The sequence below is a fragment of the Paraburkholderia kirstenboschensis genome (genome assembly GCF_904848585.1).
In the GTDB taxonomy this organism is placed as follows: Bacteria; Pseudomonadota; Gammaproteobacteria; order Burkholderiales; family Burkholderiaceae; genus Paraburkholderia; species Paraburkholderia kirstenboschensis.
On the sequence record NZ_CAJHCR010000015.1, the window covers coordinates 115,344 to 173,014 of the forward strand.

Sequence of the window (57,671 nt, forward strand, 5' to 3'; positions counted from 1 at the left end):
TGCCGGCGCTGTCGCATCCCACCGCGAGGTCGGCGATCAGGCCGACGGCCATGCCTGCCTCGCGCGCCGTGTGCTGCGCGTGCGACAAACCCTTGGCCGCGAGCCATTGCAAGAACAGATGGAAGTCCACTTCATGGCGATTCGCTTCGGCAAACGCCTCGACTTCGGGACTGCGCGGATCGCGCAAGGCTTCGGGCCAGTTGCGCCAATGACCGTTGCCGCCTTGCGCGAGTTGCGCTGCCTGTAGCGCTTCGAAACGCGCATGGTCTTCGAGCGCACGTCCCGCGCGTTCGCAGAATCCGTGAAATTCCAGCGCGCGCGGTGAGTCCTGCGTGCCGCCTTGCGCACGCTCCTGTGTGCAGAAATTCTCGAACAGCGCGCGCAAGACTTTCAGCTTCAGTACGACGGCGTTCGGCCAGTCGATCAGCGGCAAGGCTTCGAGTTGCGTCCACGCGTCGGCGGCGTGCGCGGCCTCTATCGCGGCGCGTGCAGCGTCTGCTCCGAACACGGCGGCCGGATCGATATGCGTGACATTCAGCCACAAACGCGACGACGGCGAATACGGGCTGAAGCGATTTGGCTCCGCGCTGAACATGGCGTGCGTCGGGCTGACGGCAAGCGCATGCGCGCCGTGCTTCGCGCTTTGCGCCGCGATTTGCGAAAGCGCCGAATAATCGCCGATGCCGCCATCGCCCGTGCGTCGCAGGCCGTACAGCTGGGCGGCGATGCCCCACAGCGGCGGAGCCTTCGCGTCTTCACCGCCGTCGTCGTTGCGCAAGGCGCGCCACGCGTCGGCGACGGTATAGCAGCGCGACGGCGCGACCGCGAGCGTGACGCGCTGTTCGTGAATGACGAGCGTGTGATAGCCGGGTTCGTCGATTGGCGCGAGCAAGGCTTGCTCGCCTTTGGGCGCGGTAAAGCGTCCGTCGATGATCGAGCCGCTTTCCAGTTCGATCCGGTAGTGGCTGCCCGACTTCAGCGCCGACGCAGGCAATGCTATGCCGCGCCCGACCTCGGCGGTCATGAGCGGCGGCAGCTTGCGGCCGGACAGTTCGGCGTCGAGCGCGGCGGCGCTCTGGCGGATCTGCGTGGCATTGCCGCATGGCAAGCCCATCCGTTCGAGCAGCACTGCAAGCGTGCTCTCGGGCACACGATGCACCTTGCGATGCGCGTCTTCCCACTCCACCTCGAAGCCGGCGCGCGTCGCGAGTGTGGCTATCGTATCGTTAGGGCGTCGGGTACTCACGAGCGGCGCTCCTCTTTGCCGACAATGCGAGCATCGTGACCGCTCGCGTAGTCGTTGATGTCGCCGGTCAGCCATGCGACGAACGCATTCGGCGGCAGCACGTTCGCATCGATCTGTTCGCGCACGCGCGGCGGCGTTTCGAAAATGACCTTGCCCGCGGGCACGTCGTTGAACGGCACGCTTTGCTTTGACAGATTGAGCGCGAACGACAGCGTCTCGCCGTCGCCGAGTTTCCAACGCGCGATCAGCGCATTCGCGTCCGCGCCGTTCTCGTCGGTGAGCACCGTTGCGTTGAGCGCCTTGCCGTGCTTCAGTCGCGGCGTTATCAGTTTTGCGCGTACCGCCAACGCGGACTTGTAGAAATGCATCCAGTCGAGCCGGTCTTTCGCTTCGTCGTCCTGCGCTTGTGCCGCCGCGGTCGCCGGCTCCGGCGGCGACGATGCGGCGAACGTCCTGGCGTCGTTCGGATCGGGAATCTGCGCACGGCGCTTCTCATCGCTGAACGACGAGAAGCGCGCGAACTCGCGGCGGCGTCCTTCGCGCACCGCGTCGGCGAGATCGCCGGTGTAGTCGGTGAAGAACAGGAACGGCTGCGTGGAGCCGTATTCCTCGTCCATGAACAGCAGCGGAATCTGCGGCGACAGCAGCAGCAAGCCGGTCGCCGCGCGCAACGCGTCGTCGGAGGTCAGCTTGCGCAGGCGCTCGCCGAATGCGCGATTGCCGATCTGATCGTGGTTCTGCAGGAACATCACGAACGACGTCGGCGGTAAATGCCCGCTCGATTCGCCCCGCGGCGCACCGTCATGAATCGGCGACGCATCGCCTTGATACGCAAAGCCCTCCGACAGCACGCGCGCGAGGCGGCGAATCGGCTGATCTTCGTAGGCGTGGTAATAGCCTTCGGTCTCACCGGTCAACAGCACGTGCAACGTGTTGTGCGCGTCGTCGTTCCACTGAGCGTTGAAGTGCGTCTCGAGTAGGCTCGCGCTGTTGTGCTCGTTTTCGAGCACGAGATGCACATGGCGGTCATGCTGTACGTGCGCGCGGATATGGTCGGAAAGCTCGCGCAGCCACTCGTGATTGTCGATGGCGTGGACGGCGTCGAAACGCAACCCGTCAATGCGATATTCGTTGATCCAGTAGATGGCGTTATCCGTGAAGAAGTCGCTGACTTCAGTGCGGTCGAAGTCTATTGCGGGGCCCCACGGCGTATGCGTGCCTTCGCGGAAAAACGAGCGCGCGTATTCATGCAGGTAGTTGCCGTCCGGTCCGAAGTGGTTGTAGACCACGTCGAGAAACACCATCAGGCCGAGACCGTGGGCGGCGTCGATCAGCGCCTTGAGTTCTTCGGGACGGCCGTATGCGGAGTCGGGCGCGTACGGCAGCACGCCGTCATAGCCCCAATTGTGCTTGCCGGGAAAATCGTTCAACGGCATCAGTTCGATGGCCGTCACGCCAAGCGCGGCGAGCGCAGGCAAGCGCTTCTGCACGCCTGCATAGCCGCCCATTGCGCCGACGTGCAGTTCGTACAGCACCGTTTCTTCCCACGGACGGCCATGCCAGTCCGTATGTTCCCAACGATACGCGCGCGGGTCGATGACTTCGCTCGGACCATGCACGTCTTGCGGCTGAAAGCGCGACGCCGGATCGGGCACCGCATTGCCGTCGTCCAGACGGAAGCGATACAGCGTGCCCGCGCCGCTTTCTACGCTCGTTTCGAACCAGCCGTTTCCCGCAGGCGTCATTTCATGCGCGCCTTGCGCGGGGCCGTTCTCGATTTCCACCTGAACGCTTTTGCACGACGGCGCCCAGAAACGAAACCGCGTGCGCGGGCTCGTCCCTTTGGGACCCAGCAATTGCGCGCCAAACGGCAGGCAATGAGCGTAATGATGCGCGTGTGGGTCGATTGGATTTTCTGACATGACTCTTCACCATTCGGTTTTGCTGTCGGATTGCTCACACGCCGTTGGCGCGTCGCCGCCGCGATCTACGTGGTCGGCGACGAGTCGCTCGTCGGCGGATGCTCGCCGGGATCGGGAGGCAGGGCGGTCAACAGACGTGGCCCATGCTGCGCGCCGGCCTTCCAGCCCGCTTGCCAATCGGCCTCGCCGACCGGTTGCGCGGCCAGTATCACGAGGCCATGCGCCGCGACTTCGATATCCGACGCGGCGAGCCGGCGCGGCGCGCTTTCCGTATCCGCAGTGTCTAACAGCACGTGCCATTCCAGGTGCGGCGCCGGAGGCGTAAAACGCAGCGCTTCTGCACTCGCGTTGAGCATCATCAACAATACTTCCGTTTCTCCGTTAAGACCCGGACCCGCGCGCCGCAATGTGAATGCGCGTCCTTCCGGATCCTGCCAGGCTTCGATCGTCAGCGGATCGCCTTTCTCGTCGAACCAGCCGATGTCGAACAGCCCCGGCAACACTTCACGGTCGCCGAACAGAAAACGTGTTTCGCGCAGCAGCGGATGCTGTTTGCGCAGCGCGATCACGCGGGCGACGAAGTCGGTCATCTGGCGGCCGACCGGCGATTGCGCGGCTTCCCAATCGATCCAGGATATTTCGTTATCCTGGCAGTACGCATTGTTGTTGCCGTTCTGCGTGCGCAACAATTCGTCGCCGGCGAGCATCATCGGCGTGCCGAGTGCGACGAGCAACGTGGCCATCATCGAGCGCGCCACGCGTTTCCGGGTTTCGAGAATCGCCGGGTCGTCCGTCGGTCCTTCCACGCCCCAGTTGCTGCTGCAATTCTCGTTGTGACCGTCGTTATTGCCTTCGCGATTCGCCTCGTTGTGCTTGTGCTCGTACGCAGTAATGTCCGCAAGCGTAAAACCGTCATGCGACGCGACGAAATTGATCGACGCCCACGGCTTCCTGAAACGCCGGTTGAAGAAATCGGCGGAGCCGGTCAGGCGCGCTGCGAGATCCGGCCGCAGGCCCGCGTCGCCGCGCCAGAAACGGCGCACAGTATCGCGGAAACGGTCGTTCCATTCGCCAAAACCCGGTGGATGATTGCCAAGCTGATAACCGCCCGGACCGATGTCCCATGGCTCTGAAATCAGCTTGCGTTGCGAGAGGATCGGGTCCTGGCGCAACGCGTCGAAGAAACCCGAGCCCGGATCGAAACCATGCTGCTCGCGCCCGAGCGTCACGCCGAGATCGAAACGGAAGCCGTCGATATTGAACGCCGTCGACCAGTAGCGCAGTGAATCCATCACCATTTGCAGCACGCGCGGATGCGGCACATTCACCGTGTTGCCGCAGCCGGTGTCGTTGATATGGTGCCGTTCGTCGCCGGGAATGAGCCGGTAGTAGCTTGCGTTGTCGAGGCCGCGCCATGAGACGGTCGGGCCCATTTCGTTGCCTTCGCAGGTGTGGTTGTAGACCACGTCGAGAATCACTTCGATGCCGGCCGCGTGCAACTGGCGCACAGCAATGCGCATTTCGTCGAGCCGGTGCGTGCTCAGGTACGACGGCTCGGGCGCGAAGAACGCCGCTGTGTTGTAGCCCCAGTAGTTGCGCAGGCCGCGTTCAACCAGGAAGCGGTCGTTCAGAAACGCATGCACGGGAAGCAGTTCGACGGCGGTCACACCGAGCTTCAGCAGATGCTCGATAAATTCCGGCGACGACAGCGCCGCGAACGTGCCGCGTTCGTGCTGACGCAAATCGGCGCGCAGCATCGACGCGCCGCGCACATGCGCTTCATAAATAACGGTTTCGCCCCACGGCACATTAGGGCGCTTGTCGTGCGACCAGTCGAACGCTTCGTCGATCACGACGCATTTGGGCATCGCGGGTGCCGAGTCGCGCCGGTCGATTGAAAGATCCGCGCGATTCGAATGGACGCGATAACCGAACAACGCATCCGACCAGCGGAACTGCCCGACGAGCTTGCGCGCGTACGGATCGAGCAGCAGCTTGTGCGGGTTGAAACGATGCCCATGCTGCGGCTGATACGGGCCGTGCGCGCGAAAGCCGTAAGCGGTGCCCGGATGCGCGTTCGGCAGATAGCCGTGCCACACTTCGTCGGTGCATTCGGGCAGCGCGTAGCGCCTGATTTCCTTGCGGCCCGTGGGATCGAACAGGCAAAGCTCGATTTTCTGCGCGTTCGCGGAGAACACTGCAAAGTTGACGCCAAGGCCGTCCCAACTGGCTCCGAGCGGATACGGCGAGCCAGGCAGAAGCCGGTCGGGCATTGCATGCGACATGGTTCCCCTTCCTTGTTCTGTTTGATGCAGCGCTATCGCGGGCCTTCATGCAACGAGCGCGCGGCCCGGTTATCACGCGGCCGCGCGCTCGCTTCGGCATGATCGGGACGCGTCCGATCGCAGCCGGTTTCCCTGTCAGTCTCCGCTCAATCGGCGCGCAGCACGATCGTCGCCAGCGGCGGCAGGGTCAGGGGGGCGGAATGCGGCCAGCCGTGGCTCGAGATCGCCTCGGTATGAATCACACCGCCGTTGCCCATATTCGAGCCGCCGTACACGCCTGCGTCGGTATTGAGCACTTCCGACCAGCGTCCTTCGCGCGGCATGCCGACGCGATAGCCGACGCGCGGCACCGGCGTCATGTTGCACACCACGACGAGTTCGCGGCCCGCGCCGTCCGTGCGGCGATACGCGAATACGCTGTTGGCGCTGTCGTCGCCGACCAGCCAGTCGAAGCCGCCGGGCTCGCTGTCGAGCAGATGCAGCGCCGGCTCCTGGTTGTACAAACGGTTCAGGTCGCGCACCAGCAATTGCACGCCATGGTGATGAGGGTCGTCGAGCAGATGCCAGTGCGGTGACGTGTCGTGATCGAACTCCGCGATCTGGCCGAACTCGCAGCCCATAAAAAGCAGCTTCTTGCCGGGATGCGTCCACATGAAGCCGAAGTACGCGCGCAGATTGGCAAACTTCTGCCACATATCGCCGGGCATCTTGCCGAGCAACGAGCCTTTGCCGTGCACCACTTCATCGTGCGAAAGCGGCAGCACGAAGCGCTCGGAGTACGCATAGACCATGCCGAACGTCATGTTGTGATGGTGGTACTGCCGATAGACCGGATTTTCCTGCATGTAGTGCAGCGTGTCGTGCATCCAGCCCATGTTCCACTTGAAGTGGAAACCCAGGCCGCCGTCCTCGACGCGCGCCGTCACGCCCGGCCACGCGGTCGATTCTTCGGCGATGGTGATCGCGCCGGGCACGCCTGGCACGTAACCCACCTCATGATTCAGGCGCTTCAGGAACGCGATCGATTCGAGGTTCTCGCGCCCGCCGTAAATATTCGGCACCCACTCGTCGGCTGCGCGCGAATAGTCGCGGTACAGCATCGACGCAACGGCGTCCACGCGCAAGCCGTCCACGTGATAGCGCTTAAGCCAGGCGAGGCCCGAGGCCACCAGGAACGCGCTCACCTCGTTGCGACCGAGGTTGTAAATCATCGTGTTCCAGTCCTGGTGATAGCCCTCGCGCGGGTCGGCATGCTCGTAGAGCGGCGTGCCGTCGAACTGGACGAGGCCATGCGCGTCGTTCGGGAAATGCGCGGGCACCCAGTCGAGAATCACGCCGAGTCCGGCCTCGTGCGCCTTGTTGACGAAGGCGGCGAACTGCTCCGGTTTGCCAAAGCGCGCGGACGGCGCGAACTGTCCAAGCGGCTGATAGCCCCACGATCCGCCGAACGGATGTTCCGCGACCGGCATGAACTCGACGTGCGTGAAGCCCATGGTCTTCACATAGGGAATCAGACGCTCGGCGAGTTCTTCCCAATTGAGGCCGCGCTGACCTTCTTCGGCGATGCGCAACCACGACTCCGCATGCACCTCGTAGATCGAAATCGGCGAGCGCGGCGTCTGCTTTTCGCCGCGCGACTGGATCCATTCGTGATCGCTCCACGGAAACTGCTCGATCTCGTCGACATGTGCGACGACCGACGCCGTACCTGGCGGCTTCTCGGTCTGCATTGCGCAAGGGTCGGCCTTTAGCGGCAGCGGATGGCCGTCGCGTGAGAGCAACTCGTATTTGTAGCGCGTGCCCGGCCCGACTCGCGGCACGAACAATTCCCACACGCCCGCCTGATGACGCAGGCGCATCGGATGACGCCGGCCGTCCCACGCGTTGAAGTCGCCCACCACCGAGACGCGCCGCGCGTTCGGCGCCCATACGGCAAAGCGCACGCCGGGCACGCCGTCCACTTCCATTGGACGCGAGCCGAGGCATTCGAGCACGGCATAAGGATCGCCGCCCGCGAGACGCCCGAGCGGTTCGTCGCCGAGAACGGGGCCGAACGAATACGTGTCCTCGATTTCCTGCTCCGTGCCATGCCAGTCGATGCGCAGGCGATATGGCACCGCCGCGCTCACGCGGCCTGCGAAAAGGCCCGGACGCAACTGCTGAAGTTCGCCGAGCAACGAGCCGTCGGCGCGCGAAATCACGCTGACGTGCGTCGCATTGGGCAACAGCGCGCGCACCACCGGACCGACGTCCGTCTGATGCAGGCCGAGCTGCGAGAAAGGATCGGGATGACGCGCTTCGACGAGCGCGTCCATATCGAGCGGCTGGAGGCCTGCGGCCGGATCGTGTTCACTCATAGTCGCCCTCGGCCGGATGAGGCGGTGTGGCGGCGTCTGGCGCCTGGGTTGACGGATCGTGCGACGTGCTCTTGTCGCCGAGCAAACGGCCTGCGAGCGCGGCTAGTCCGCGCACCGGCAAACTGAGCCATGCCGGGCGGTTGGCCGCCTCATAGCGGATTTCATACGCGGCCTTCTCGATCAGGAACAGATCGAGTAGCGCCTGTTCCGCCTCCGGCGCGACGAGCGGCGTCGGCGCTTCGGCGATGGCCGCGCGGTATTCCTTCAGGAATGTCTCCGTGGCTTGCACGCGGAAACGGTCGAACAGGGTACGTTTGCGATCCGCGGTCTGCTGCGGCGCGCTTTCCATCGTGGACTGCGCCGCGGCGCTCGCATACGACAACGAACGCATCAGGCCGGCCACATCGCGCAGCGGGCTCGACTTCTGGCGACGCTCTTCGAGCGAGCGCGCCGGCTCGCCTTCGAAGTCGATCAGATAGACGTCGCCCTGCGCGACCAGCACCTGGCCCAGATGGAAGTCGCCGTGGATGCGAATGCGCTGCGCTTGCGTGTCCGGTGAAACCAGTTTGTTGACGGCCTCGACGAGCGCGGTGCGCCGGTCGACCAGGCTTCGCGCGAGGGCTTTCGTCTCCGCATCGAGCATCTGTTCGACGCGCGGCGCGAGCAGGTCGAGCGCGCTCGCGAGCATCGACTGTGTGCCGTCGACCCATGCCTTCACCTGATCGGCGCTCGCCGTTTCGGGTGCGAACGCCGGGTCGTCGGTCGGCGAAGCGAGTGCGACGTGCAGCTGTCCAAGGCGTCTGCCGATGATGCCGGCCAACGACGCGTAGCCTTCCAGCAGAATAAGCTCGTTGCCGCGGTCGGGCGTCGATGACGCGTCCGTGTCGACGGCGATCGCGAGTTCGTCCACCGAGCGGCGCAGATGATCGAGCGACCAGTTCCAGGCATCGCCCTGATTGTCGACATAGCCTTGCAGAATCGCGAGCGTATGCGGCACGCCCTCCGGATCGACGCGCACCACTTCGCCAAAGAGCGGCGCGGTGTTCGCATAGCCGAGTTGCGTCAGATAGCGGCTGATCTCCGCTTCCGGATGAATGCCGCTCACGAGGCGCCGCACCAGTTTCAGCACCGCGGCGTCTGCAATGATGAGCGAGCTGTTGCTTTGTTCCGCCGCGAGCCAGCGAATTTCGGGGCGTTCGCCGAGATTCTCGAGTTCAGCGAAGCGCTCGGTCGGAATGAACCTGATCTCGCTTTTCTGCACGGTCGGTATCACCGCGCGTTCGCGCAACTTGCGCATTACGCCGTGCGCGAAAATCGGCAACGCAAAGGCGTCGGTCAAATGCCCGACATTGCGGCCGCGCCGCACACGCGCCAACGCAAGTTGAAGGAACAGAGGCGTGGTGGTCTCGCCGCCCCACGTGATTGCGATCGGCACCACATAACGTTCCGTGTGATCGCCGACATCGGCTTCGATCTCGGTGAACGCGAAGCCTCCGTTGGGGATCGTGGTCAACGCGGCGAGCCGTACCGCATGCATCTTCTGATCCTTCGATGCAAACCAGCGCCGGCGGCTCAACCACGAAGGCAGCACTTCGGATTCGAGCAGCCGCACGTTTTCCGGCGTCGGTCCGACCTGACCCTCGCGTATCACGATCGTGACGAATTCGGGCAACGGCTCGGGGTGCGCCTGCGACCAGGTCGGGCGCTGACCGCCTGGACACAACATGAACCACAGGAAGCCGTACGGCGGGAACGTCAGCAGATAAGTCAACTGGCCGATCGGGGGGAATACGGAATCGGCGGTCATTTCAATCGGCACCGAGCCGTTGAATTCCGACAGATCGAGTTCCACTGCTTGCGGTGCGCGCGACAGATTCGCGACGCAAAGAATCGGCGGCTCGTTGGGCATCTCACGCAGGTACGCGAGAATCTTGCGGTTTTCCGGCTTCAGGAAGCGGATCGTGCCGCGTCCGAAAGTCTGTTTCGCGCGACGCGTGGCGAGCATGCGCCGCGTCCAGTTGAGCAGCGAATGCGGATCGCGGCTTTGCGCTTCGACGTTCACCGCGTCGAAGCCGTAGAGCGAACCCATCACGGGCGGCAACACGAGTTGTTCGGGATCGGCACGCGAGAAGCCGCCATTCCGATCCGACGACCATTGCATCGGCGTGCGCACGCCGTCGCGGTCGCCGAGGTGAATGTTGTCCCCCATGCCTAGCTCGTCGCCGTAATAAATCACGGGCGTGCCCGGCATCGACAACAGCAGCGAATTGATCAACTCGATGCGGCGGCGGTCGCGCTCCATCAGCGGTGCGAGGCGGCGGCGAATGCCGAGGTTAAGACGCGCGCGGCGATCGCTCGCGTAGGTATTCCACAGGTAATCGCGCTCGGAATCCGTGACCATTTCGAGCGTCAGCTCGTCGTGATTGCGCAGGAAAATTGCCCACTGGTTCGAGGCGGCGAGGTCCGGCGTTTGCCGCATGATGTCGGTGATCGGAAAGCGGTCCTCGCTCGCAATCGACATGTAGATGCGCGGCATCAACGGGAAGTGGAATGCCATGTGGCATTCGTCTTCGTCGCCGAAATATTCCTTTACGTCTTCCGGCCACTGGTTTGCTTCGGCGAGCAGCATGCGGTTCGGATATTCCGCGTCGATAGTCGCGCGAATCTTCTTCAGAACGGCATGCGTTTCCGGCAGGTTCTCGTTGTTCGTGCCTTCGCGTTCGACCAGATAGGGCACCGCGTCGAGCCGCAGCCCGTCGATTCCCATGTCGAGCCAGAAGCGCATGATCTGCAACACCTCGCGCAGCACGGCCGGATTGTCGAAATTCAGATCGGGTTGATGCGAGTAAAAGCGGTGCCAGTAGTAAGCGCCCGCAACCGGATCGTGCGTCCAGTTCGACGGCTCCGAGTCGATGAAAATAATCCGTGTTTCCTGATACTTCTGATCGGTATCGGACCACACATAGAAGTTGCGATGGTTCGAACCCGGCTTCGCGCGGCGCGCGCGCTGAAACCACGGGTGCTGATCCGATGTGTGGTTGATCACGAGCTCGGTAATCACGCGGATGCCGCGCGCATGCGCCTCCTGAATGAAGCGCTTGACGTCGGAGAGCTGGCCGTAGTCAGGATGCACGTTGCGGTAATCGGCGATGTCGTATCCGTCGTCGCGACGCGGCGACGGATAGAACGGCAGCAGCCAGATCGCGTTCACGCCGAGTTCGGCGATGTAATCGAGCTTGGCGATAAGGCCGGGGAAATCGCCGACGCCGTCGTTGTTCGCATCGAAGAACGACTTGATGTGCACCTGGTAAATGATCGCGTCTTTGTACCAGAGCGGATCGTCGCTCAATGTGGCCGGCTTGCCGCGGCGGCGCGCGCGCGCCTTTGTTGCGGCGGCGGTTGTCGAGCTTGCATGCGCTTGCGACGTGCTCTGTGAGGGATCGTCACGCTTCATATCGCACCTTCCGTCGGGGTAGGGTTGCCAGCGTCTGCGTGAAGGGCGCTGGTCGAGTCGCTGTCGGCTTCATCGGGACGCTCGGCGGGCAGGCCCCCGAGCGGCGCAATGTGCCAGATGGAAAAAGGCTGGCCGGGGCCGAGCCGCACATGGTGCCAGCGGCCGTGCCATGTAAAACGCGCGCTCGTCATCTGATCGGTCACTTCGAGTGCGCCGTGATCGTGCAGATTCCATTTCTGGAATGTCTCCGACGACAACTCGATGTCCGCACCCTGTTCGTTGAACGGATCGAGATTGATGGCGACGAGTATCACGTTGTCGCGCGCTTCGGTTGCCTTCTCGAAGAACAGAATGTTGTCGTTGTGCGCGGGCAGGAACGTGAGGCCGAGGTGCGTTTGCAGCGCGGGATTCGCACGGCGAATCCGGTTCAGCGCGGTGATCTCCGCCGTGATGTTGCCGGGCCGGTTCCAGTCCCACGCGCGCAACTGATACTTCTCGGAGTCGAGATATTCCTCGCTGTTCGGCAACGCAGCCGCCTCGCAGAGTTCGAAGCCGCTATACACGCCCCACAAACCGGCGAGCGTGGAAGCGAGCGCCGCGCGAATCAGAAAGCCCGTGCGTCCCTGCGATTGCAGATGACGCGGGTTGATGTCCGGCGTATTCACGAAGAAGTTGGGCCGGTAGAAGTCGCGCGCGCTGGTTTGCGTGAGGTCGGTCAGATACTCGATGAAATCGCGCTTCGACTCGCGCCACGTGAAATACGTGTACGACTGCGAGAAGCCGATCTTGCCGAGCCGGTTCATCATGCGCGGACGCGTGAATGCTTCGGCAAGGAAGATCGTGTCTGGATGGCGCGAACGCACGTCGGCGATCACCCACTCCCAAAAGGGCAGCGGCTTGGTGTGCGGGTTGTCGATGCGGAAGATGTGCACGCCCGCGTCGATCCAGAACAGGAACACGTCGCGCAATGCGAGCCACAGGTCGGGCTTCGCGTCGTGCGCGTAGAAGTCGGGATTGACGATGTCCTGGTACTTCTTCGGCGGATTTTCTGCATATCGCAGCGTGCCGTCGGGACGCCAGGCGAACCACGTGGGATGCTCCTTCAGCCACGGATGATCCGGCGAGCACTGCACCGCGAAGTCGAGCGCGATTTCGAGGCCATGGGCGTGCGCGGCGGCGAGCATCTTCTTGAAGTCGTCGAGCGTGCCGAGCTGCGGATGTACGGCGGTATGTCCGCCTTCTGCCCCGCCGATCGCATACGGACTGCCTACGTCGCCAGGCTGTGCGTTCAGCGTGTTGTTGCGGCCTTTGCGATTCGACTGGCCGATTGGATGAATCGGCGGGAAGTACAGCACGTCGAAGCCCATGTCGCGAATGCGCGGCAGCTTCGTCGTGACATCGGCGAACGTGCCGTGGCGCGATTCGTCGTCGCTCATCGAGCGCGGGAAGATCTCGTACCAGCTTGCAAAGCGCGCGGCAGTGCGATCTGCGTCGATCTTGTATGTCACCGGATCGCGACTCAGGAACGGACGATGCCGCGCGGCGATCATCGCCTTCCTGGTGTCCGCATCGAGAAGCAGCTTGAGCTTGGTTTCGTCGTCGGCTTTGGTGAAATGCTCGACGATATTTTTGAGCGGTTCGATGACCGCACCTTCGGTCGTTTCGACTTCGGCTAGTACGAGCGCGAACAGATGCGCGGCCTCATCGAGTTCGATCTCGACGGTTTGACCCGCCTTCAACTTCTTCTCCACATGTTCGACGAGCGAAGCATAGTCGTCCCGCCAGGCGATCACGGTGAATTCGTGACGCCCCATGCGATCGAGCGGAATGCGCGCCTTCCAGATGTCGAGGCCCGCGGGCTGCGCCGGGGTCATCAGCACTTCGTGCCAGGTGTTTTCGTCGGCGGCGCGCCACAGCACGGCGGCGGCGATCTTGTCGTGACCTTCGGCGAAAATCGCGGCGCTGACTTCAGCACGCTCGCCGACGCTGCGCTTGGCGGCGAAGCGGCCGTTGTCGACGGAAGGCGTCACACTTTCGATTGCCACACGCGGCGCATTGATAGCTTCGAGCACGGTCTTGCGGCCGCTGCGCTTGCTGTTCGCTTTGTCGATGGGCGGCGCAAGACAGATCGGCTTCTCCGCCAACGCCTGGAAGAGGCGCACGGCGCCGGGTGCCAGCGCGAACGGCGTCAAAGCCGCAGGCGCGGCGCGGCCAGGCGCATCGAGAGCGACAAAGCGCGTGAAATTGCCGGGCACGCTGGCGAGAAAACGCACTGGATCGACGCGCACAGGCGTGCCGAGTTCGGGATTGATCGCGATGAGAACCGCCTCGCTGGCATCGCGCAGGTCGGGTTGATCGGCGCGCAGCAGCACCGCGGCGGGTGTGCCGGGCCCGCTCAACGCGCGCAATTCCCCGTTCGCGTGCAGCGCTCTTGTGGTGCGTGCGAGTTCATTGGCGCGCTTGATCTGCGGCGTCAGGTCGAATTTTTTAGCCTGGCAAGCCAGTGCGAATTGCGACGGGTCGCCTCGGGTTTGCGACATCGGTTCACTCACGCCGTACTCGAAGCCCATCGGCATCAACCAGCCGGTGCCGATGGCGGACGCCGTGAACAACGCGCGGCGATAGGCGCGTTCGACGATGCTCGAATCGTGCGGATCGCTCAACTCGGCGGCGAGGCGAGTGCCGTAAGGCGCTTCGGGAAACGCGATCGGCCCGCCGATGCGCGCGAGCACCGCATGCTCTTCCACCATCCAGCTCGCGCGATAGTCCCACCAGCGCACCGACGAGAACACGCTGTCGAAGCCCGCGCCCTCGAGTCCGAGCAGATCGCTGCGGGCAAGGCCGGGCGTCGCCGCGAGAAAGCGCACGTCGGGATGAGCGGTGCGCACGGCCTCGCGCAACTGACGCCAGACCTCGGCGGGGACGCGGTGCGGCGAATCGAACCGGAAACCGCCGATACCCGCGTCGGCGAGCGCGAGCAGTTGCTGCGTCCACCAGTCGGCTAGCGCGGCACGCGTGCCGGCGTCGTCGAAGTTCGCATAGGCGACGTTGTCCTCGCGATGCACATGCCGTGGGTCCAGTCGCGCCTCTTCGGATTCCAGCGGATGGAACCAGTCCGCATGCTCCGCGTAGAGTGCGCCATCGGCGGCCACCCGGTCGATCACCAGATCGGCCAGCAGCGTGAGGCCTTGCTGACGTGCCCCGCCTGCGAGTGTGCGGATAGCGTCGACGGCGGGCTGCTCGGTTTCGAACACTGGATGCAGCCGTGCATGGTTGCCCACGACCTGTCCGTGGCTCGCCTGGCCCGGTTCGAAGAGACTGCCGATCAACGCGTGATCGAAGCCCAGCGCGGCCGCGTGGGCGAACTGCGCAGGCCACGCGTCAAGCGGTCCAACCAGAAGTGAATGAAAAAAATAGATCCGCGGCGCGTACCCGTTTGGAGATTCCATCGGTCGTTTCCAGATTTGTCCTGCTGCGGTGTGGATGCGAGTGGCAAGCGATCACAGCGCTCATTGGGCTTCCAGAGCCGGAGGCCGCGCGTTCCGAAGACGGGGGCGCGTACTGGTCAATGTAGTGCAAAGATCGTCACGCCGCTGGCCAGTTACGGGTGTACAGACGCCAGGCGTCGGGGCGAGCCGGCCAGAACCGTCTGCGAAGGTCAGCAAGGCCTGTGCCAGTGGATCGCCGCGAGGGGGCGATGCAGGGCGATGGAGTGCCCTTATGGGAAGGTCTGCGGTAACAAAGTCGGCGCGGCGCTGGAGAAGGCTGCGGGTGCGTGTAAAACGGGCGGAGGTGGTCCGCGTTTTACACGAGACTTGCTCTGGGACGGGCAAGCGCCGTCACTGGGAGAGGCAAGCGCGACTCATGGCTCGCCGTGGCGCTCCACGCCGTGTTGATATTTGCCGCCTTCGCGCGGCGGCGAACATCAGGAACCGAGCAGGCCGGCCGCGATGTTCACGCACAAGCCGAGCACGGCGACGTTGAAGTAGAACGACAAGACGGATTGCGCGAGCGCGGCTCGCCGAATGGGACGTGAGCGCAGCACGACATCGGAGGTTTGCGAGGCAACCGCGATCGTGAACGAGAAGTAAAGAAAGTCCCAATAGTTCGGCGTGAGCGAATGATCGGGAAACAGAAGCGGTGTCTCCGGTGCGTCGGTATCGTAGTAGAGCCGTGCGTAGTGCTGTGTGAAGATGGTGGGAATCAGGAACCACGCGCCCATCAGCGTGAGCCCGGTCAGCGCGTAGTGCCATACCGTCGACGCGCCCGCCGTGCCCTTGGCCGAGGCGAGTTCGAGCACGATCGCGGCAATGCTTGCAATGGTCGCCACGCAGATCACGAACAGCACGACGCCTGCGTTTTCGTCGTCACGGCGCGCGAAGTCCCGTACGCGGCCTTCATCGGCGGCGGCCATGTGCGCCCAGATCAGCACCAGGTAAGTCCACACAGTCGTGTCCCAGCCGACCAGCACGCGGACCATCGGGCGCGTGTGTTCCGGCGTCAACATGGCGACGACGACGCCGATCGCGAGGGCGATCAGCATGCGCGGACGATTGCGAAGCGTTTGCGGATAATATTTTGTGAGCATAAAAGGAGTGCGGGAGGGCGGGCGTGTCGCGGATTCTACTCGCGTGCGCTGCGTCGGCTGACGAACGGGCGCTTCGCACGCATAGCTGCTTACAACGGCTTTGCATGCGGCTTTCAGTCGAAGCACGGATGCAGGCCGGCGCCATTTGCCAGCGCAACTTTCAGTGGCGAATCCTGGTCGGACTCATGTTCGCGCGGGCGTGACATTGGCTTCCAGGCAACGGAAGTTGCCAAAACGCGAAGCCAGCAAGAGCGCGCCCGCAAACCGGCTGTTTTCGGCAAACTCTGCCGCGTACGCGCGGGTTTTTGCGTGGTTTCCTGTCAACTTTGCGCTTTCTCCTGCCGCGCTACGAGAGGCAGCGCGCATACGCATTGGGGATTGCGCATTATCATGAACGTATGGCTTCCGTACTCGACACCTCTGTTCAGCACCATCCGGCCAACCGGAGCGGCCGCGACTTCGTAGTCGGCGACCTGCACGGTTGTGTCGATGCATTGCGCTATCTGTTGCGCCTCGTCTCGTTCGATCCCGCATGTGACCGGCTCTTTTCAGTTGGCGATCTGGTGGATCGCGGCGAACATTCCGAACAGGCGTTGGCTCTGCTCGACAAGCCGTGGTTTTTCGCCGTGCTCGGCAATCACGAAGACGCGCTGTGCGCCGTCGCCGATGGCCGCTTGCGGCGGCAATGGTGGTACGGCATTGGCGGCGCGTGGGCAGCCAATCTGCCCGACGAGAGTTTGCGTCGCTACGCCGAGCGGCTGCGCACGCTGCCGCTCGCACGCGTGGTGGGCAGCGGGCCTGAGCGCTTCAATGTTTTGCATGCCGAATTTTTCGGCACCGACGCCGAGCTCGACGCGGGCAATTTCTCCGCCGACACGCGCCAGCAATTGCTATGGGGACGTGATCTCGCGATGGGCAACGGCGATCCGCAACGGCAGCGTGGTTTGTCGCTGACTTACTGCGGCCATACGCCGATGCGCGACATCAAGCAGATCGGCGCGCAGGTGTTCATCGACACCGGCGCATTCGGCCCTGGCGGCAGGCTGACAATCGTCGAGCCCCGAGCGCTGCGGCGCTGGTCCATTTCAGTGGAAGAGGCGCGGGCTGAAGGAGCGGCGGCGCTGGCGCTGCCTTGACGAGGCGCTCATCAAGAAGCTGTCAGCCGACCTGGTTCAGCTCAAACACCATGTCCACGCTCGTGCCGTTCCAGTTGTATTCCAGATACGCCGCGTGGTGACAGTCGCGCAACAGCGTTGTCCTGAATGCAGCGAGGCATTCGCCTTCAGCGTCCCGCACCGATGGGTACGCGATGCCCGGCGCTCCCGCCTCGCGCACCGCACGGCCGAGCGATTGGCCGCCGAGATAATCGTCCGGAGAGAGCACTGCGAGATCGAGCTTCGGATCGCCGCGAAGGTCGACCACTTCCCCTTGCGCCACGACCGTGTAGAGACGCATTTGCTGACGCATTGGCGGCTCGGCCGTGGCTTCCAGAAATTTGCCCGTGTGATAGCGCGTTTCGGCTATTGCCGTGGCGCGCGAGCGGGCGCAATAGAACACGCCGTAGGTGCCGTCGGAAAAGCGGCTGCCCAGTGGATTCAGATGCGTGAGCGCGGCCATGATCGGTCCGTAGCCCGGCCCAAAGCGCCGCTCTTCGCGCGGCACGAGATCGAGTTCGCCGACTTCGGTGCGCAGACGGTCGTTGGTCATTGCTTCGAGCGCGTATAGCGCGTCGAAATCTTCCGGCGATGCGACCCGATCGAACAGATTGACGGCCGGAAAGCGGGTGGGAATTACGCGATACGCGGGCGACCAATCCAGAGGCGCGCTGCGCCAGCGGTCCTGCCAATGCGGTTCTGTCACGCCCAGCCGCCTCGCATTGCGTCGAGATACTGGCGCACGGCCACGAGGTCGCTGACATTGCCCGCCAGCATGCGGTCGAGTGCGCGACGGCCGCCGAAGGGCGGTGCGCTGTTAGGGCGTTTGATCCAGGTGTCCGCTGTGCCCGGCTGCGGCAACAGGATTTGCAGCGCCTTGTATATGCCGAGCAGCAGCGACAGGCGCTCCAGCGTATCGCGACCGACGCGCGCCGCTTCCGGCGCCTGCTTCCACTTGAAGTAAGTGGAGCGGCCTGGCGAACCGAGCAGCATGATCTGCTCGTCGGCGCTTAGATCCCAGTCTTGCGCGATTCTGAAGAACGCGCGCAAACCCGCCGCAGACATTTCTGCAAACGAAGGTTCCGAATTCGGCCGACGCAGAGGTGCTTCGGGCTGGGTGGCGCGGGCGGCATGAGCCATGAGCGGTGAGTCCTTATATGTACTTATTGCTTATGCTAGTCCAAATCTGGATTTTTGCAAGGGAATATAATCCCGGCTCGTCACGAAAGTCAAAGATTTCAGGAGATGCAGCAGATGTGGTTTCGAGTAGCAGCAATGGCGATTGCGGTGTGGTGCGTATCGGGCGCGGCCATGGCGGGCGGCTATACGGAAGTGTGGAATCCGCCGGAGGCAAGCGCACATGGCAAGCACAGCGCGGTCACCGGGCAGTCCGTGCGGGATGGGAAGGGCGCTTCAAAAACGGTAGCGAAGACTGGTGGAAAGCATGCGGCGACGCGGTCGGCGTCGGGGGTTGCATCTGGGTCGGCGTCGGCGTCGGCGGTCGGGGCCGGTCGGGCGGAGAAGTCGAGCAAGCACGGTGGCGTCAATCATGTGACGGCCGCCGGCGCGAACAAGGCTTCCGACGCGGCGGGAGGCAAGGCGAAGCAGAAGGCAGCGGTCGTCGCCCAAGGCACGAAAGCCCGTGCGCACGTGGCGCAGACGCAACCCGGTCAGTCGAAGGCCATGCACGCCGACACGGTGCAAAGTCACGCCGCGGATGCCGGTCCGATTAATGACGCCGGGAGCAGGCGAAGTGCGGCGGGAACGTCGGCGGCGATCTCGCCGCGTTCCTCCGCGCCCGTCACAAATGCGGGCGCTGATCAGACCGCAGCAGCCGCGAACCCGGCGACAGCCCGCAGCGGCTCTCTCCCGCCGATTTTGCACTGAGTTGTGAACGCGCGGGTGTAGGCCCTCGGCGGCGAGGTGTTAGCGGGCGTAGCGTGGCCGATGCTGCGAAGTCGAAGCTGCGAAAGGTAGGCGCGGACGGCCCCGCGTGCGTACCCGGCGAACTCGTGAGCTGGCGAAGCCCGCCGACCGCCGACCGGCAACCGCCGACCCCACGCAAAACGCGCCCTCTAGCCGCTCACCCGCTCGCCAGCCCGTTCGTCACCAGCCGCAGCGTTTCCTTCGAACGCTCGTCCCTCACGCGAGAGTGCAGCGTCACGCGGGATTCAGGCAACCGAGGCAGTCCAAGCCGGGCGCCGACATCGATCAAACCGCGCGGAGCTACTCTTCGCGCAAGTGGCGACACCGCGAGTCCCGCGGCCACCGCCGCGCCAACAGCCGCGACGCCGCCACCGACGAAAACCTCCTGCCATGCCACGGACGCCTCCGTCAGCGTACGCAGCGCAACATCGCGCACATTGCATGGCGGGCTCAACAGCGCGAGCGCCAATGGCTCGCCGACCCGCGGCAGCCACGCCGGCGTTGCCAGCCATTCGAGCGGCTCGCTGAACAACACCTGGGCGTCATCGCGCGGCGGCTCGTCCGCGCCATACCGGACGATCACCGCGTCGAGACGGCGCTCGTCGAAATGGGCGAGCAGCGCAGCGGACGTGCCAAGGTGCAACTCGACCACGAGCCCCGGATCGTGCGCGTTCAGTCGCGCCAGCAGTTGCGGCAGTTCGGGCCCCGCAACATGTTCGCTCAGGCCGAGTGAAAGCCGCCGACGCTCCACCGACAGCGACCCCAGCGCCCGCTCATGCGCGTTCAACAGGTCGCGGGCCGCGCTGAGAAACGCTTTGCCGTCGACGGAAAGACGCACCACGCGGGGCGTGCGCTCCAGCAACTGCTTGCCCAGATGCCCTTCGAGGCGCTTGAGCTTGAGGCTGACGGCGGATTGCGTGGTGTCGAGCGCATCGGCGGCGCGCGTGAAGCTGCACAGATCGGCGACAAGCACGAACGCGCGGACGGCATCGAGATCAAGGACTTTCATTTCGATCCAACATAGATGAAATAGCCAGCAATATCTGTTTATTATGACTCAGCCGGCCTAAGCTGTGTTCACGTATCCACCACCTGAGGAGATAGTCATGCCGCTTACCCGAATCGCTTTGCGCGCCGGCAAGCCCGCCGAATATCGGAAGTCACTTACAGACAGCATCCAGCGCGCGCTCGTCGCCACGTTCAACGTGCCGAAAGACGACATCTTCATGTTGATCACCGAGCACGAGCCGGACAATTTTGTGTACGACAACCAGTATCTGAACGTCCAGCGAACCGACGACCTCGTGATGATTCAGATAACGCTGAACAACACGCGCACGCTGGAGCAGAAAAAGGCGCTTTACAAGCGCATGGTCGATGAGTTGCATGAGTCGCCCGGGCTCAGGCGCGAGGATGTGCTGATCAACCTCGTCGAAGTGCTGAAAGAGAACTGGTCGTTCGGCAACGGGATCGCCCAATACGCGCTTTGAGCGGCGGCGCTTCGACCGGTGCCGTCGGGGCGTCGCGGCAGTTTTTTGCCGTTACGGTTTGCGCGGCCTCCCCAGCCTTTAGCCTCCGAGGCGCGCAGCACCGGTCGCTATAATGGTCCGCTGTCCTCGATCATTCACTGACCGGTCCCCGCCATGGCACCCGAGCTCAACGATCCGTCCCACGAACCGCTGGAAGTCGGCGGTTCCGTCTGGTTCCAGGCGGGCGCCAATACGCTCGGTGGCGCGTCGCGAATCGCGCTTCTCGCGGCGATCGGCGAAACCGGCTCCATCACCAGCGCGGCGAAGGCTGTCGGCATGAGCTACAAGGGCGCATGGGACGCCGTCGACGCAATGAACAACCTCGCCGGCGAGCCGCTCGTCGTGCGCCTGACTGGCGGCAAGGGCGGCGGCGGCACCACGCTGACGCCGCGCGCGCTCAAGCTTATCGAGACCTTTCGCGCGGTCGAGCGCGAACATCGACGCTTTCTCGAGCGTGCGGGCGCTGCGATCGAAGGTTTCGCGACGGACTGGGATCTGATCGGCCGTATCGGCGTAAAAACCAGCGCGCGCAATCAGCTGTACGGCACCGTATCGCAAATCGCGCGCGGCACGATCAACGACGAGGTCTCGCTGACGCTGCCCGGCGGCCACACGATCGTCGCCGTCCTCACGCACGAAAGCACCGAAGCGCTGGGTCTCGCGGTCGGCTTGGCGGCGTTCGCGCTGATCAAGGCGTCGTGGGTCGTGCTGTTAGTCGAAGGGGAAAGCGGCGCGCCGCTGAAATTGTCCGCTCGCAACCAGTTGCGGGGCACCGTGCAAAGCGTCAAGCGGGGCGCGGTCAATGCGGAGGTGTCGCTCGTGCTCGAAGGCGGCGCGGTCATCACTGCCGTGGTCACCAACCAGAGCGCTGAATCACTTGGTCTCGCACAAGGCGCGAGCGCGGTCGCCGTGTTCAAGGCATCCAGCGTGATATTTGGCGTGAAAGATTGAAGGGGTTCGGGCGAAGGCGAGGGCAAAGCGCGCCAATCACGTCTCGCTGCGTGCGTAGCCGCTGAACGCCTGGTTTTCGCGAACGCGGCCGTCGCTGATCTGCACGACCTGATCGCCGAAGGCGGCCACGTCGTCGGGATCGTGCGTGATAAGCACCATCGGAATATCCAGCCGTGTTTGCAGCTCGGACAACTCCAGCCGCATGCGCTGACGCAGCGTGCTGTCCAAAGCCGAGAACGGTTCGTCCAGCAACAGCAGTTGAGGTTGCGCGACGAGCGCGCGCGCAAGCGCGACGCGCTGTTTCTGTCCACCGGAAAGTTGCGCCGGATAATTGCCGGCGACACCGCGCAACTCCAGCGCGTCGAGCCAGTAATCAATCTGCGCATGGCTGCTGCGCGCGCGCGGATTGAACCAGCCGCTTTGCAAGCCGAAGCCGATGTTTTGGCGCACGTTCAGATGCGGAAACAGCGCGTAGTCCTGGAAAAGGTACGCGACCTTGCGCGCCTGCGGCTTCAGATCCACATCGAACTTGCTGTCGAATAGCGCATTGCCGTGCAGCGTGATCTTGCCTTCGTCGGGACGTAACAGGCCGGCGATCGCCTGCAGCGTCAGACTCTTTCCCGCGCCGGACGGGCCGAACAGCACCACGCGCTGCGTGGTCGCAGTAAAGGCGACGTCGAGCGTGAAGCGGCGCTCGGCGCTCACGAATGTCTTGCGGATGTCGACGTCGAGCGGCATGTCAGCGGTAAGCCAGAAGCGTGCGTTGCGGCACGAGGCGGCCGGCGAGCAGCAGGATCACGACGCACGTTACCGAGGTCACGAGCACGAGGAAGTTCGCCGTGGCGTCGTCGCCCGCTTGCACGGCTGAGTAGACCGCGACCGAAAGCGTCTGCGTGCGGCCCGGCAGATTGCCCGCGATCATCAGCGTGGCGCCGAATTCGCCGAGCGCTCGCGCGAACGCGAGCAGGCCGCCGGCGAGAATTCCACGCGCGGCAAGCGGCAGGCTCACGCGAAAGAAAACCGCAGCTTCGCTGACGCCGAGCGTGCGCGCGGCGCGTTCGAGTTGGGGATCGACGGCTTCGAAGGCGGCGCGCGCCGACTTCAGCACGAGCGGGAACGCGACCACCGTCGACGCGATCACCGCGCCTTGCCAGGTGAACACCAGCTGGATGTCGAAGCGGTCGAGCCAGGCGCCGACCACACCGCGTCGCCCAAGCAGCACGAGCAGGTAGTAACCGAGCACCGTGGGCGGCATGACGAGCGGAAGCGTCAGCAACGAATCGACGACGTCGCGGGCGCCCGAGCGCCAGCGCGACAGGCCAAATCCGGCAGCGACACCGAACACCAGATTGAGCGCGGTCGCCCAGCCCGCCACCTTGAGTGACAGCATCAGCGGAATCCAGGCTTGTTGCATGATCGTTTGCGGTCCGTTGTCGACGTTGATCGAGGTAGCGGGATTTGTACGTTAGTGGGCCGGTTTGAAACCGTACTTCGCCAACACCGCCTGGCCGGCCGGCGACAACACGAAGCTTACGAAGGCCTGTGCGTCCGCTGCATGACGGCTACCCTCCACTTGCGCGATCGGGTAGGTGATCTGTGTTTGCGTCGGCACGGTCAGCGCGACCTTGACCTTGCCGGGCACGATTGCGGCGTCGGTACCGAACACGAAACCGGCGTCCACTTCACCCCGCGACACATAATCGAGGCTTTGACGCACGTTCGCCGCGAGTACGGCCTTGACGCTCACGGCATCCCACACTCCGGCGGCTTGCAACGCACCTTGCGTATATCGGCCGACCGGCACGGAGGCCGGATCGCCATACGCAATCCTTTTCACATTCGACGATGTCAGTTCGTTGAGACTGGTCGGCGCAAAACGACTGTCCGCCGGCACGATCAAAACGAGCGAATTGGCCGCGAAGTCCTTGCGCGTGGCCGGTACGATGACTTTCTCCGCCGCGGCCTTGTCCATGGCTTTCTGGTCTGCTGACGCAAAAACGTCGGCGGGCGCGCCTTTGGCGATTTGCTGCATCAATACGTCGGAAGCGCCGAAATTGAGCAGAACCTTGGTACCGGCGTGCTGCTTTTCGAAGGCTTCGCTCACTGCCGTGAACGCATTGGTCAGGCTGGCGGCGGCGGACACTACCAGCTCATCGGCGCGCGCGCTGGCGCTAAAGGCAATAGAAATCGCGCCGGTCATCAGCAGCGCTTGTTTCAGCAGGCGGCGGGACAGTGTCATGAACGTGTGAAAGTCCGGCGCGCGCCGGAACGGTGATTAAAAACCCATATCGTAATATAGACGAGGTTATAGCGCTGGCATGACGAGCATGCCGCAGCGCAAATATGGCAGATGGTGAGGCGGGAAAAGGCTTAGATGTCGAGCGAGCGCGGCGGCGCGAGAGCGTTTCGCGTCTGCGTCTGCGAGATTGGCGCGGCGGCCGGCCGGACATTGCGCACGGCCTTCCACTTTGCACGGATGAATGGCCGGTCGTGGCCAGACACTTTTAGCGCGATGTGCGTCACCCAGCGCTGAGTCGGCACGTGAACGCCGTGCATCAGTACAGCAAGCGCCATCAGACTGACCGCGACTGGAAGCACGGAAAGGCGCTCCGGAACGGCGTTCCACGCCATCCGCACGAACAATAGCGCGGCTAGCGCACCGACGAGACACCCGGTGATTGCTTCCGAAGGCGAGTGCGCGCTCAGCACCACGCGCGACAAGCCCACCGCCATTCCGGCAGCCAGGCCGAGTAAAACGCCCAGCACGCGGACGGACGGCCGCGTGCGCAGCAACATCAGGAATAGTGCGACTGGATAGACGGCCGTTGAGAGCATTGCATGGCCGCTTACCCCCGTAAAATCGAGCTCGCGCACGCCCACGCCCCAGCCGAGGAACGCCAGCTTCGTGACCGTCACCACGCCGATTGCCGCGCCGAGCAGCAGCAGCCAGCCGGCTGCCATGCGCCAGGAGTAGCCGACCGCGAGCCACAACGCGATGGCGAATGCCAGCGGCAGCGTCATTCCGGCGCCGCCGAGGCTGGTGATCGAGTACCACAGTTGGGCTGGTAGGTCGGGCATCGAGAAAAGGCGGTCAGAGCCGCATAGAATCGTTGATATCTCACTAAACGCGCGAGCGAGGCAAAGCGCCGACGCGTTCGGGTAACCGCCAGTATAGACGGCGGCTAGCGACGGCTCGCGCCGCGCAGACACGCTTTTTGCTTCCCGATGTTAGGCGGCCAACAGGCGCTATCAGCCTTTGAGGGCGGCCGGGGACAAGGTTTAGTGCAGTAAGCGGTGGCGGCGGACTCGCCTGGCAGCTTCTGCATCGCCTGAGGATTGATGCTATTGTGCATTGCACAAGAAATGCATTTGCATTCGTCAATCCTGCCCTTTTTGCGAGGTTTTGCGCCGATGGCAAAAAGTTTATCGAAGATCTGGCTCCGCGGCCTCAAGCGTCTGCTCGCGATTCAAACCGAGCACGCCCAGAAGACCGCCAAGCGCGCGACCAAGCGCCCGGCCCGCCCGGCGTCCACCAAGCCGTCGACGAAAGTTCGCCTGCTGAAGTCTGCCGCGGTACGTTCGCCCGTCAAACGCGAAGTGCCGCACGCGGCCGCGCGCGAATCGCGAGTGCGTCCGCGCGCTGCAGCCTGGGCGAGCGGATCTTGGACACGTTCGTTCCATTCGGCGCCCGCGGCGCCGGGTCGGCTGGTCAATCATCTCCAATATGGCCTCTACGTTCCGTCGGGCCACGCCCTCGAAACCATGCCGTTGCTCGTGATGTTGCACGGCTGCACGCAATCCATCGACGAATTCGCGCAAGGCACGCGCATGAACGTGCTGGCGGACCGCTACGGCTTTGCGGTCGTCTATCCCGAACAGTCGAAGCATGCGCATTCGCACCGCTGCTGGCATTGGTACGACTCGGGCGAAAGCGCGGGTGGTGCCGAGGCGCGGGCGGTGGTGTCGCTCGTCGATGCGCTGGTCGCCCAGCACGGCTTCGACAACGAGCGCGTGTATGTCGCTGGAATTTCTGCGGGGGCGGGGCTCACGGCGCTGCTGGCGCTGCATTTTCCGGAGCGCTTTGCGGCGGTCGCGCTGCACTCGGGCCCGGCTTTTGGCGAGGCCCGCTCCGGCATTACGGCGATGGACGTGATGCGGCGCGGTGCGCGGCGCGATCCGGCCGAACTCGTCGACGAGATCGCGGACGTGGCGCACTATCCTGGTATGCCGGCGCTCATCATCCACGGCGACGCCGATCATGTCGTTGCGCCGGTCAACGCCGACCAGCTTGTGACGCAGTTTCTGCGTCTGAATCGGATGATCGATCAAAAAGGCGCGCGCAAATCAGGTGAAATGCGCGAAGACCGAAAAGGCGGCATGACGCTGCGCGACTATTTCCGGAGCGGTCGGCGCGTCGTGCGCGTGTGTCATGTGCAAGGCCTGGGGCACGCCTGGAGCGGCGGTGACGATTCTGTGCCGTTCCATTCCGCGAAGGGCCCGGACGCCAGCGCCATGGTGTGGGAGTTCTTCAAGCATCAGCGGCGGGTGGGCGCGGGCGTCGACGAAAGCATTGCGGCAGAGGCCTCTGCGCACGCGCGGTGACTTTTGAGCAACACCTCAAAATGAGTGATGGCGTAACCCTAGGGTTTTCCCTATAATACGGGTTATCCCCTAGGCGTTTATGCCTACACTCATTGCCGAGGCTCTAATCATGTACCTGCTTACCCGCCTGTTCCTGTTTTTGACCAAGTCGCCCGAACAACTCGCGAAAGAACGCGCTGACGCATTCCTCGCGGAAGCGACCGATCTGTACGACCTCGAATTCCGCATGCGCAAGCTGGATCGCGACGCGAACTTTCGTCAGCCGTCGTGGATGAGCCAGCACTAAGCTGCGCGCTAGTTGAAGCATCGGCGGTAGCAAATGACGCCGGTGCCGGGCGAAGGGCCTAAGTGTCGGCTCCAAGCCAGTCGTATTGCTAAAACAGCCGCTTTCCGGCTGTGTGACAAGGTACTGTGAGCGTGCGCTCACTTTCCAAAACGAGCCAGCGTCCGGGCTCTTGCCTGCGCGTGGTCGACGATCGGCGCCGGGTAATCTTTGCCCAACACAACGTCAAATTCTGCGAGCCGTTCCGCGCCTGCCAACCACGGCGCATGGATCCATTTGGCCGGCAGCTTCCCAAGCTGCGGCAAATAGCGTTTGATGAATCGGCCGTCCGAATCGAATTTTTCCGACTGCGTGATCGGATTGAAGATCCGGAAATAGGGCTGCGCATCGCATCCTGTCGACGCAGCCCATTGCCAGCCACCGTTATTTGCCGCGAAGTCGAAGTCGTTCAGTTGGTCGGCAAAATAGCGCTCGCCGAGCCGCCAGTCGACGCCTAAGTCCTTCACCAGAAAACTCGCAGTCACCATGCGCAGACGGTTATGCATGTAGCCGGTGCTGTTGAGCTGCAACATGGCCGCGTCGATCAGCGGATAGCCGGTGCGGCCTTCGCACCATGCGGCGAACGCTTCATCCGCTTCCGCGCCCTGCTCCCAACGCAGGCGGTCGTACTCCTCCTTGAACGACGCACCGCCCGCCAGTTTGGGGTGATGCGACAGGATCATGAAGTAGAAATCCCGCCAGATGAGTTCCGAGAGCCACGTGGCCGAGCCCCGGCCGTCCGGTTGCAGGGACATTTCCTGAGCGAGCCGCGCGAGTGTGCGAATCGACACGGTGCCAAAGCGCAAGTGCACCGACAAATAGCTGGGACCCTTAGCCGCCGGAAAATCGCGCCGTTCAGCATAGCTGTCGATCCGCGTGAGGAAGTCGTCGAGCAGAAGCCGGGCGCCGCTCATGCCGGTGGGCAACTCGAGCTCGCGGAGATTGCTGGGCGCGAAGCCCAGTTGATCGAGCGTCGGTAGCTGCCGGTCTAGTTTTGCGGGCAGCTTCGCCAGGTGGTTTGCGTAGGTTTCGACTGGATAGGGCTTCAGATCGAAGCTCGTCAGTTGCTTGAGCCACGCGTTCTTGTACGGCGTGAAAACCGTGAATGGCTTGTTCTGGCCAGTCAACAATTCGGCGCGCTCGAAAATCACCTGGTCCTTGAAGGTCAGCCATTGGCGTCCCGCCTCAGCGAGACGCTCGCGCACGGTCTCGTCGCGCTCGATCGCGGCGGGTTCGTAGTCGTGGTTCGCGAATACGGCATCGACCTGAAGCTCGTTGGCGAGCTTCGGCACGAGATCGGCGGGATCGCCGTTCAGCACGACGAGCCCGCCGCCCTGAGCGCGCAGCGCTTCGTCCAGTTCGCGCAGCGACGCAAGAATGAACTCGACGCGGCGATCTTGCGCCTGTGTGCCCGGATGACGCGTCTGCCATTTATCAACGAGCGGTTGCAGGATCGTCGTATCGAACACGAACACGCACCACACGCGCTCGCAATGCTTGAGCGCGTAGTACAGCGCGGCGTTATCGGTGCTGCGCAGGTCGCGGCGGAACCAGACCAGGCCGGTGTCGAAGGTGTCGTTCAGTCGTCGGACGCGTGTCATCGGCAAGTTGAGCTGTAAATTGCTGCGCGCCCGCCCTCGGCATCGAGGGGCGGGCGCGGATGAGGCCGGCCTGGAAGCGCCGCGCCTTTCTGGCGAGCGGTTAGCGACTCGCCGACGTGGCAGCTTACGCGACTTGCAGACGAACCGCGACGTTGTTGCGCGTAGCGTTCGAGTACGGGCAAACCTGGTGAGCGGCGTCGACCAGTTCTCTAGCCGCATCTGCATCCAGACCCGGCAGCGAGATGCGCAGATCGATGTCGAGTGCGAAGCCGCCCTTGTCGTTCGGACCGATGCCGACTTCTGCGGTGACCTGAGTATCGGCAGGCAGCGTTTGCTTGTGCTGACCTGCGACAAACTTCATTGCGCTGAGAAAACACGCCGAATAGCCGGCCGCGAACAACTGCTCGGGGTTCGTGCCTGCTGCGCCGTTGCCGCCCAATTCGCGCGGCGCCGCGAGCTTAACGTCCAACGCATTGTCCGACGATACTGCACGGCCGTCGCGCCCACCGGTGCTCGTTGCACTTGCTTTGTAGAGTATGTTCATCGCGCTGCTCCTTGATCTGGGTTATGAAGGTCTGCATGTTGCCGCTTCGCGCTACCCGCCGTCGTGGCGCGGCGCTAGTGAAGCGGCATGTGGTAAGAATAGTACACAAATCATTTGTGTACAAATGAAATTTTGCATCGCGTCGATAGGCAAGCCTTTTGCCTCGGCGCTACTCGTTATCCATGTAGTCGTTAAGCGTGGTACGCAGGCGAGTCAGATCGTCGCGCAAACGCAGCAGGAATTCGGGCGACTGTTGGGTGGCGCAAAAGATTTCGGCGGGCACCTCGCGGGCCTGACGCTTGAGCGCTGCGCCGGCCTTGGTGAGCCGAATGTAGACGAGACGCTCGTCTTCCACTCCCCGCACTCGTTCCACTAGACCTTGCGTCTCGAGGCGTTTGAGCAGGGGTGTGACAGTCGCCGAATCGAGGTTCAGGCGCGCGGCCATGCCCTTGACCGTGACGTCGTCGCTCTCCCATAGCACCAGCATCGCCAGATATTGCGGATACGTGAGACCGAGCTTGTCGAGAAGCGGCTTGTAGGCCTTGGTCATCGCCAGCGACGTGGAGTAGAGGGCGAAGCACAGTTGCTCGTCGAGCGTGAAGGGCAAAGCGGGGCGCTGGGTCATGATGCATCTCGTGTCAAAGGAGTGCACGCAAATAGATTGAGTGCAAACCATTGTGCCGCAAATCGGCGCACATTGACGACTATGAGACGCAAAGGCGGACTACGAGGAGCGGGCGCGGCGACGGACGCGGCCGGCCCGCGAGCAACGGAGCGCCCGTGCTGCGAACAGCAACCGGCGCCGGGCTTTCAAGCGGCCGGTGTAGTCGGCAGATCAGGCGTCTGCGGCGTCTGCACGCCGTAGCAGCCGCGATATGTCGCGTAGAACGAGCAATACAGCATGGTCGTGACGATCATCGTGGCGGGCATCAATACGGCGAACGCGAAGTCGCCCGCGCCGAGCGCCTGCATCAACGCTGACAATCCGAGCGACACCGTCATGGCCACTGCAAACCACAGCGCGCCGAACACGATGAATGCGCCGCGATTGCGCCAGCAACTGACGAGGCTGAAGAACATCGCCTTGACAGGCGGTACATCGTGCCACGCCGCGAGAATGGGCGAGAACCAGAACAGCATGGCCACTGGAATGTAGAGCGCGAAGGCCGTGACCACGGCGAGCGGCATATTGCTGTTGGCGACTGCCTGAGGGTCCATTGCCGCGCCCGCGCCAAGCATCACCTTCAGCAACATGCCGCCGTCAGCGAGTGCCGAACCCGCGAGCACCACCGCCATTGCGATCACGTAGAACACGCCGAGCACGATCAGCCGCCGTGCGACCACTGGTCCGTACGAACGGAAGCCGTCCACGAGGATTGTTGGGAAGACAGGCTTGCCGGCGATCGTATTGCGACATGCGGCCATGAAGCCGACGGCGACGCCGGGAATAAACGCCAGCGGCAACACGCTGCCGATCAGCGGGATTTGCGCAACGAGCGTCATCACCAGCAGATAGGTGAAGAACAATGTGAGGAACGCGAGCGGATTCTTGCGGAACAGCCAGATACCTTGCCGGAACCATACATAGCCGGTTTTCGCGGGGACTTCGATCAGTTGCATGAGGTGTGAATGCCTGGTAGTGCGACGCCGGACAGGCGCTCGCGCAGAATGCGCTCGAAATGGCCGGGATCGTGCGGTTTGAGCAGTTCGGCCGCGCGCGGCAAATGAAAATCATACAGGCGCGAGACCCAGAAACGGTATGCGCCCGCCCGCAGCATGTCGCCCCAATGACGGTTTTCTTCGACGGTAAAGGGACGCACGGTTTGATACGCGCGCAGCATGGCCTCGGTGCGTGCGTGGTCGAGCTTGCCCGTGGCGAGATCGACGCACCAGTCGTTGACGGTCACGGCGACGTCGAACAGCCACTTGTCGCAGCCAGCGAAGTAAAAATCGAAGAAGCCGCCGAGGCGAACCTCGTGACCGGTCTCGGGCGCGGCATGCGCGAACATAGCGTTGTCGCGGAACAGGTCGGCGTGACAGGGGCCCTCGGGCAGCGCCGCGTAATCCGCCGACGCGAAGAACGCCTCCTGATATGCGAGCTCGGACGACAGCAATTCACGCTGCTCGCCTTCGAGAAACGGCAGGATGGTCGGCACTGTTTCTTTCCACCACTGCAGGCTGCGCAGGTTCGGCTGATAGCCGGTGTAATCGCGCCCGGCGAGATGCATGCGGGCAAGCATCTGTCCGACTTCAATGCAATGTTCGACGCCCGGCGCCAGTTCCGGCGCGCCTTCGAGTTTCGTCACGATAGCGGCGGGCTTGCCGTGCAGGATGCCGAACAGCGACCCGTCCTCACGCGGCATCGGGTCGGGCACGGGCACGCGGTGTGCCGCAAGATGGCGCATCAGGTTCAGATAGAACGGCAATTGCCCGGCCGTCAGCTTTTCAAAAATGGTGAGGACGTATTCGCCGCGCGTCGTCGTCAGAAAAAAATTGCTGTTTTCGATGCCGGACGTAATGCCGCGAAATTCGACGACTTCGCCGAGATCGTAATGGCGCATCCAGTCTGCTAGTTGGGATTCGGTGACAGCGGTGAAGACAGCCATGCGGGAAACGTCAGGTCAGGTTGGTCGGGCTGGCGCGATGCGGCCAGCGGGCTACGTGCGGTGGTGAAAGCAGTGTGGAGCGCGCGTCGGGCAGGTCGGTGGAATCGTTGCGAGGCTGGGCGCACCGCCGCGCGATGCGGAACTCAAGCTCACAGCGCCGGCGACGTGCGCCGGCGCAGGGCATTGATAAGGAGCGGCGCCGGCGCTCCGCCAGGCATCAGTACCTCAGGTTCACCGAGGGCAGACGCGTGCTCGCGCGTCCGTTGTCGCGCACGGTGGGCGACGTATCGAGCGGCGCGCTCATCTGATAGCGCGTGCCCAGATTCGAGCGGACGTTGATCTCGACGGGCTTGCCTTTGTCGCGGTATTCGGTGATTTCCGTGCCGTTCCCGCTGCGCTCGTGGAAGCTCGGCGTGCGCGGGACGTTGATTTCCACCTTCGAGCTGACCTCGGCTGCCGGCCGGTTGATCTTCTCCAGGTCGGGCAGGCCGGCGCGTTCATTGGCGGACTGCGGCGCGCCCGGGGGCGGAGTGTCGTCGACAGGCTGGGCAGCCATCGCGGCGTTGCCAAAGGCAAGGGCCAGTGCAACGGCGACGGGAAGGAGCGGCTTCATGGTGATTCTCCGGAATGGTGCCCCGATTCTAGCAAATCCAGCTTCTGCCACGGGCGCAATCGCCTTATTTTGCGCCGCTTTCGCGCGGCGCGCCCGCAATCTCGCGCGCCCCTGCGGCGGCGCGTGCTGCGGGCGCGGCGACGTCATTTGGCGATCATGGGTTCCGTGGTAATGTCGTCTCATCAATAGAGGCGAATGAAGATGAACAACGATACCAATCAACGCGCGGTGCAAACTCCCGCCAACAGCTTCCCGACCGAATCCTTCGACGACGCTGCCGAGGCGGTGACACGCCTGTCGGCGATTTACGAAGCCAACACGTCTTTTCTGCGCGACGCCTTCGCGCGCTATCGCCGCAACGAACTGTTCGAACGCCGCGTGCGTGCCTGCTACCCGTTCGTGCGCGTCTGCACGGAAGTCAACACGCATATCGACTCGCGGCGCTCGTACGGTTTTGTCGCCGGCCCCGGCGTGTTCGAGACTACTGTTACGCGGCCCGATCTGTTCGGCAACTACTATCGCGAACAATTGCGTCTGCTCGCGAAGAACCACCATGTGAAGATCGAAGTCGGCGTTTCGAACCAGCCAATTCCAATTCACTTTGCGTTTGCCGAGGGCATTCACCTCGAAGGCGATCTGGATCGCGAGCGCCTCTTCCTGATGCGCGACGTGTTCGACACGCCCGACCTCGCGCTGCTCGACGACCGTATCGTCAATGGCACGTATGAGCCGCTGGCGGGCGAGCCGCATCCACTCGCGCTGTTCACGGCGGCGCGCGTGGATTTCTCGCTGCACCGGCTGAAGCATTACACGGCGACTTCGCCCACGCATTGCCAGAACTACGTGCTGTACACGAACTACCAGTTTTATATCGACGAGTTCGTCAAACTCGGCCGCACCATGATGGCCCGTACAGACGACGAGGAACTGCGCGCCTATCGCAGCGAATACACGTCGTTTGTCGAACCGGGCGATGTGGTCATGTACAACGAGAACCTCGGCGAGCAGGCGCAGGAAGGCACGGCGCCGCCGCGTCTGCCGCAAATGCCCGCGTATCACCTGAAGCGCGCGGACGGCAGCGGCATCACGATGATCAACATCGGCGTTGGGCCGTCGAACGCGAAGACCATCACCGATCACATCGCCGTGCTGCGTCCGCATGCGTGGATCATGCTGGGCCACTGCGCGGGCCTGCGCAATACGCAGCGCCTCGGCGACTATGTGCTGGCGCACGGCTATGTGCGCGAAGATCACGTACTCGACGCCGATCTGCCGCTGTGGGTGCCGATTCCGGCGCTCGCCGAAGTGCAGGTCGCGCTGGAGCGCGCGGTTGCGCAGGTCACGCAGCTTGACGGTGTGGAACTCAAACGGGTTATGCGTACGGGCACTGTCGCGAGTGTGGACAACCGCAACTGGGAGTTGCGCGATCATCGTGAGCCGGTTCAACGGCTGTCGCAAAGCCGCGCGATCGCGCTCGACATGGAAAGCGCGACCATTGCCGCAAACGGATTCCGCTTCCGCGTGCCTTACGGCACCTTGCTATGCGTGTCCGACAAGCCGCTGCACGGCGAACTGAAGCTGCCCGGCATGGCCGACCAGTTCTATCGCGCGCAGGTCGACCAGCATCTGCAGATCGGCGTGAAAGCCATGGAGCTTTTGCGCGAGAACGGGCTGCATCGATTGCATAGTCGCAAGCTGCGCAGCTTTGCCGAGGTGGCGTTTCAGTAAGCGGGGCGCTGGGCGTTTTTCAGCCTGCGGTTTTCCGGTCGGCGCGTGGGATCGGCGGGTGAGCAAGGTGCATCAGCCGAGTGTCTACTGCCCAAAGCCGGTCAGCCCGATCACGCTGCCGGCGGCCAGCAGCCATAGCGGATGAATGCGTGTCTTCAGTGCGACTACCGCTGTGGCCGCTGTGACTGCCCACGCAATCGCCGTCGAATCCGACGCTTGCGCGATCAGCGCCGCGCTCGCCGCGACGATGCCTGCCGTAACCGGCACCAGCCCCAACTGCGCATAACGCCGCCACGGCCGGTCCTTGAAGCGGTCCCATGCGTGGAGCGCGAGTATCGTCACGATCGACGACGGCCCGAACTTCGCGATCGACGTCACCAGCATGCCAGGCCAGCCGGCCACGTGCCATCCAATCAGTGTGACGATCATCAGGTTGGGCCCTGGCGCGGCTTGAGCAAGCGCGAAGAGCGCGCTGAATTCGCTGGCTGGCATCCAGTGATGCACCTCGACCACCTGACGCTGCATCTCCGGAAGAATGGTGTTGCCGCCGCCGAATGCGAGCAGCGAAAGCTGACTGAAAATGATGGCGAGGGAAACGAGCGTGTCGTTCATTGTGCGCTCCTCGATGCAACGTAGATGCTGAACGGCGTCAGCACAAGCATGGTGGGCAACAGCGGCAGCCGCATGATCGCGATAGCAATGAAGCCGAGGGCGGCGATGAGCGCGGCCATCGGCTTGTTGCGCAATGGCAGCAAGATTTTTACGGCCATTGAAATCAGAAGGCCGGCCGCGGCCGCCGCAAGCCCCGCGAATAGATGGCGCACGTGCGGGTCGTCTTGCGTGCGCTCGTACAGCACGCCAAGACCGATCACCACCAGCGACGGCCCGGCGATCAATCCGAGCAATCCAGCGAGCGCGCCTGGGATTCCGCGAAAACGCATGCCGACGGCTACCGAGAGATTGATCACATTGCCGCCCGGCAGAAATTGGCAAAGCCCCAGCAGATCGGTGAAATCTTCCGCGTTCAACCAGCGGCGTTGCTCGACAAGCGCGCGGCGCGCGAGCGGCAGCGCGCCTCCGAATGAGATGAGCCCCAAGCCCAGAAAACCGCCGAAGATTTCCCGCAGAGTGGGCCTCGGCCCTGCAGCGGAGTCGAGTGAGGTGAGATTGTGGTCCATGGCGCTTCGCTTTCCGTTCAAGCTCAAGAGGTTAGCTCCGAAACGCCACGCGGCAAAACGATTTTTGCGCGCGTCTTTGTGATCTACAATCACAAGCATGGCACGTAACCTTCCTCCTTTCCCCGCGCTGCGCGCCTTTGAAGCAGCGGCGCGGCACGAAAGCTTTACCGCCGCGGCTAACGAACTGCATGTGACGCACGGTGCAATCAGCCGGCAGGTCGCCGCGTTCGAGTCGTGGCTCGGCGTGCAGGTGTTTCAGCGTCACGGCAAGCGCGTGCGCCTGACGGCCGCCGGCCGCCGCTATCTGTCCACCGTGCAGGCCGCGTTCGACAGCATCGCGCACGCCACCGACCAACTGCGCGACACCGGCGTCGTTCACGTTTTGCGGGTGAATGCGCTGCCCACGTTCGCGATGAAATGGCTGCTGCCGCGCCTGCATCAATTCCAGCGCAAGGTGCCGAACGTCGAGTTGCGATTGGCGACGTCGAACGCGCCGGTTGAAACATTGGATAGTTTCGACGTCGCGGTGAGGCGAGGCCCCGCTCATTGGCCGAACTGTGTAAGCGGCCAGTTTCTTGGCGAGAGCGAGCTTCCTGTGTGCAGTCCCGCACTGCTGCAGCGCTCGCCGATCAAGACGGCCGACGACCTCGCGCGACACGTGCTGCTGCATTCCGACACGCGGCCCGATGCCTGGGGTAACTGGTTATCGGCTGCGGGCGTGACGGCGAAATGCCGGAAGAAGCAATCGTTCGATCACTTCTATCTGGCCTTGCAGGCCGCAGTAGATGGACTCGGCGTGGCACTGGGCCCGTTGCCGTTACTTGCCGATGAGCTCGCGTCCGGCCGGCTCGTGATGCCGCTGGCGGGACCGCGCATCGACGCGCGCGGCTATTGGTGGGTCGCAAGGAGAGAGGTCGCGCATGCGCCGCTCGTCGCGCAATTCTGCGAATGGTTGCAGGCGCAAGGCGATCAAACCGATCAAGCGCAAACGCAAACGCAAACGGGCAGCCCTGAGGCCGCCCGCTTGAATGAGTGATCCAGCAGTTTTGCGCGCGAGCGCTGCGCTCGCACGTTACAGATAGAACATGCGGTCTTCTTCCGACTTGGTGGGCTGCGGCTCGGCGCCTTCGCGATCTTCGTAGAACTTGAGCACCGCTTCGAGCACCTGGTCCGGGTCGTCGATCACCTGCATCAGGTCGATGTCCGTCGGATTGATGAGGCCCATGGGCGTGAGCGAGTTCTTGAACCACGTAAGCAGACCTTCCCAGAACTCCGCGCCCACCAGGATGATCGGCACGTGGCGCGACTTCTTGGTTTGAATGAGCGTGAGTACTTCCGCGAGTTCGTCGAGCGTGCCGAAGCCGCCGGGCATCACGATCACAGCATCCGAATTCTTCACGAACGTGACCTTGCGCGTGAAGAAATGACGGAAGCGCAGCGAGATGTCCTGCCACTGGTTACCGGACTGCTCGTGCGGCAACTCGATGTTCAACCCGACCGAAGGCGCCTTGCCCGCATGAGCGCCTTTATTTGCGGCTTCCATGATGCCGGGACCGCCGCCGGAGATCACGGCGAAGCCTGCATCGGAGAGTTTGCGGGCGATTTGCGTGGCGAGTTTGTAGTACGGCGAGCTGGGTTTCAGGCGCGCTGAACCGTAGATGCTGACAGCGGGGCGGATCTCCGAGAGGTACTCGGTCGCCTCGATAAACTCTGCCATAATCGTGAACATCTGCCACGATGCGCGGGCCTTTTTTGCCGTTGCGCGCTCTTGATCTGCGAGTGATCGCAGACTCGGAATCACTTTTCTCTTAGTCATAATGCCTGAAGAACGAAGCCTTGAAGGTAAGACCCTGCTATTGGTCGACGGTTCGAGTTATCTGTACCGGGCCTACCATGCGATGCCTGATCTGCGCGGGCCCGATGGTGGTCCCACAGGTGCGCTCTACGGGATGATCAACATGCTGCGGCGCATGCGCAAGGAAGTCACAGCAGAGTATAGCGCGTGCGTGTTCGACGCCAAGGGCAAAACGTTTCGCGACGACTGGTATCCGGACTATAAGGCGAATCGTCCCTCCATGCCGGACGATCTCTCGCGGCAAATCGAGCCGATTCATGTGGCCGTGCGCGCGCTCGGCTGGCCGCTTCTGATGATCGACGGCGTGGAAGCCGACGACGTGATCGGCACGCTTTCCACCGAAGCGGAAAAGCGTGGCATGAACGTGATCGTGTCGACTGGGGACAAGGATCTGGCGCAGCTCGTGTCGGATCATGTCACCCTCATCAATACGATGACCAACGAAAAACTCGACCGCGCCGGCGTTCTTGCGAAGTTCGGCGTCCCCCCGGAGCGCATAGTCGACTACCTGTCGTTGATCGGCGATACCGTCGACAACGTGCCCGGCGTCGAAAAATGCGGGCCGAAAACCGCGCTCAAATGGCTGTCGCAATTTGAGTCGCTAGATGGCATCGTCGCACATGCAGACGAGATTAAAGGTGCGGTAGGAGACAATCTGCGACGTGCCCTGGATTTTCTGCCGATGGCGCGCAAGCTCGTCACGGTGGAGCGTCATTGCGATCTGACCGGGCACCTCACGTCGATCGAGGAAAATTTGCAGAGCCGGCCTGAATCGCGCGAGGAATTGCGCGACGTATTCACGCGCCACGGGTTCAAGACCTGGCTGCGTGAGGTCGAAATTGCCGATGCGGTGGAAGGGCCGGAAACCGACGTGCCGCCCGCGCTTAGCGTCGATCACGAGCGCCACTACGAAACCGTGCAAACGTGGGAACAGTTCGACGCGTGGCTGCAAAAAGTCAACGCAGCGGAGCTGACTTCGTTCGACACCGAAACCACGTCGCTCGATCCGATGATCGCGCAAATCGTGGGTCTGTCTTTGTCGGTAGAAGCGGGTCATGCCGCTTATGTGCCGCTCGCGCATCGCGGCCCCGACGCGCCCTTGCAACTGCCGCGCGACGAAGTGCTTGCGAAGCTCAAGCCGTGGCTCGAAAGCGCGGAGCACAAGAAGGTCGGTCAGCATCTGAAGTACGACGAGCAGGTGCTGGCCAATTACGGCATCGAGATGCGCGGCGTCGAACATGACACGCTGCTGCAATCGTATGTGCTCGAATCGCATCGTCCGCATGACATGGACAACCTGGCGTTGCGCCATCTCGGCATCAAGACGATCAAGTACGAAGACGTCGCGGGCAAGGGTGCCCAACAAATCGGTTTCGACGAAGTCGCGCTGGACAAAGCCGCCGAATACGCCGCGGAAGACGCCGACGTTACATTGCGTCTGCATCAGGCGCTGTACCCGCAGCTTGCTGCGGAGCAGGCGCTGGAGCATGTCTATCGCGACATCGAAGTGCCCACGTCGCGCGTATTGCGCAAGATGGAGCGTACCGGCGTTCTGATCGACGCGGAAAAACTGCGTCAGCAAAGCAGCGAAATCGCCGCGCGTCTGATTCAGTTGGAGAGCGAGGCGTATGTGCTCGCCGGCGGCGAATTCAATCTCGGCTCGCCAAAGCAGATCGGTCAGATCTTCTTCGAGAGACTCGAATTGCCAGTCGTGAAGAAGACGCCGAGCGGCGCGCCGTCCACCGACGAAGAAGTACTTCAGAAGCTGGCCGAAGATTATCCGCTGCCCAAAATCCTGCTGGAACACCGCGGTTTGTCGAAGCTTAAGTCGACCTACACCGACAAGCTGCCGCGCATGGTCAACGCAACAACCGGTCGAGTGCACACGAATTACGCGCAGGCCGTTGCGGTCACGGGGCGCCTTGCGTCGAACGATCCGAACCTGCAGAACATTCCCGTGCGCACCGGCGAAGGCCGCCGTATTCGCGAGGCCTTCATTGCGCCGCCGGGGCACAGGCTCGTCTCGGCGGATTACTCGCAAATCGAACTGCGCATCATGGCGCACATTTCCGGCGACGAATCGCTGCTGCGCGCGTTCTCGCAAGGAGAAGACATTCACCGCGCGACTGCGTCCGAGATTTTCAGCGTGACGCCGCTCGAAGTGTCGAACGATCAGCGGCGCGTGGCGAAGGTCATCAACTTCGGTCTGATCTATGGCATGAGTTCGTTCGGCCTCGCGTCGAACCTGGGCATTACGCGCGACGCCGCGAAGCTCTATATCGACCGCTACTTCGCGCGCTATCCGGGCGTCGCTCGCTATATGGACGAGACGCGTTTGAGCGCGAAGGCGAAGGGCTACGTCGAAACGGTGTTCGGCCGCCGGCTATGGCTGCCCGAAATCAACGGCGGCAACGGTCCGCGTCGCCAGGCCGCGGAGCGCGCGGCCATCAATGCGCCAATGCAAGGCACGGCCGCCGATCTGATCAAGTTGTCGATGATCGCGGTGCAGAAGTGGATCGAACAATCGAAGATCGGCACGCGCATGATCATGCAGGTCCACGACGAACTGATCCTCGAAGTGCCGGACGCCGAACTGTCCGAAGTGCGCCAGCGTCTGCCCGAGTTGATGTGCGGTGTCGCCGCGCTGAAAGTCCCGCTGGTCGCCGAAGTGGGCGCGGGACTCAACTGGGAGGAAGCACATTGACGCCTGCGTGACGGCGCGCGATATCGTCGTGTGCATGTCACATATGCGTATTGGCGGCTTGTGACAAACCGTGCTGCTCGCGGACAATCGGTAAAGACGCGTGCCTCTCGCGCGCGATCACGACGCACAACCCATCGGCAAATACGGAGAGTTCAATGCATCGGTTTATCGTCGTTGGCGGAGGCGCAGGAGGACTGGAGCTGGCAACTCGCTTGGGCGATCGCTATGGTCACAAGAACAAAGCCGGTACGCGGGCGCAGGTCACGCTCGTCGACCGCAATCCGACCCACATCTGGAAGCCGCTGCTGCATGAAGTGGCGGCCGGCAGTATGGACCCGTTCACGCAGGAACTCGAATATGCCGCGCAAGCGCGCTGGCATGGCTTCGAGTTTCAGCAGGGCGAGCTGACGGGCCTCGACCGCGCGAACCGGCGTCTCACGCTCGGCACCGTGGTCGACGACGACGGCGCCGAACTCCTGCCCGAACGCCAGCTCGAGTACGACACGCTGGTCATCGCGATCGGCAGTACGACGGCATTTTTCGGCGTGAAAGGCGCGCCCGAGTTCTCTCTGGCACTCGACACCGTCAGCCAGGCCGAGCGCTTTCGCAAGCGCCTTATCGCGGCTTGCATGCGGGCCGAGCATCAGGCGCATGAGCCGGTCGAATCCGGAGTGGGCACTTCGCCTTCTTCCGAGCCGCGCATTCAGGTGGCGATTGTCGGCGGCGGAGCGACGGGCGTCGAACTCTCGGCGGAGTTGCGCAATACAGCGCAGGTGTTGTCCGCGTATGGTCTGCACAAACTCGATCCGCGGCACGACGTGGGCATTGTGTTGATCGAAGCAGGGCCGCGCATTTTGCCGGCTCTGCAGGAACGCGTGTCGACGGCCACCGCCGAGTTGCTCACCAAGCTCGGCGTAAAGCTCATGACAAGCGAGACCGTGGCCGAGGTGGCGCCCGGCATCATCCGCACCGCGAGCGGAAAAACCGTGCGTGCTGATCTGACGGTGTGGGCGGCTGGCATCAAGGCGCCGGCTATTCTGAGCCAGCTCGACGGCTTGCCGGTCAACCGGCTCGGTCAGCTCAACGTGCGCCGCACGCTGCAAACCGAGATCGACGACAACGTCTTCGCGCTCGGCGATTGCGCTGCTTGTCCGTGGCCCGGTAATGAGAGGAACGTGCCGCCGCGCGCGCAGGCCGCGCATCAGCAGGCGAGTTTTCTGCTGAAGGCGCTCGCCGCCAGGCTTGAAAACAGGCCGCTGCCGGAATTCACCTATCGCGATTTCGGCTCGCTGGTGTCGCTCGGACACTTCAGCGCGGTCGGCAATCTGATGGGCGGCGTGATCGGCGGCAATATGCTGATCGAAGGACTGTTCGCGCGCTTCATGTACATGTCGCTGTACCGGCTGCACATTGCCGCGCTACACGGCTACGCTCGGATGGTGCTCGACACCTTCGCGCACTGGCTGCGGCGCACCACCTTACCGCGGGTCAAGCTGCACTGACGGCGCGCCTCACTGAGAGGTTGCATCTGCAACAGGACGCGCGCGAGGCGTATCCTGTTGCCTCCACCGTTCAACGAGGAGCGCCCGCATGCTGAATCCCGATGTCGACAGCCTGGTCCCGCACGTTCCCTTCAACCGACGTACTTTCATCAAGGCGGCGATCGGCACCGGTTTTGCTGCCGCCGTGTTGCCGGTGTCGGCGCAAACCATCCATACCGACAGCGAAGGTCTCGAAGCCGGCGAGATTGCCGTGCGTTCAGGCGGCACGCTCGTGCCGGCCTACCGCGCGCAGCCGAAGGGCAAGACGCATCTGCCGGTGATCATCGTCATTCATGAGGCGTTCGGCGTGCACGAGCATATCGCCGACGTGTGCCGGCGTTTCGCCAAGCTCGGCTATCTGGCTATCGCGCCGGATCTGTTCGTCCGCGAAGGCGATCCGATGGCGCTTCCGAGCATCCAGCAAATCAGTCAGCAGATCTTGAACAAAGTGCCGGACGAACAGGCGCTGGCCGATCTCGACGTGACGGTCGCGTGGGCCGGCGAGCACGGCGGCGATCTGAACCGGCTGGGCGTGACCGGCTTCTGTTGGGGCGGGCGCATCGCGTGGCTGTACGCCGAGCATAATCCGCGGCTCAAGGCAGCGGTCGCGTGGTATGGGCGCGTTACGGGCGATCGAACGGCGACTACGCCCACGAATCCGCTCGACCGCGTGGCGGATCTTCATGCGCCGGTGCTCGGTCTCTACGGCTTGCAGGACCAGAGCATTCCGCAGGATTCGCTCGAGCAGATGAAGCAGGCGATTGCCCAAGGGCCGCAGGTAGCGCGCGGTTCGCAATTCGTTGTGTACGACGATGCAGGCCACGCGTTTTTCGCGGATTACCGGCCGAGCTACAAGAAGGCCGATGCGGAAGACGGCTGGCGTCGGGCGCTGGTTTGGTTCAAGCAGCATGGAGTGGTTTGAAGTTTGAACGCCGGCCTTTGAGCTTCGCATGTGCGGCTTTGGCTTTGCGCGTGAGCTTGCCGCTGCAACTCGTTCGGGCTGCCGCGGTCCCACGCACGCAACGCATAAAAAAAGGCCGTTGCCGCTTGTGAGCGGCAACGGCCTTCTGCTTTCCTGGCGGCGCTTTGTTTCGCTTAGGGATTCGGGCCGGTGGCGACGGGCCGCTTCGGATCAGAACTCCATTCGCTCCAGGAGCCCGCGTAGAGCGCTGCGCCGTGCAGACCGGCGACTTCCATCGCCAGCGCATTGACGCAGGCCGTCACCCCCGAGCCGCATTGCAGGACGACATGTTCCGGCGGCGTATCACCGAGTAGCGCGGTGAACTCGTCGCGCAGGGTGTGAGCCGGCTTGAAGCGGCCGTCAGCCGTCAGGTTGTCCTTGAAGAAGCGATTGAGCGCGCCCGGAATGTGACCGCCAACGGCATCCAGCGTCTCGTTCTCGCCGCGATAGCGATCGGCCGAGCGTGCGTCGACCACCACGCGCTCTTTGGAACCTAGATTGCGCTCGACCATGTTCGCGTCGACGGTGACGGAAAGCGGGGCGCCAGCTTTGAAGTCGCCGGTGTTTTGCGGCGGCACGTCTTGCGTCAACGGCTGGCCGGCGGCTTCCCACGCTTGCAGCCCGCCGTCGAGCAACGCCACCGCGTCGTGGCCGAGCCAGCGCAGCAGCCACCAGGCGCGCGCCGCGTACATGCCGCCTTGCGCGTCATAGGCGACGACTTGCTGGCCTTGCTTCAACCCGCGCGATTCGAGCGTTTCGACGAGCCGCGCACGATCGGGCAACGGGTGACGCCCGTTCGCGCCGTTCTTCGGCCCGGACAGATCGCGGTCCAGATGCAGATAATGCGCGCCGGGCACGTGTCCCGCGAGATAGGCTTTTTCACCGGCTTCCGGGTCGGCCAGGTCGAAGCGGCAGTCGATGACGAACACGCTGCCCGGCGCCTCGGCGAGCCGTTCGGCGAGATTCGTCGCGGAGATCAAAGTGGTGTAGTGAGTGTGGGGCATGATGTCTCCTCGATGCGGGCGATGGCGGCTCCGTTGCCGGCAGTCTCGTGACGCGACCGGATGGCCGGGCTACCTCGTTAGTCTAAACAAAAAAAGACGGGCCGAAGCCCGTCTTTCCATGCGTTGATGCAAACGCGATTGAGTTGCAGCGAGGCTGCAGTCAGATCGTACCCAGCTCGCGCCGCAGGAACTCGTGGAAGTGCTGCATGCCGTCTTCCATTGGGCTCTGGTACGGACCGACCTGTGACTCGCCGCGCTCCATTAGCGCGCGGCGGCCTGCGTCCATGCGTTCGGCGATTTCGTCGTCTTCGCGAGCCGTTTCCATATAGGCGGCGCGTTCCGCTTCGACGAACTCACGCTCGAACAGCGCGATTTCCTCAGGGTAATAGAACTCGACCACGTTGGTGGTCTTTTGCGGTCCGCGCGGAATCAGCCATGATACGACCAGCACGTGCGGATACCATTCGATCATGATGCCGGGGTAATACACCATCCAGATCGCGCCGAACTCCGGCGGATTGCCGCCGCGAAAACGCAGCACTTCGTCGTGCCATTTGCGGTAGGTCGGACTGCCCGGCTGCTCGAGGTCCTTGTGGACGCCGACCGTTTGCACGCTATACCAATCGCCGAATTCCCACGTAAGGTCGTCGCAATTGACGAAGCTGCCGAGGCCCGGATGGAACGGCGCGACGTGGTAGTCCTCCAGATAGACCTCGATGAAGGACTTCCAGTTGTAGTTGCACTCGTGCACTTCGACATGGTCGAACATGAAGCCCGAGAAGTCGAAGTGTTGTTTCGTGCCGAGGTTGGCCAGATCGCGTGCGACGTTGCGGCCCTGCGCTTCGAAAAGCAGCCCTTGCCAGTTCTGCAGCGGCGTGGCGCCGAGATTCAGGCAAGGGTTGTCCGCAAAATGCGGAGCGCCGAGAAGCTGGCCGTTCAGATCGTACGTCCAGCGATGCAGCGGGCAGACGATGTTCTCCGCCTGGCCGCGGCCGTTGAGCATGATGGCTTGCCGGTGGCGGCACACGTTCGACAGCAGTTCCACTTGCGACTGCTGGTTACGAACGAGCACGCGCCCCTCGCTCTCGCTGGGCAAGGCAAAATAATTCCCCACTTCCGGCACCATGAGATCGTGCCCGACGTAACGGGGACCTTTCTTGAAAAGGGTTTCGATTTCGCGCGTTAGAAGCGCTTCGTCAAAGTAAGCCGTGACTGGCAGTTGGCTGTGAACAGACCGCAACTGCAATGCATTGCTCAGATTGGACATTCCCACTCCCGATGAAGACGTGAAAGCAGTGAACAACCCAACCATCGAAGATTCGATTTAGGGAGCCCGAGATTATACCTGTTTCCCCCTTCCTGGGACAGTTAAGTCACTGATTTGGGTCAAAAATGTCGAGAAAGTTCGGCCTTTTCGCCGCAGACCAATCGTTTTTTTTCTGCGAGACTGACAGAGCGGCGAGGGGCATACGGGCGGCCCGAAGGTCGGCTGGCGAGTCGGATTTGTCTCTTTTGCCGTAGAATGTCCGACTTGTTTTAATTTTGCGACTATTCATGGCGAAGACCGCATCGAACGATACTGCTGCGGCGCCGGCCGAAGGCGTCGATAGCACGCCGCTGCCTGAGAATTACGAGGCGGCGCAGGCCGAACTGGAAGGGCTCGTTGCGCGCATGGAAAGCGGCAATCTCAGCCTCGAAGAGTCACTCTCCGCCTATCGGCGCGGCGCGGCTCTGGTGGCGTTTTGCCAGCAGCAGCTCGAGAAAGTCGAGCAGCAGGTGCGCGTGCTCGACGGCGAGACGCTCAAGCCACTGCCCGTGAATACCGCAGGAACAGCCGCTACTGAAAGCGGGGACGACCTATGACATTCGAACAATGGACGCGCTCGGTGCTCGAACGCGTCGAAACGGCACTCGAACACTACCTGCCGGCTGAAACAACGGAGCCCGCAAAGCTGCATGAGGCGATGCGCTACGCGGTGCTGGGCGGCGGTAAGCGGGTTCGCCCGCTGCTGTGCCATGCAGCAGGCGAGTTGACCGGCGCGCGCGCCGAGTGCCTGGATGCGGCAGCGGCGGCGCTGGAAATGATCCACGTGTACTCGCTCGTGCACGACGACATGCCCTGCATGGACGACGACGCGCTGCGCCGCGGCAAACCCACGGTACACGTCAAATATGACGAAGCCACGGCACTGCTGGTCGGCGACGCGTTGCAGTCGCAGGCGTTCGTCGCGTTGACTTCCGAGGTTCTGGCGCCCGCGCAGCAGGCGGCGCTCGTCCGCGAACTGGCTCTTGCTAGCGGTTCGATCGGCATGTGCGGCGGTCAGGCAATCGACCTTGCAAGCGTCGGCCACACGCTCACGCGCACGCAACTCGAAACCATGCACCGCATGAAGACCGGCGCGTTGCTGCGCGCCGCGGTGCGCATGGGCGCGCTGGCGGGTGAAGCGCCGGACGCGAACGCAATGCGTTCGCTCGACGCATACTCGGCCGCGGTCGGCCTCGCGTTTCAGGTCGTCGACGATATTCTCGACGTCACGACCGACTCCGCGACGCTCGGCAAGACAGCAGGTAAAGACGCGAAGGACGGCAAGCCGACCTACGTGTCGATTATTGGGCTCGACGCATCGCGTTCGCTCGCAGCGCAGCTGCGCAGCGACGCGCACGCCGCGCTGGCGCCGTTCGGCGCGCGCGCGCAGCGCCTTGCCGAATTGGCAGATCTGGTGGTGAACCGGGTCAGCTGAACGCGAAAGCCCGCCGCCGCGCGCCGTCCCCACAAGGCGCATGTATGAAGTGCGGGCGCGTAAGTTTTCCTACAATGGAACGACGATGTACGACTTGCTGAAAACCATCGACGACCCGGCAGCCTTGCGCCGCCTCGATCGCCGCCAATTGCAACCGCTTGCCGACGAGTTGCGCGCCTTTGTGCTCGACAGCGTGTCGCAGACGGGCGGCCATCTTTCGTCCAACCTCGGCACGGTCGAGTTGACCATTGCTCTGCATTATGTGTTCGACACGCCACGCGACCGCATTGTGTGGGACGTCGGCCATCAGACGTATCCGCACAAGATTCTGACGGGCCGCCGCGACAGAATGCACACTCTGCGCCAGTTGGGCGGCATCTCCGGTTTCCCGAAACGCGACGAGTCCGAGTACGACACGTTCGGCACCGCGCATTCGAGCACGTCGATTTCGGCGGCACTCGGCATGGCGGTCGCTAGCAAGCTGCAGGGCGATAACCGCATGGGTATCGCCGTGATCGGCGACGGCGCAATGACGGCGGGCATGGCCTTCGAGGCATTGAACAATGGCGGCGTCGAAGACGACGTGCCCCTGCTCGTCATCCTGAACGACAACGACATGTCGATTTCGCCGCCGGTCGGCGCGCTCAATCGCCATCTCGCGCGTCTCATGTCGGGCCGCTTTTACGCCGCGGCGCGTGCGGGCGTCGAGCGCGTGCTGCGCGTCGCGCCGCCCATGCTCGATCTGGCTCGCAAGCTCGAAGAGCACGCGAAGGGCATGATCGTGCCCGCCACGCTGTTCGAGGAATTCGGCTTTAACTATATCGGCCCGATCGACGGTCACGATCTCGATTCGCTGATCCCCACGCTGCAAAACATCAAGGAACTGCGCGGTCCGCAATTCCTGCACGTGGTCACCAAGAAGGGCCAAGGCTACAAGCTCGCCGAGGCTGATCCGGTGCTGTATCACGGCCCGGGCAAGTTCAATCCGGCCGAAGGCATCAAGCCGGCTGTCGCGCCGTCGAAGAAAACCTACACCCAGGTGTTCGGCGAGTGGCTTTGCGACGCTGCGGAACTGGACGCGCGCGTGATCGGCATCACGCCGGCCATGCGCGAAGGCTCCGGCATGGTGGAGTTCGAGAAACGCTTCCCGGACCGCTACTTCGACGTGGGTATCGCCGAGCAGCACGCGGTCACCTTCGCTGGCGGTCTCGCCGCCGAGGGCATGAAGCCTGTCGTCGCTATCTACTCGACGTTCCTGCAACGCGCTTACGATCAATTGATCCACGACGTCGCGCTGCAAAATCTGCCGGTCGTGTTCGCGATCGACCGCGCGGGTCTGGTCGGCGCGGACGGGGCGACGCACGCGGGCGCTTACGACCTCGCGTTCATGCGCTGCATCCCGAACATGATGGTGATGGTCGCGTCCGACGAAAACGAATGCCGGCAGATGCTGTACACCGCGTTGCAACAGTCGTGTCCGACGGCCGTGCGTTACCCGCGCGGCGCGGGCACCGGCGTGGCCACCGTCAAGCAAATGGCGGCGCTGCCTGTCGGCAAGGGCGAGGTGCGCCGCGAAACGTCGCAACCCGCGGGCAAGCGCATCGCGATTCTGGCGTTCGGCACGATGGTCGCGCCGTCTCTGGCAGCTGCCGAGCAACTCGACGCCACCGTGGCCAACATGCGTTTCGTGAAGCCGCTCGACGCCGACCTCGTGCGTCAACTCGCCGAAACGCATGACGCTATCGTCACCGTCGAAGAAGGCTGCGTGATGGGCGGTGCGGGCTCGGCATGCGTCGAAGCCCTGCTCGAGAGTGGGGTCATGCGGCCGGTACTGCAATTGGGCCTGCCCGACCGCTTCATCGATCACGGAGATCCGGCCAAGCTGCTCGCCGCGTGCGGCCTCGACGCCACGGGCATCGCGAAGTCGATTCGCGAACGCTTTTTGTCGAGCGGTGCCGTGGCCGGCCAGTCGTCGGTCAAGCGTGTCGCTTAAGGCGGGTCGATCGAGCAGTACGATTGAGCGTGCCGACGCCGCAAAGCCCGGCACCGCGTATTGCGCCGTCACCTGCCGTGGTGGCAATAGAAGTCTCTAACCTGAGTCGATGAGCCCTTGCTTGGCTCATCATCGAACGCCGGCAGGGGCCGGCGTTTGCCGTTGCGGTTTCTGCTCCACGCGGCCGCTGAGGACTCCCGAACCCGCCGCTCCGCAAAAGCCCGTTACGGGCCAGCCTAAACCGCAGGGAATTTGCTCCGGGGCGGGGCTGTCTGCGGAGCCGCACACCTGTGGAGGGTCGGCGTCTTCCTGAAAGGACAAGAACATGAATCAGATGAATCCCGCCTTCGTGATGCCAGACGTGCAAAGCACGCCCGATACCCGCCAGATTCCGATTCAGCGGGTCGGCGTCAAGGCGGTGCGCCATCCACTGACGGTCCGCACACAAAGCGGTGAGGCCCAACCGACCGTCGGCACGTGGAACCTCGACGTGCATTTGCCTGCAGAGCAAAAGGGCACGCATATGTCGCGCTTCGTCGCGTTGCTCGAAGAGAACAAGGCGCCGCTAGAACCGGCTACGTTCCGCCAGATGCTCGCCGCGATGCTTACGAAACTCGAGGCCGAGGCGGGCCGCATCGAAGTGTCGTTCCCTTACTTCGTGAACAAGACGGCGCCGGTGTCCGGCGTGCAGAGCCTGCTCGATTACGAAGTGACGCTGACCGGCGACACGCGTAACGGCGGAACCCGTCTGTTCCTGAAAGTGCTCGTGCCGGTCACGAGCCTTTGTCCGTGTTCGAAGAAAATCTCGCAGTACGGCGCGCATAACCAGCGCTCGCACGTGACGATCAACGCGGAACTGGCGGGCGAGGTCGCGGTGGAAGACCTGGTCCGTATCGCCGAGGAAGAGGCGTCGTGCGAACTGTGGGGCCTGCTCAAGCGTCCGGACGAAAAATTCGTGACTGAGCGCGCGTATGAAAACCCGAAGTTCGTCGAGGATCTGGTGCGCGACGTCGCACAGCGTCTGAACGCGGATGAGCGGATCGTCGCATACGTGCTGGAAGCTGAGAATTTCGAGTCGATTCATAATCACAGCGCGTATGCCGTGATCGAGCGCGATAAGCGGTTGGGTTGACGCGTCGCCTTCAATTCTTGATTGCAACAAAAAAGCCGCTCTAACAAGCGGCTTTTTTGTCGGCGTAACGCGAGGTTCGCGAAGCGTTCAGCGTGCGAGCGATGTCAGATCCCAGCGCGGCTTGACCGTGAACGCGTAGTCCTTGCCCGACTGATCCGGCCAGCGTTGCAGCCGCAACGCGCCAGCGAGCGCAATCATTGCACCGTTGTCCGTGCACAGCGACAGGTCCGGGTAATGCACATAGAAGTTGCGCTTTTGCGCGGCGGCCGAAAGCGCCTCGCGCAACTGCCGGTTCGCACCCACGCCACCCGCCACGACCAGCCGGTTGAGCTTCGTGCGCTTGAGCGCGGCGAGCGACTTTGTTGCCAGCACTTCGACGGCAGCGTCCACGAAGCCGCGCGCCAGATCCGCTTTCGCCTGCTCGCAGATATTCGCGCCGCCGAGCTTTTTTGCGTGCGTAAGCACGGCCGTTTTAAGGCCGCTGAAGCTGAAGTCCAGATCGCCGGAATGCAGCATGGGGCGCGGCAGCACCACCGCGCCCGGCGTGCCGAATTCGGCCATTCGCGAAACCTCTGGCCCGCCGGGATAGCCGAGGCCGAGAAGCTTGGCGGTTTTGTCGAAGGCTTCGCCCGCAGCGTCGTCGAGCGTTTCGCCCAGCGTTTCATATTCGCCCACGTCGGTCACGCGCATCAATTGCGTATGGCCACCCGACACCAGCAACGCGACGAACGGAAACGGCGGCGGCTCGTCGACCAGCAAGGGCGACAGCAAATGCCCTTCAAGATGATGAATGCCGATGGTCGGCTTGTCCCAAGCCATGGCGAGCGAGTTGGCGACGCTCGCGCCTACCAGCAGCGCGCCCGCGAGCCCCGGCCCTTGCGTGTAGGCGATCGCGTCGATGTCGCCGCGCGCCGTGCCCGCGCGCTCCATGACCTCTTCGAGCAAGGGCAGCGCGCGCCGGATATGGTCGCGGGATGCCAGTTCGGGCACCACGCCGCCGTACTCCCGATGCATTGCGATCTGCGAATGCAGCGCGTGCGCGAGGAGGCCGCGCTCAGTGTCGTAGAGCGCGAGGCCGGTTTCGTCGCAGGAGCTTTCGATGCCGAGAACGAGCATGTCTGGTGGCTGAAACGGGCGCTTGGGCGCACCCGAAATGCAAAAAGGTAAGCTTCAAAGTATAGCAGTGCGAGGCAAGGCGCCGCAGGCGCGCAGGTACAATGCGGCCCCATGGAATCCTACGATATTGCAGTGATCGGCGCGGGCGCGGCCGGCATGATGTGCGCGGCGGTGGCCGGGCAACTGGGCCGGCGCGTGGTGCTGATCGATCACTCGCAGCGCCTCGCGGAGAAGATCCGGATCTCCGGCGGCGGCCGCTGCAACTTCACGAACCTGTATGCGGGCCCGGCCAATTATCTGTCGGCGAATCCGCATTTTTGCCGCTCGGCGCTCGCGCGCTACACGCCTCGCGACTTCATGGCGCTGCTCAAGCGGCATCATGTGACGTGGCACGAGAAGCATAAAGGGCAGCTGTTCTGCAACGAGTCGAGCGACGCCGTCATCAACGTGCTGAAGAACGAGTGCGACGCGGGACGGGTCGCATGGCGTGCGCCGCTGTCGGTCGAACATGTGAGGCAGGACGTTGAAGGCCGCTTCACGCTCGACACCAACGCCGGTCCAATCGCGGCGCGGGCGCTTGTTGTCTCTACGGGCGGGTTGTCGATTCCGAAGATCGGCGCTACGGATTTTGCCTATCGTCTTGCCAAGCAGTTTGGCCACAAGCTGATCGACACGCGCCCCGCGCTCGTTCCGCTCACCTTCGCCGCCGCCGACTGGGAGCCGTTTTCGGCGCTCTCCGGCGTGTCGCTCGAGGTGCGGATCGCGACCGGCAACAAGAAGTCCGGCGCTGAATTCGAAGAGGACCTGCTGCTCACGCACCGCGGCCTTTCCGGGCCAGGCGTGCTGCAGATATCCAGCTACTGGCAGCCGGGCGAGCCGATTCACATCGATCTGCTGCCGGACCGGGACGCCGCCGCCGCGCTGCTCGAAGCGAAGACCGGGACGCGGCGCCAGATTGCGAATCTGTTGTCGGAATGGGTGCCGCAGCGGCTTGCCCACGTGTGGCTCGAGACTCACCAGATTCCCGCCGAAGCTCGCGTGGCCGACCTGCCGGACAAGGTGCTTCGCCGTGTCGGCGAAGCCTTGTCGCGCTGGACGCTCACGCCCAACGGCACCGAAGGCTACCGCAAGGCCGAAGTGACCCGCGGTGGTGTGGATACGCGCGACCTTTCGTCCACCACGATGATGAGCGCCCGCGCGCCGGGCTTGTACTTCATCGGCGAGGCGGTCGATGTGACCGGCTGGCTCGGTGGCTACAATTTTCAGTGGGCCTGGGCGTCAGGCGTGGCGGCCGGTGAGGCCGCTGCGGAGTACGCCCGGGGGGCTTGACGGCGCAATGGCTTTGTGCGAAAGCTCTGCTATACTCCTGAACCTTTACAAAGTTCCGTTATTGAAAAATGACGACGATCCGCGTAAAAGACAACGAGCCGTTTGAAGTCGCCATGCGCCGTTTCAAGCGCAACATGGAGAAAAACGGTTTGTTGACGGAACTTCGTGCGCGCGAGTTTTACGAAAAGCCTACGGCTGAGCGTAAGCGCAAGAAGGCGGCTGCGGTGAAGCGTCATTTCAAGCGTCTGCGTGGCCAGATGCTGCCAAAGAAATTCTACTGATTCTGGCGTTGCCGCTGTTCCGGTCAAACGGAGCGGCGACATCCAACCGGTGACGGCACAACGGGTGCCGCCACGGAAAACACGGTCTTATCGGACCAGCCGGCAGGGTCGCATCCACTACGCACATTGCGCCAACCCGCTTGAGGAAGCTGTCCCAAGCGGGTATTCGTGTTGGTGCATGTCGATGCAGTCCACTCGGCCGGTTTTTCAATCTTCAACGCATTCAGGTGAGTGATGAGCCTCAAGGACCGGATCAACGACGATATGAAAGCCGCCATGCGGGCACGTGAAACGGAGCGTCTCGGCACGATTCGCCTGTTGCTCGCCGCGATCAAGCAACGTGAGGTCGACGAGCGCGTGACGCTCGACGACACGGCGATCACTGCCGTGATCGACAAGATGATCAAGCAGCGTAAAGACTCGATCAGCCAGTTCGAAGGCGCCGGCCGCACGGACCTCGCCGACAAGGAAAAGGCCGAGTTGGCTATTCTGTCGGCGTACATGCCCGAGCAGATGTCCGAGGCGGAAATAGTCGCCGAAGTGCAGGCCGCGGTCGCGCAAACCGGTGCGGCCGGCCCGCAGGACATGGGCAAGGTGATGGGTGTGCTGAAGCCGAAGCTCGCCGGGCGTGCCGACATGACGGCTGTTTCCGCGCAAGTCAAAGCTGCGCTCGCCAAATAAACCGCGCGTTGTGGCCCGCGCGGCCGCCATGGGCGGCGCGCGCGGTATCGAGCTCCTAAGCTGGCGTCATTTACCGTGATCCCTCCGTCATTCCTGCAGGATCTGCTCAACCGCGTCGATATCGTCGACGTGGTGGGGCGGTATGTGCAGTTGAAGAAGGGCGGCGCGAACTTCATGGGGCTTTGTCCGTTTCATAACGAGAAAAGCCCTTCGTTCACGGTGAGCCCGACCAAGCAGTTTTATCACTGCTTCGGCTGCGGCGCCCATGGAACGGCAATCGGTTTTCTGATGGAGCACGTCGGCGCGTCGTTCCCCGAGGCGGTCAACGAACTGGCGCAATCCGTCGGGTTGACCGTGCCGAACGAGCCTTCGCCCGGCTATGGAGGCGGCGGTTCCGGCGGCTATGCACCGGCGGCCTCCAAGGCGGTTACCACCGCGCTTTCCGACGTCATGCAGACGGCTTGCGACTACTACCGCAAGCAATTGCGCGGCGCGCCTGTCGCGATTCAATATTTGAAGAAACGCGGCTTGACCGGCGAGATCGCCGCCCGCTTCGGGCTGGGGTACGCGCCGGACGGCTGGCAGAACCTGGAAGCAGCTTTTCCGAACTATCGCGACGATTCCCTGGTCGAATCGGGTCTGGTGATCGTCAGCGAGAAATCGGACGCGCAGGGCCAGAATCGCCGCTATGACCGCTTTCGCGAGCGGATCATGTTCCCGATACGCAATGTGAAGGGGCAGGTAATCGGCTTCGGCGGCCGGGTGCTGGACGGCGGCGAGCCGAAGTATTTGAATTCGCCGGAAACGCCTCTATTTAACAAGGGCAGCGAGTTGTATGGGCTGTTCGAGGCCCGTCTCGCAATTCGGGAACAGCACTACGTGCTGGTCGTCGAAGGTTATATGGATGTGGTCGCGCTGGCTCAGTTGGGGTTTCAGAACGCGGTCGCCACGCTCGGCACAGCCTGCACGCCGATTCATGTGCAGAAATTGATGCGCCAGACCGACACGGTCATCTTCAGTTTCGACGGCGATTCAGCGGGCCGACGCGCCGCGCGCCGGGCATTAGACGCGTGTTTGCCGCATGCGGCTGACAACCGGACCATTCGCTTCCTGTTTCTGCCGGCGGAACACGACCCGGACAGCTACGTCCGCGAGTTTGGCACCGAGGCGTTCGCCGACCAGGTGGAACGCGCCATGCCGCTCTCGCAGTTCATGCTCAACGAGGTGCTCGCCGGCAAGGAGCTGGACCAGCCGGAAGGCCGTGCGCGCGCGCTGTTCGACGCGAAGCCGCTGCTGCAGGCGCTGCCGGCCAATGCGCTGCGCGCGCAGATCATGCATATGTTCGCCGACCGGCTGGACGTGCCGTTCGACGAGGTCGCCGCACTGTGTGAGGTCGACTCGCGCATCGCCGCGGCGGCGCGTTCGGCGCCGGCTCGTAAGGACCGGCGCAGCGTGACCGGCATCGAAGAAAAGACGTTGCGCAATCTTGTGATGTATCCGCGCACGGTCTCAGTGCTCGACGAGGAAGCCGAACAGGCGCTTGTCACCGTAACGCGGCATGGCGAACTGTTTGAAGAAGTGACGACGCATGCGCGCGCACTCGGCGATTCGGCGGAGTTTCAATTGCTCTCCGACCTATTGCGAAACGGCGCAAACGCCCCAACTTTCGAGGAAATCTTTCGCAAAATTCTGGACTATGATGAAAATGTCCGGGATTTGTTGCTGAAGGACCCGGAAGATGCGACCGTCATAGAAGAGCGGCGCGAGCAGGAAAGAATCGTCGGAGAAGAGCTGAAAGCGGCGATTCTGAAGATGCGATACGACGCTTATTGCGATCGTCTCGAGCAGCTTTCACGACAATCCCGGCACACACCGGAAGAGTTCGCGGAGCTTGCGGAACTCAATCGGAAGCGGGCTGACATGAAGCGCCAGCTTGGCTTGTAGCGGGAAGCGCAGAAACCTGAGTGGTATAATAAAAGGTTTCCAGCGGTTTGTTTTTCAAAGGGTTTTCCTAGCAAAGGCGAAAAGGCGATGCGATGGCAAAGACTACAGGCGGAAAGAACACACCCGGCCCACGCTCCAGAGAGCAGACCACAAAAGTCACTTCGGCCAGGTTAGATTCTTCCGCCAGGAAAGCGTCTGCCGTTAGCGTTACACCGGCTGCCGGGAAGAAGTCTTCGACCACTCAGGCCGCGCGAGCGGAGCCGGCGGGGGTGGCAAAGGCGGTCGCGAAGGCGGCGAAAACTGTACCACCTCCGGCCGCGAAACGACCGGGTGTCAGCAGCGCAAGGGAAGCGGCTGTCGCGCAGGACGATGCGGCAGTGCGCGAGACTCCAGTATCCACGGTTCAACCGGCTGTTGTCCACCAGCCGCGAGTCGAGACTACAGCCGGTACGGCGAACTCCATGACGAAAAAGCTGAATGAAGTACCCGTCGATGACGACGCAACCCAGAGCGAAGAAACCCCTGTGGCCACTTCCGGCAAAGTGGAAAAGGCCAAGGCTCGCGACCGTCGTGCCAAGGAAAAGGCGCTGCTGAAAGACGCGTTTTCTTCGTCGGCGCCCGGCACGGTGGAGGAACTCGAGGAGCGCCGTTCCAAATTGCGCGCGCTCATCAAGCTCGGCAAGGAGCGCGGTTTCCTCACCTACGCTGAAATCAACGATCACCTGCCGGACAACTTCACCGAGACCGAGGCGATCGAAGGCATCATCAGCACGTTCAACGACATGGGCGTGGCTGTGTACGAGCAGGCGCCCGACGCCGAAACGCTGCTGCTGAACGACAACGCGCCCGCCGCTTCGTCAGACGACGAAGTCGAAGAAGAAGCCGAAGTTGCGCTTTCCACCGTCGACTCGGAGTTCGGTCGCACGACCGACCCGGTGCGCATGTACATGCGTGAAATGGGTACGGTCGAGCTGCTCACGCGCGAAGGCGAAATTGAAATCGCGAAGCGGATCGAAGACGGCCTGAAGCACATGGTGATGGCCATTTCCGCGTGCCCGACTACGATCGCCGACATTCTGGCCATGGCAGAGCGCGTCGCGAACGAGGAAATCCGCATCGACGAACTGGTCGACGGTCTGATCGACGCCGACGCTGAAGACGCGGACGGCTTCTCCGTGCAGGAAGCAGAAGCGATCGAGAGCGAGGACGAGGAAGCCGAGGAAGAAGCCGAAGAGGACGAGGAAGAAGACGACGGCACCGCGCAGGCCACGGCCAACGCAGCGCAAATGGAAGCGCTCAAGCGTGCGTCGCTCGAAAAATTCGCCCTGATCAGCGAATGGTTCGACAAGATGCGCCGCGCGTTCGAAAAGGAAGGCTACAAGTCGAAGTCGTACCTGAAGGCGCAGGAAACCATCCAGAACGAGCTGATGACGATCCGCTTCACCGCGCGTACTGTCGAGCGTTTGTGCGACACGTTGCGTGCGCAGGTGGACGAAGTGCGTCAGGTCGAGCGTCAGATTCTGCATACGGTGGTCGACAAGTGCGGCATGCCGCGTGCGGAGTTCATCGCGCGTTTTCCGGGTAGCGAAACGGACCTCGAGTGGGCCGACAAGATCGTCAGCGAAGGTCATACGTATAGCGCGATCCTCACGCGGAATATTCCGGCCATTCGCGAGCAGCAACAACGTCTGCTCGATCTGCAGGCGCGTGTGGTGCTGCCGCTGAAGGACCTGAAGGAAACCAACCGTCAGATGGCGGCCGGCGAACTGAAGGCGCGCCAGGCGAAGCGCGAAATGACCGAGGCAAATCTGCGTCTCGTGATCTCGATTGCGAAGAAGTACACGAACCGCGGTCTGCAGTTCCTCGACCTGATTCAGGAAGGCAACATCGGCCTGATGAAGGCGGTGGACAAGTTCGAATATCGTCGTGGCTACAAGTTTTCCACGTATGCAACGTGGTGGATCCGTCAGGCCATTACGCGTTCGATCGCGGACCAGGCGCGCACGATCCGTATTCCGGTTCACATGATCGAAACGATCAACAAGATGAACCGCATCTCGCGTCAGATTCTGCAGGAAACCGGCCTCGAGCCGGATCCGGCAACGCTGGCCGAGAAGATGGAAATGCCGGAAGACAAGATCCGCAAGATCATGAAGATCGCGAAAGAGCCGATCTCGATGGAAACGCCGATTGGTGACGACGACGATTCGCATCTGGGCGACTTTATCGAAGACACGAACACGGTGGCGCCGGCAGACGCCGCGTTGCACGCGAGTATGCGCGACGTCGTGAAAGACGTGCTCGATTCGTTGACGCCGCGCGAAGCGAAGGTGCTGCGCATGCGTTTCGGTATCGAGATGAGCACCGATCACACGCTCGAAGAAGTCGGCAAGCAGTTCGACGTCACGCGTGAGCGGATTCGTCAGATCGAGGCAAAGGCGCTGCGTAAGCTGCGTCATCCGAGCCGTTCGGACAAGCTCAAGTCGTTCCTTGAGGGGAACTGATCGACAGGTTGGCCGGCGTGGTTAGTCGTAAATGACGTAGCCGCTAGTAAGCAGCAGTTTGAAGGGGTCTCCCAGTTGTTCCGTAAAAGCGGAGCGGTTGCGGAGGCCCCTTTTTCGTGTAGTATGGCGGCCAATCGACGAACAGGCCGCGCAACATCCTGTATGTTGGTAGCGTCAGATACGGTAAAATCTCGAGTTCTCAGGGCCTCTAGCTCATGCTTGGTTAGAGCAGCGGACTTAGCAAAGACTCACCTAAACCACGCAGCACGGCATGGTGAGTCATGAATGGGTTGCCTTGGGGTAAGTTAGCTCTGCCCCTTTGGTAGAACTGCTCAAATTCGGGGAAACCTCTGCTGTTCTCGCAGCGTGGCAATCCCGAGCGAAGCTCTCTTTGAGAGAACGTGTAGAGACTGAACGGGCAGGTCGTAAAGACAAGAGACAGTCCAGACCACAAACCCGAAAGGGGCGGCGAAAGCCGTAGCTGGTTAGCATAATCCGTTGGTGCCGTGTTCGACTCACGGGAGGCCCACCAAACATTTGAAAGCCACCCTTCATGGGTGGCTTTTTCTTTGCGGCGAACGTTCTGGTTTTTTTACGACGCCGCTTGTGTCAGTACAATCGGCGCACAATCGACTCCGCGGATTTGCGAGGCAGCAATGAAGATAAGGATCGCGTACCTGGAAGAACCTCCGTTTGGATGGAGCGGGCCGGACGGGGCGGCTATGGGGGCCGATATCGATCTGGCCACGGTTGTTCTTCGCGCCATCGGTGCGACAGAGATCGAGCATTGCCTCACTACGTTTAGCGAACTGCTTGAGGGCGTAGCAGCCGGCCGCTGGGATATGAATGTTCCGCTGTTCATCACGCCGGAGCGGGCACGGCGGGTCGCTTTCAGCGTGCCCGTATGGGCGATCGCAGACGGTTTTCTCATTCGCGCGGAGAGCCGCAAGGCGCTGAACAGCTATGCGTCGGTGGCTGAGCGGCGCGATGCCTGGCTTGGCGTCATCGCGGGACAGGTGCAGCGTCAGTCGGCCAGAGCGGCCGGCGTAAGCGAGGACCAGATTGTCATCTTTCAGCAGCAGGCCGAAGCGATAGATGCCGTTCTCTCAGGCACCGTAGACGCTTATGCGAGTACCGCCCTTGGAAATCGCATACTGGCTGAGCGCATTGGCGGCTCGGTGCTCCGCGCAGTCGAGCATCAGCCTACGACAGGCAGCGCGCTCGAAATACCCTTCGGCGCGTTTTCGTTCAGCAAGAACAGCGACGATCTGCGCGACGC

Annotated in this window: 47 protein-coding genes (2 of these 47 cut by a window edge); 21 read left to right on the top strand and 26 right to left on the bottom strand. The window is 62.8% G+C overall.

The annotated features are described in order from the left end of the window. The 7 genes from malQ to JMY24_RS28965 form a co-directional block, all read right to left on the bottom strand. Positions 1-1,246: the 5' portion of a 4-alpha-glucanotransferase gene (gene malQ / locus JMY24_RS28935; protein WP_128597977.1), read on the bottom strand. Its footprint begins 974 nt before the window's first position; 1,246 of the gene's 2,220 nt are visible here — the first part of the coding sequence; the start codon lies at positions 1,244-1,246; its stop codon lies off the left edge, out of view. After that, positions 1,243-3,168, bottom strand: coding sequence for a malto-oligosyltrehalose trehalohydrolase (treZ, locus tag JMY24_RS28940; protein WP_201703375.1), 1,926 nt, complete (start codon positions 3,166-3,168; stop codon positions 1,243-1,245). The genes malQ and treZ overlap by 4 nt, the downstream gene beginning before the upstream one ends. A gap of 65 nt (positions 3,169-3,233) precedes the next feature. Continuing rightward, the gene (gene glgX, locus JMY24_RS28945) at positions 3,234-5,453 is read right to left on the bottom strand and encodes a glycogen debranching protein GlgX (RefSeq protein WP_128597976.1); all 2,220 of its coding nucleotides are present in this window, start codon (positions 5,451-5,453) and stop codon (positions 3,234-3,236) included. A gap of 146 nt (positions 5,454-5,599) precedes the next feature. After that, positions 5,600-7,810 (bottom strand): 1,4-alpha-glucan branching protein GlgB, encoded by a 2,211-nt coding sequence (glgB, locus tag JMY24_RS28950; RefSeq protein WP_128597975.1) that lies wholly within the window; start codon positions 7,808-7,810, stop codon positions 5,600-5,602. Next, the gene (treS, locus tag JMY24_RS28955; protein WP_128597974.1) at positions 7,803-11,264 is read right to left on the bottom strand and encodes a maltose alpha-D-glucosyltransferase; all 3,462 of its coding nucleotides are present in this window, start codon (positions 11,262-11,264) and stop codon (positions 7,803-7,805) included. Before treS ends, glgB begins: the two co-directional genes overlap by 8 nt. Beyond that, the gene (locus tag JMY24_RS28960; RefSeq protein WP_201703377.1) at positions 11,261-14,713 is read right to left on the bottom strand and encodes a maltotransferase domain-containing protein; all 3,453 of its coding nucleotides are present in this window, start codon (positions 14,711-14,713) and stop codon (positions 11,261-11,263) included. The genes treS and JMY24_RS28960 overlap by 4 nt, the downstream gene beginning before the upstream one ends. Positions 14,714-15,189: 476 nt before the next feature. Next, a complete protein-coding gene (locus tag JMY24_RS28965; protein ID WP_128597973.1) occupies positions 15,190-15,852 on the bottom strand; it encodes a DUF1345 domain-containing protein in 663 nt (220 codons plus the stop codon). Positions 15,853-16,250: 398 nt separating this feature from the next. Here JMY24_RS28965 and JMY24_RS28970 point away from each other — a divergent pair, with 398 nt between their 5' ends. After that, positions 16,251-16,988 (top strand): metallophosphoesterase, encoded by a 738-nt coding sequence (locus JMY24_RS28970; protein ID WP_128588638.1) that lies wholly within the window; start codon positions 16,251-16,253, stop codon positions 16,986-16,988. 22 nt (positions 16,989-17,010) lie between these two features. Here JMY24_RS28970 and JMY24_RS28975 read toward each other — a convergent pair whose 3' ends face one another. Next, on the bottom strand, positions 17,011-17,712 hold the full coding sequence (locus tag JMY24_RS28975) for an RES family NAD+ phosphorylase (RefSeq protein ID WP_128588640.1): 702 nt from the start codon (positions 17,710-17,712) through the stop codon (positions 17,011-17,013). Then, entirely contained in the window at positions 17,709-18,146 is a 438-nt protein-coding gene (locus tag JMY24_RS28980; protein WP_128588642.1) for an MbcA/ParS/Xre antitoxin family protein, read from the bottom strand. The genes JMY24_RS28975 and JMY24_RS28980 overlap by 4 nt, the downstream gene beginning before the upstream one ends. A gap of 114 nt (positions 18,147-18,260) precedes the next feature. On the opposite strand from JMY24_RS28980, the gene JMY24_RS28985 reads away from it, so the two are divergent. After that, positions 18,261-18,893, top strand: coding sequence for a hypothetical protein (locus JMY24_RS28985; protein ID WP_236597563.1), 633 nt, complete (start codon positions 18,261-18,263; stop codon positions 18,891-18,893). Positions 18,894-19,089: 196 nt separating this feature from the next. On the opposite strand, the gene JMY24_RS28990 is transcribed toward JMY24_RS28985, so the two are convergent. Then, positions 19,090-19,941 carry a LysR family transcriptional regulator gene (locus JMY24_RS28990; RefSeq protein ID WP_201703379.1) on the bottom strand — a complete coding sequence of 284 codons (852 nt, stop codon included), beginning with the start codon at positions 19,939-19,941 and terminating at the stop codon, positions 19,090-19,092. A gap of 97 nt (positions 19,942-20,038) precedes the next feature. Here JMY24_RS28990 and JMY24_RS28995 point away from each other — a divergent pair, with 97 nt between their 5' ends. Both JMY24_RS28995 and JMY24_RS29000 read left to right on the top strand, forming a co-directional pair. Beyond that, on the top strand, positions 20,039-20,422 hold the full coding sequence (locus JMY24_RS28995) for a tautomerase family protein (protein ID WP_128597972.1): 384 nt from the start codon (positions 20,039-20,041) through the stop codon (positions 20,420-20,422). A gap of 153 nt (positions 20,423-20,575) precedes the next feature. After that, positions 20,576-21,412: a TOBE domain-containing protein gene (locus JMY24_RS29000; protein WP_201703380.1), complete on the top strand. Its 837-nt coding sequence runs from the start codon at positions 20,576-20,578 to the stop codon at positions 21,410-21,412. Between the two features lie 36 nt (positions 21,413-21,448). On the opposite strand, the gene JMY24_RS29005 is transcribed toward JMY24_RS29000, so the two are convergent. The 4 genes from JMY24_RS29005 to JMY24_RS29020 form a co-directional block, all read right to left on the bottom strand. Next, positions 21,449-22,150 (bottom strand): sulfate/molybdate ABC transporter ATP-binding protein, encoded by a 702-nt coding sequence (locus JMY24_RS29005; RefSeq protein WP_128597970.1) that lies wholly within the window; start codon positions 22,148-22,150, stop codon positions 21,449-21,451. A 1-nt stretch (position 22,151) separates the two neighbouring features. Then, positions 22,152-22,826, bottom strand: a complete 675-nt coding sequence (modB, locus tag JMY24_RS29010; protein ID WP_128585778.1) for a molybdate ABC transporter permease subunit — start codon at positions 22,824-22,826, stop codon at positions 22,152-22,154. A gap of 51 nt (positions 22,827-22,877) precedes the next feature. After that, positions 22,878-23,651: a molybdate ABC transporter substrate-binding protein gene (gene modA, locus JMY24_RS29015; protein WP_128597969.1), complete on the bottom strand. Its 774-nt coding sequence runs from the start codon at positions 23,649-23,651 to the stop codon at positions 22,878-22,880. Between the two features lie 131 nt (positions 23,652-23,782). Beyond that, the gene (locus JMY24_RS29020) at positions 23,783-24,490 is read right to left on the bottom strand and encodes a phosphatase PAP2 family protein (protein ID WP_128597968.1); all 708 of its coding nucleotides are present in this window, start codon (positions 24,488-24,490) and stop codon (positions 23,783-23,785) included. A gap of 333 nt (positions 24,491-24,823) precedes the next feature. Between JMY24_RS29020 and JMY24_RS29025 the strand changes: the two genes are divergently transcribed. Both JMY24_RS29025 and JMY24_RS29030 read left to right on the top strand, forming a co-directional pair. Continuing rightward, complete coding sequence (locus tag JMY24_RS29025) at positions 24,824-26,014, top strand: extracellular catalytic domain type 1 short-chain-length polyhydroxyalkanoate depolymerase (RefSeq protein WP_128597967.1); 1,191 nt, start codon at positions 24,824-24,826, stop codon at positions 26,012-26,014. 109 nt (positions 26,015-26,123) lie between these two features. Continuing rightward, positions 26,124-26,300: a DUF3563 family protein gene (locus JMY24_RS29030; protein ID WP_084530981.1), complete on the top strand. Its 177-nt coding sequence runs from the start codon at positions 26,124-26,126 to the stop codon at positions 26,298-26,300. Between the two features lie 137 nt (positions 26,301-26,437). On the opposite strand, the gene JMY24_RS29035 is transcribed toward JMY24_RS29030, so the two are convergent. The 6 genes from JMY24_RS29035 to JMY24_RS29060 form a co-directional block, all read right to left on the bottom strand. Further along, positions 26,438-27,937, bottom strand: coding sequence for a cryptochrome/photolyase family protein (locus JMY24_RS29035; RefSeq protein ID WP_128597966.1), 1,500 nt, complete (start codon positions 27,935-27,937; stop codon positions 26,438-26,440). 124 nt (positions 27,938-28,061) lie between these two features. Further along, the gene (locus JMY24_RS29040) at positions 28,062-28,481 is read right to left on the bottom strand and encodes an organic hydroperoxide resistance protein (protein ID WP_027779541.1); all 420 of its coding nucleotides are present in this window, start codon (positions 28,479-28,481) and stop codon (positions 28,062-28,064) included. 169 nt (positions 28,482-28,650) lie between these two features. Beyond that, positions 28,651-29,106 (bottom strand): MarR family winged helix-turn-helix transcriptional regulator, encoded by a 456-nt coding sequence (locus JMY24_RS29045; RefSeq protein WP_128597965.1) that lies wholly within the window; start codon positions 29,104-29,106, stop codon positions 28,651-28,653. 185 nt (positions 29,107-29,291) lie between these two features. Then, the gene (locus tag JMY24_RS29050) at positions 29,292-30,101 is read right to left on the bottom strand and encodes a BPSS1780 family membrane protein (RefSeq protein WP_128597964.1); all 810 of its coding nucleotides are present in this window, start codon (positions 30,099-30,101) and stop codon (positions 29,292-29,294) included. Continuing rightward, a complete protein-coding gene (locus JMY24_RS29055; protein ID WP_201703381.1) occupies positions 30,092-31,087 on the bottom strand; it encodes a homoserine kinase in 996 nt (331 codons plus the stop codon). The genes JMY24_RS29050 and JMY24_RS29055 overlap by 10 nt, the downstream gene beginning before the upstream one ends. A gap of 217 nt (positions 31,088-31,304) precedes the next feature. Beyond that, positions 31,305-31,700, bottom strand: a complete 396-nt coding sequence (locus JMY24_RS29060; protein ID WP_020071014.1) for a hypothetical protein — start codon at positions 31,698-31,700, stop codon at positions 31,305-31,307. Positions 31,701-31,901: 201 nt separating this feature from the next. Between JMY24_RS29060 and JMY24_RS29065 the strand changes: the two genes are divergently transcribed. Further along, positions 31,902-33,428, top strand: coding sequence for an AMP nucleosidase (locus JMY24_RS29065; RefSeq protein WP_128585773.1), 1,527 nt, complete (start codon positions 31,902-31,904; stop codon positions 33,426-33,428). Positions 33,429-33,512: 84 nt separating this feature from the next. Here the strand turns inward: JMY24_RS29065 and JMY24_RS29070 are convergent, their stop codons facing one another. Then, complete coding sequence (locus JMY24_RS29070) at positions 33,513-34,040, bottom strand: chromate transporter (RefSeq protein ID WP_128597963.1); 528 nt, start codon at positions 34,038-34,040, stop codon at positions 33,513-33,515. Beyond that, positions 34,037-34,606, bottom strand: coding sequence for a chromate transporter (locus tag JMY24_RS29075; protein WP_128597962.1), 570 nt, complete (start codon positions 34,604-34,606; stop codon positions 34,037-34,039). Before JMY24_RS29075 ends, JMY24_RS29070 begins: the two co-directional genes overlap by 4 nt. Positions 34,607-34,703: 97 nt before the next feature. Between JMY24_RS29075 and JMY24_RS29080 the strand changes: the two genes are divergently transcribed. Further along, the gene (locus tag JMY24_RS29080) at positions 34,704-35,642 is read left to right on the top strand and encodes a transcriptional regulator GcvA (protein ID WP_128597961.1); all 939 of its coding nucleotides are present in this window, start codon (positions 34,704-34,706) and stop codon (positions 35,640-35,642) included. A gap of 36 nt (positions 35,643-35,678) precedes the next feature. Here JMY24_RS29080 and JMY24_RS29085 read toward each other — a convergent pair whose 3' ends face one another. Further along, positions 35,679-36,422 carry an LOG family protein gene (locus JMY24_RS29085; RefSeq protein ID WP_128597960.1) on the bottom strand — a complete coding sequence of 248 codons (744 nt, stop codon included), beginning with the start codon at positions 36,420-36,422 and terminating at the stop codon, positions 35,679-35,681. A 1-nt stretch (position 36,423) separates the two neighbouring features. On the opposite strand from JMY24_RS29085, the gene polA reads away from it, so the two are divergent. The 3 genes from polA to JMY24_RS29100 all read left to right on the top strand — a co-directional run bounded on the left by polA (position 36,424) and on the right by JMY24_RS29100 (position 41,628). Next, positions 36,424-39,165: a DNA polymerase I gene (gene polA, locus JMY24_RS29090; RefSeq protein WP_128597959.1), complete on the top strand. Its 2,742-nt coding sequence runs from the start codon at positions 36,424-36,426 to the stop codon at positions 39,163-39,165. A 155-nt stretch (positions 39,166-39,320) separates the two neighbouring features. Continuing rightward, on the top strand, positions 39,321-40,667 hold the full coding sequence (locus tag JMY24_RS29095) for an NAD(P)/FAD-dependent oxidoreductase (RefSeq protein ID WP_128585769.1): 1,347 nt from the start codon (positions 39,321-39,323) through the stop codon (positions 40,665-40,667). Between the two features lie 88 nt (positions 40,668-40,755). After that, positions 40,756-41,628 (top strand): dienelactone hydrolase family protein, encoded by an 873-nt coding sequence (locus tag JMY24_RS29100; RefSeq protein ID WP_128597958.1) that lies wholly within the window; start codon positions 40,756-40,758, stop codon positions 41,626-41,628. A gap of 173 nt (positions 41,629-41,801) precedes the next feature. Here JMY24_RS29100 and JMY24_RS29105 read toward each other — a convergent pair whose 3' ends face one another. Both JMY24_RS29105 and JMY24_RS29110 read right to left on the bottom strand, forming a co-directional pair. Then, entirely contained in the window at positions 41,802-42,671 is an 870-nt protein-coding gene (locus tag JMY24_RS29105; RefSeq protein WP_128597957.1) for a sulfurtransferase, read from the bottom strand. A 160-nt stretch (positions 42,672-42,831) separates the two neighbouring features. Continuing rightward, positions 42,832-43,938, bottom strand: coding sequence for an aromatic ring-hydroxylating oxygenase subunit alpha (locus JMY24_RS29110; protein WP_128597956.1), 1,107 nt, complete (start codon positions 43,936-43,938; stop codon positions 42,832-42,834). 287 nt (positions 43,939-44,225) lie between these two features. Here JMY24_RS29110 and JMY24_RS29115 point away from each other — a divergent pair, with 287 nt between their 5' ends. The 4 genes from JMY24_RS29115 (at position 44,226) to folE2 (ending at position 48,537) form a co-directional block, all read left to right on the top strand. Further along, positions 44,226-44,534, top strand: coding sequence for an exodeoxyribonuclease VII small subunit (locus tag JMY24_RS29115; RefSeq protein ID WP_027779527.1), 309 nt, complete (start codon positions 44,226-44,228; stop codon positions 44,532-44,534). Then, a complete protein-coding gene (locus JMY24_RS29120; RefSeq protein ID WP_201703382.1) occupies positions 44,531-45,412 on the top strand; it encodes a polyprenyl synthetase family protein in 882 nt (293 codons plus the stop codon). The genes JMY24_RS29115 and JMY24_RS29120 overlap by 4 nt, the downstream gene beginning before the upstream one ends. 85 nt (positions 45,413-45,497) lie before the next feature. Further along, entirely contained in the window at positions 45,498-47,405 is a 1,908-nt protein-coding gene (gene dxs / locus JMY24_RS29125) for a 1-deoxy-D-xylulose-5-phosphate synthase (RefSeq protein WP_128597953.1), read from the top strand. A 325-nt stretch (positions 47,406-47,730) separates the two neighbouring features. Continuing rightward, positions 47,731-48,537, top strand: coding sequence for a GTP cyclohydrolase FolE2 (gene folE2 / locus JMY24_RS29130; protein WP_128597952.1), 807 nt, complete (start codon positions 47,731-47,733; stop codon positions 48,535-48,537). An 87-nt stretch (positions 48,538-48,624) separates the two neighbouring features. Here the strand turns inward: folE2 and tsaD are convergent, their stop codons facing one another. Beyond that, complete coding sequence (tsaD, locus tag JMY24_RS29135) at positions 48,625-49,653, bottom strand: tRNA (adenosine(37)-N6)-threonylcarbamoyltransferase complex transferase subunit TsaD (protein ID WP_128597951.1); 1,029 nt, start codon at positions 49,651-49,653, stop codon at positions 48,625-48,627. A 111-nt stretch (positions 49,654-49,764) separates the two neighbouring features. On the opposite strand from tsaD, the gene JMY24_RS29140 reads away from it, so the two are divergent. From JMY24_RS29140 to JMY24_RS29165, 6 genes are all read left to right on the top strand, one after another. Further along, positions 49,765-50,982 (top strand): BaiN/RdsA family NAD(P)/FAD-dependent oxidoreductase, encoded by a 1,218-nt coding sequence (locus JMY24_RS29140; protein ID WP_128597950.1) that lies wholly within the window; start codon positions 49,765-49,767, stop codon positions 50,980-50,982. Positions 50,983-51,050: 68 nt separating this feature from the next. Continuing rightward, positions 51,051-51,263, top strand: coding sequence for a 30S ribosomal protein S21 (rpsU, locus tag JMY24_RS29145; protein WP_128597949.1), 213 nt, complete (start codon positions 51,051-51,053; stop codon positions 51,261-51,263). A gap of 234 nt (positions 51,264-51,497) precedes the next feature. After that, entirely contained in the window at positions 51,498-51,944 is a 447-nt protein-coding gene (locus tag JMY24_RS29150; protein WP_027802972.1) for a GatB/YqeY domain-containing protein, read from the top strand. 75 nt (positions 51,945-52,019) lie between these two features. Beyond that, entirely contained in the window at positions 52,020-53,888 is a 1,869-nt protein-coding gene (gene dnaG, locus JMY24_RS29155; protein ID WP_201703383.1) for a DNA primase, read from the top strand. A gap of 92 nt (positions 53,889-53,980) precedes the next feature. Then, positions 53,981-56,392: an RNA polymerase sigma factor RpoD gene (gene rpoD, locus JMY24_RS29160; protein ID WP_128597948.1), complete on the top strand. Its 2,412-nt coding sequence runs from the start codon at positions 53,981-53,983 to the stop codon at positions 56,390-56,392. A 656-nt stretch (positions 56,393-57,048) separates the two neighbouring features. Continuing rightward, positions 57,049-57,671, top strand: the 5' portion of a protein-coding gene (locus JMY24_RS29165; RefSeq protein ID WP_128597955.1) for a transporter substrate-binding domain-containing protein. It continues 106 nt past the right edge of the window; only the first 623 of its 729 coding nucleotides appear in the window; the start codon lies at positions 57,049-57,051; its stop codon lies off the right edge, out of view.

What these genes read in the sequence shown, in the direction of transcription:
- JMY24_RS29085 (WP_128597960.1), bottom strand. Translation starts at nt 36,422, where the DNA reads ATGACTAAGAGAAAAGTGATTCCGAGTCTGCGATCACTCGCAGATCAA.
- JMY24_RS29060 (WP_020071014.1), bottom strand. Translation starts at nt 31,700, where the DNA reads ATGAAGCCGCTCCTTCCCGTCGCCGTTGCACTGGCCCTTGCCTTTGGC.
- JMY24_RS29000 (WP_201703380.1), top strand. Translation starts at nt 20,576, where the DNA reads ATGGCACCCGAGCTCAACGATCCGTCCCACGAACCGCTGGAAGTCGGC.
- JMY24_RS29045 (WP_128597965.1), bottom strand. Translation starts at nt 29,106, where the DNA reads ATGACCCAGCGCCCCGCTTTGCCCTTCACGCTCGACGAGCAACTGTGC.
- JMY24_RS29005 (WP_128597970.1), bottom strand. Translation starts at nt 22,150, where the DNA reads ATGCCGCTCGACGTCGACATCCGCAAGACATTCGTGAGCGCCGAGCGC.
- JMY24_RS29025 (WP_128597967.1), top strand. Translation starts at nt 24,824, where the DNA reads ATGGCAAAAAGTTTATCGAAGATCTGGCTCCGCGGCCTCAAGCGTCTG.
- JMY24_RS29030 (WP_084530981.1), top strand. Translation starts at nt 26,124, where the DNA reads ATGTACCTGCTTACCCGCCTGTTCCTGTTTTTGACCAAGTCGCCCGAA.
- JMY24_RS29020 (WP_128597968.1), bottom strand. Translation starts at nt 24,490, where the DNA reads ATGCCCGACCTACCAGCCCAACTGTGGTACTCGATCACCAGCCTCGGC.
- rpoD (WP_128597948.1), top strand. Translation starts at nt 53,981, where the DNA reads ATGGCAAAGACTACAGGCGGAAAGAACACACCCGGCCCACGCTCCAGA.
- JMY24_RS28965 (WP_128597973.1), bottom strand. Translation starts at nt 15,852, where the DNA reads ATGCTCACAAAATATTATCCGCAAACGCTTCGCAATCGTCCGCGCATG.
- JMY24_RS28990 (WP_201703379.1), bottom strand. Translation starts at nt 19,941, where the DNA reads ATGAAAGTCCTTGATCTCGATGCCGTCCGCGCGTTCGTGCTTGTCGCC.
- JMY24_RS29075 (WP_128597962.1), bottom strand. Translation starts at nt 34,606, where the DNA reads ATGGACCACAATCTCACCTCACTCGACTCCGCTGCAGGGCCGAGGCCC.
- JMY24_RS29065 (WP_128585773.1), top strand. Translation starts at nt 31,902, where the DNA reads ATGAACAACGATACCAATCAACGCGCGGTGCAAACTCCCGCCAACAGC.
- rpsU (WP_128597949.1), top strand. Translation starts at nt 51,051, where the DNA reads ATGACGACGATCCGCGTAAAAGACAACGAGCCGTTTGAAGTCGCCATG.
- treS (WP_128597974.1), bottom strand. Translation starts at nt 11,264, where the DNA reads ATGAAGCGTGACGATCCCTCACAGAGCACGTCGCAAGCGCATGCAAGC.
- JMY24_RS29035 (WP_128597966.1), bottom strand. Translation starts at nt 27,937, where the DNA reads ATGACACGCGTCCGACGACTGAACGACACCTTCGACACCGGCCTGGTC.
- treZ (WP_201703375.1), bottom strand. Translation starts at nt 3,168, where the DNA reads ATGTCAGAAAATCCAATCGACCCACACGCGCATCATTACGCTCATTGC.
- JMY24_RS28995 (WP_128597972.1), top strand. Translation starts at nt 20,039, where the DNA reads ATGCCGCTTACCCGAATCGCTTTGCGCGCCGGCAAGCCCGCCGAATAT.
- JMY24_RS28960 (WP_201703377.1), bottom strand. Translation starts at nt 14,713, where the DNA reads ATGGAATCTCCAAACGGGTACGCGCCGCGGATCTATTTTTTTCATTCA.
- JMY24_RS28970 (WP_128588638.1), top strand. Translation starts at nt 16,251, where the DNA reads ATGGCTTCCGTACTCGACACCTCTGTTCAGCACCATCCGGCCAACCGG.
- JMY24_RS29150 (WP_027802972.1), top strand. Translation starts at nt 51,498, where the DNA reads ATGAGCCTCAAGGACCGGATCAACGACGATATGAAAGCCGCCATGCGG.
- glgB (WP_128597975.1), bottom strand. Translation starts at nt 7,810, where the DNA reads ATGAGTGAACACGATCCGGCCGCAGGCCTCCAGCCGCTCGATATGGAC.
- JMY24_RS29105 (WP_128597957.1), bottom strand. Translation starts at nt 42,671, where the DNA reads ATGCCCCACACTCACTACACCACTTTGATCTCCGCGACGAATCTCGCC.
- JMY24_RS29140 (WP_128597950.1), top strand. Translation starts at nt 49,765, where the DNA reads ATGGAATCCTACGATATTGCAGTGATCGGCGCGGGCGCGGCCGGCATG.
- dxs (WP_128597953.1), top strand. Translation starts at nt 45,498, where the DNA reads ATGTACGACTTGCTGAAAACCATCGACGACCCGGCAGCCTTGCGCCGC.
- glgX (WP_128597976.1), bottom strand. Translation starts at nt 5,453, where the DNA reads ATGTCGCATGCAATGCCCGACCGGCTTCTGCCTGGCTCGCCGTATCCG.
- folE2 (WP_128597952.1), top strand. Translation starts at nt 47,731, where the DNA reads ATGAATCAGATGAATCCCGCCTTCGTGATGCCAGACGTGCAAAGCACG.
- JMY24_RS29120 (WP_201703382.1), top strand. Translation starts at nt 44,531, where the DNA reads ATGACATTCGAACAATGGACGCGCTCGGTGCTCGAACGCGTCGAAACG.
- JMY24_RS29110 (WP_128597956.1), bottom strand. Translation starts at nt 43,938, where the DNA reads ATGTCCAATCTGAGCAATGCATTGCAGTTGCGGTCTGTTCACAGCCAA.
- JMY24_RS29050 (WP_128597964.1), bottom strand. Translation starts at nt 30,101, where the DNA reads ATGCAACTGATCGAAGTCCCCGCGAAAACCGGCTATGTATGGTTCCGG.
- JMY24_RS29040 (WP_027779541.1), bottom strand. Translation starts at nt 28,481, where the DNA reads ATGAACATACTCTACAAAGCAAGTGCAACGAGCACCGGTGGGCGCGAC.
- JMY24_RS29070 (WP_128597963.1), bottom strand. Translation starts at nt 34,040, where the DNA reads ATGAACGACACGCTCGTTTCCCTCGCCATCATTTTCAGTCAGCTTTCG.
- tsaD (WP_128597951.1), bottom strand. Translation starts at nt 49,653, where the DNA reads ATGCTCGTTCTCGGCATCGAAAGCTCCTGCGACGAAACCGGCCTCGCG.
- polA (WP_128597959.1), top strand. Translation starts at nt 36,424, where the DNA reads ATGCCTGAAGAACGAAGCCTTGAAGGTAAGACCCTGCTATTGGTCGAC.
- JMY24_RS29055 (WP_201703381.1), bottom strand. Translation starts at nt 31,087, where the DNA reads ATGGCTGTCTTCACCGCTGTCACCGAATCCCAACTAGCAGACTGGATG.
- modB (WP_128585778.1), bottom strand. Translation starts at nt 22,826, where the DNA reads ATGCAACAAGCCTGGATTCCGCTGATGCTGTCACTCAAGGTGGCGGGC.
- modA (WP_128597969.1), bottom strand. Translation starts at nt 23,651, where the DNA reads ATGACACTGTCCCGCCGCCTGCTGAAACAAGCGCTGCTGATGACCGGC.
- JMY24_RS29080 (WP_128597961.1), top strand. Translation starts at nt 34,704, where the DNA reads ATGGCACGTAACCTTCCTCCTTTCCCCGCGCTGCGCGCCTTTGAAGCA.
- JMY24_RS28980 (WP_128588642.1), bottom strand. Translation starts at nt 18,146, where the DNA reads ATGGCTCATGCCGCCCGCGCCACCCAGCCCGAAGCACCTCTGCGTCGG.
- JMY24_RS29095 (WP_128585769.1), top strand. Translation starts at nt 39,321, where the DNA reads ATGCATCGGTTTATCGTCGTTGGCGGAGGCGCAGGAGGACTGGAGCTG.
- JMY24_RS28985 (WP_236597563.1), top strand. Translation starts at nt 18,261, where the DNA reads ATGTGGTTTCGAGTAGCAGCAATGGCGATTGCGGTGTGGTGCGTATCG.
- JMY24_RS29100 (WP_128597958.1), top strand. Translation starts at nt 40,756, where the DNA reads ATGCTGAATCCCGATGTCGACAGCCTGGTCCCGCACGTTCCCTTCAAC.
- JMY24_RS29115 (WP_027779527.1), top strand. Translation starts at nt 44,226, where the DNA reads ATGGCGAAGACCGCATCGAACGATACTGCTGCGGCGCCGGCCGAAGGC.